The 50,123-nt window shown below is 63.5% G+C and carries 44 protein-coding genes, 1 other RNA gene and 2 pseudogenes (1 of these 47 only partly in view); 27 read left to right on the forward strand and 20 right to left on the reverse strand.

Annotated features, from left to right (window positions below; all coding sequences use genetic code 11):
- From dnaJ to grpE, 3 genes are all read right to left on the reverse strand, one after another.
- Positions 1–94: the 5' portion of a molecular chaperone DnaJ gene (gene dnaJ / locus B2X67_RS09610; RefSeq protein ID WP_090223637.1), read on the reverse strand. It extends 1,031 nt beyond the left edge of the window; the window shows 94 of its 1,125 coding nt (coding positions 1–94); the start codon lies at positions 92–94; the stop codon falls past the left edge of the window.
- 147 nt (positions 95–241) lie between these two features.
- On the reverse strand, positions 242–2,155 hold the full coding sequence (dnaK, locus tag B2X67_RS09615; RefSeq protein ID WP_282339643.1) for a molecular chaperone DnaK: 1,914 nt from the start codon (positions 2,153–2,155) through the stop codon (positions 242–244).
- A gap of 96 nt (positions 2,156–2,251) precedes the next feature.
- On the reverse strand, positions 2,252–2,887 hold the full coding sequence (gene grpE, locus B2X67_RS09620; RefSeq protein WP_286785336.1) for a nucleotide exchange factor GrpE: 636 nt from the start codon (positions 2,885–2,887) through the stop codon (positions 2,252–2,254).
- 124 nt (positions 2,888–3,011) lie between these two features.
- Here grpE and recN point away from each other — a divergent pair, with 124 nt between their 5' ends.
- A complete protein-coding gene (recN, locus tag B2X67_RS09625; protein WP_286785337.1) occupies positions 3,012–4,685 on the forward strand; it encodes a DNA repair protein RecN in 1,674 nt (557 codons plus the stop codon).
- Between the two features lie 67 nt (positions 4,686–4,752).
- Here recN and fur read toward each other — a convergent pair whose 3' ends face one another.
- Positions 4,753–5,160 carry a ferric iron uptake transcriptional regulator gene (gene fur / locus B2X67_RS09630; protein ID WP_090223643.1) on the reverse strand — a complete coding sequence of 136 codons (408 nt, stop codon included), beginning with the start codon at positions 5,158–5,160 and terminating at the stop codon, positions 4,753–4,755.
- A 97-nt stretch (positions 5,161–5,257) separates the two neighbouring features.
- Between fur and B2X67_RS09635 the strand changes: the two genes are divergently transcribed.
- The gene (locus B2X67_RS09635) at positions 5,258–5,779 is read left to right on the forward strand and encodes an outer membrane protein assembly factor BamE (protein WP_090223645.1); all 522 of its coding nucleotides are present in this window, start codon (positions 5,258–5,260) and stop codon (positions 5,777–5,779) included.
- A 39-nt stretch (positions 5,780–5,818) separates the two neighbouring features.
- Here the strand turns inward: B2X67_RS09635 and B2X67_RS09640 are convergent, their stop codons facing one another.
- Genes B2X67_RS09640 through B2X67_RS09650 form a run of 3 tightly spaced genes read right to left on the reverse strand, consistent with a single transcriptional unit; the run spans position 5,819 to position 7,975 of the window.
- The gene (locus B2X67_RS09640) at positions 5,819–6,127 is read right to left on the reverse strand and encodes an RnfH family protein (RefSeq protein WP_282339652.1); all 309 of its coding nucleotides are present in this window, start codon (positions 6,125–6,127) and stop codon (positions 5,819–5,821) included.
- 4 nt (positions 6,128–6,131) lie between these two features.
- Complete coding sequence (locus B2X67_RS09645; protein ID WP_282339654.1) at positions 6,132–6,566, reverse strand: type II toxin-antitoxin system RatA family toxin; 435 nt, start codon at positions 6,564–6,566, stop codon at positions 6,132–6,134.
- 11 nt (positions 6,567–6,577) lie between these two features.
- A complete protein-coding gene (locus tag B2X67_RS09650; protein WP_282339655.1) occupies positions 6,578–7,975 on the reverse strand; it encodes a sodium-dependent transporter in 1,398 nt (465 codons plus the stop codon).
- A 117-nt stretch (positions 7,976–8,092) separates the two neighbouring features.
- Between B2X67_RS09650 and smpB the strand changes: the two genes are divergently transcribed.
- The gene (gene smpB / locus B2X67_RS09655) at positions 8,093–8,575 is read left to right on the forward strand and encodes an SsrA-binding protein SmpB (RefSeq protein WP_286785338.1); all 483 of its coding nucleotides are present in this window, start codon (positions 8,093–8,095) and stop codon (positions 8,573–8,575) included.
- 65 nt (positions 8,576–8,640) lie between these two features.
- Here the strand turns inward: smpB and B2X67_RS09660 are convergent, their stop codons facing one another.
- The gene (locus B2X67_RS09660) at positions 8,641–9,405 is read right to left on the reverse strand and encodes a GntR family transcriptional regulator (protein ID WP_286785339.1); all 765 of its coding nucleotides are present in this window, start codon (positions 9,403–9,405) and stop codon (positions 8,641–8,643) included.
- 282 nt (positions 9,406–9,687) lie between these two features.
- On the opposite strand from B2X67_RS09660, the gene B2X67_RS09665 reads away from it, so the two are divergent.
- The 6 genes and pseudogenes from B2X67_RS09665 (at position 9,688) to B2X67_RS09690 (ending at position 18,155) form a co-directional block, all read left to right on the forward strand.
- On the forward strand, positions 9,688–11,382 hold the full coding sequence (locus tag B2X67_RS09665) for an L-lactate permease (protein WP_282339660.1): 1,695 nt from the start codon (positions 9,688–9,690) through the stop codon (positions 11,380–11,382).
- Positions 11,383–11,617: 235 nt separating this feature from the next.
- On the forward strand, positions 11,618–12,787 hold the full coding sequence (gene lldD / locus B2X67_RS09670; RefSeq protein WP_286785340.1) for an FMN-dependent L-lactate dehydrogenase LldD: 1,170 nt from the start codon (positions 11,618–11,620) through the stop codon (positions 12,785–12,787).
- A 62-nt stretch (positions 12,788–12,849) separates the two neighbouring features.
- Positions 12,850–15,684 carry an FAD-binding and (Fe-S)-binding domain-containing protein gene (locus B2X67_RS09675; protein ID WP_286785341.1) on the forward strand — a complete coding sequence of 945 codons (2,835 nt, stop codon included), beginning with the start codon at positions 12,850–12,852 and terminating at the stop codon, positions 15,682–15,684.
- Between the two features lie 252 nt (positions 15,685–15,936).
- Positions 15,937–16,215 (forward strand): hypothetical protein, encoded by a 279-nt coding sequence (locus tag B2X67_RS09680; RefSeq protein WP_273234697.1) that lies wholly within the window; start codon positions 15,937–15,939, stop codon positions 16,213–16,215.
- A gap of 124 nt (positions 16,216–16,339) precedes the next feature.
- Positions 16,340–16,698, forward strand: a transfer-messenger RNA (tmRNA) gene (gene ssrA, locus B2X67_RS09685).
- Positions 16,699–16,979: 281 nt separating this feature from the next.
- Positions 16,980–18,155, forward strand: a pseudogene (locus tag B2X67_RS09690) (tyrosine-type recombinase/integrase).
- 203 nt (positions 18,156–18,358) lie between these two features.
- On the opposite strand, the gene B2X67_RS09695 reads toward B2X67_RS09690, so the two are convergent.
- From B2X67_RS09695 to B2X67_RS09705, 3 genes are all read right to left on the reverse strand, one after another.
- Positions 18,359–19,132, reverse strand: a complete 774-nt coding sequence (locus B2X67_RS09695; protein ID WP_286785342.1) for an ABC transporter ATP-binding protein — start codon at positions 19,130–19,132, stop codon at positions 18,359–18,361.
- A 134-nt stretch (positions 19,133–19,266) separates the two neighbouring features.
- Positions 19,267–19,749, reverse strand: a complete 483-nt coding sequence (locus tag B2X67_RS09700) for a flavin reductase family protein (protein WP_286785343.1) — start codon at positions 19,747–19,749, stop codon at positions 19,267–19,269.
- Between the two features lie 59 nt (positions 19,750–19,808).
- Positions 19,809–21,026: an acyl-CoA dehydrogenase family protein gene (locus tag B2X67_RS09705; protein ID WP_286785344.1), complete on the reverse strand. Its 1,218-nt coding sequence runs from the start codon at positions 21,024–21,026 to the stop codon at positions 19,809–19,811.
- Between the two features lie 158 nt (positions 21,027–21,184).
- Here B2X67_RS09705 and B2X67_RS09710 point away from each other — a divergent pair, with 158 nt between their 5' ends.
- Positions 21,185–21,892, forward strand: a complete 708-nt coding sequence (locus B2X67_RS09710; RefSeq protein ID WP_286785345.1) for a TetR/AcrR family transcriptional regulator — start codon at positions 21,185–21,187, stop codon at positions 21,890–21,892.
- Positions 21,893–21,907: 15 nt separating this feature from the next.
- Here B2X67_RS09710 and B2X67_RS09715 read toward each other — a convergent pair whose 3' ends face one another.
- The gene (locus B2X67_RS09715) at positions 21,908–22,621 is read right to left on the reverse strand and encodes a GntR family transcriptional regulator (protein ID WP_286785346.1); all 714 of its coding nucleotides are present in this window, start codon (positions 22,619–22,621) and stop codon (positions 21,908–21,910) included.
- A 196-nt stretch (positions 22,622–22,817) separates the two neighbouring features.
- Here B2X67_RS09715 and B2X67_RS09720 point away from each other — a divergent pair, with 196 nt between their 5' ends.
- The 12 genes and pseudogenes from B2X67_RS09720 to B2X67_RS09775 all read left to right on the forward strand — a co-directional run bounded on the left by B2X67_RS09720 (position 22,818) and on the right by B2X67_RS09775 (position 35,749).
- On the forward strand, positions 22,818–23,651 hold the full coding sequence (locus B2X67_RS09720) for a fumarylacetoacetate hydrolase family protein (RefSeq protein WP_286785347.1): 834 nt from the start codon (positions 22,818–22,820) through the stop codon (positions 23,649–23,651).
- Positions 23,652–23,728: 77 nt separating this feature from the next.
- Positions 23,729–24,637: a VOC family protein gene (locus B2X67_RS09725; protein ID WP_286785348.1), complete on the forward strand. Its 909-nt coding sequence runs from the start codon at positions 23,729–23,731 to the stop codon at positions 24,635–24,637.
- 91 nt (positions 24,638–24,728) lie between these two features.
- The gene (locus tag B2X67_RS09730) at positions 24,729–26,354 is read left to right on the forward strand and encodes a bifunctional 3-(3-hydroxy-phenyl)propionate/3-hydroxycinnamic acid hydroxylase (protein ID WP_286785349.1); all 1,626 of its coding nucleotides are present in this window, start codon (positions 24,729–24,731) and stop codon (positions 26,352–26,354) included.
- 106 nt (positions 26,355–26,460) lie between these two features.
- Positions 26,461–27,816, forward strand: coding sequence for an outer membrane beta-barrel protein (locus tag B2X67_RS09735; RefSeq protein ID WP_286785350.1), 1,356 nt, complete (start codon positions 26,461–26,463; stop codon positions 27,814–27,816).
- A gap of 13 nt (positions 27,817–27,829) precedes the next feature.
- Positions 27,830–29,077 carry an MFS transporter gene (locus B2X67_RS09740; protein WP_286785351.1) on the forward strand — a complete coding sequence of 416 codons (1,248 nt, stop codon included), beginning with the start codon at positions 27,830–27,832 and terminating at the stop codon, positions 29,075–29,077.
- 238 nt (positions 29,078–29,315) lie between these two features.
- Positions 29,316–29,825 (forward strand): MCP four helix bundle domain-containing protein, encoded by a 510-nt coding sequence (locus tag B2X67_RS09745; protein ID WP_286785352.1) that lies wholly within the window; start codon positions 29,316–29,318, stop codon positions 29,823–29,825.
- Positions 29,826–30,060: 235 nt separating this feature from the next.
- Entirely contained in the window at positions 30,061–30,294 is a 234-nt protein-coding gene (locus B2X67_RS09750; RefSeq protein WP_286785353.1) for a hypothetical protein, read from the forward strand.
- A gap of 14 nt (positions 30,295–30,308) precedes the next feature.
- Positions 30,309–30,842 (forward strand): annotated as a pseudogene (locus B2X67_RS09755) (methyl-accepting chemotaxis protein); the annotation flags it as partial.
- Between the two features lie 509 nt (positions 30,843–31,351).
- A complete protein-coding gene (locus tag B2X67_RS09760; RefSeq protein ID WP_286785355.1) occupies positions 31,352–32,203 on the forward strand; it encodes an AraC family transcriptional regulator in 852 nt (283 codons plus the stop codon).
- Between the two features lie 313 nt (positions 32,204–32,516).
- The gene (locus tag B2X67_RS09765; protein WP_286785356.1) at positions 32,517–34,832 is read left to right on the forward strand and encodes a TonB-dependent siderophore receptor; all 2,316 of its coding nucleotides are present in this window, start codon (positions 32,517–32,519) and stop codon (positions 34,830–34,832) included.
- A 115-nt stretch (positions 34,833–34,947) separates the two neighbouring features.
- Positions 34,948–35,361, forward strand: coding sequence for a hypothetical protein (locus B2X67_RS09770; protein WP_286785357.1), 414 nt, complete (start codon positions 34,948–34,950; stop codon positions 35,359–35,361).
- Positions 35,348–35,749, forward strand: a complete 402-nt coding sequence (locus B2X67_RS09775; protein ID WP_286785358.1) for a hypothetical protein — start codon at positions 35,348–35,350, stop codon at positions 35,747–35,749. Before B2X67_RS09770 ends, B2X67_RS09775 begins: the two co-directional genes overlap by 14 nt.
- A 206-nt stretch (positions 35,750–35,955) precedes the next feature.
- On the opposite strand, the gene B2X67_RS09780 is transcribed toward B2X67_RS09775, so the two are convergent.
- The 3 genes from B2X67_RS09780 to B2X67_RS09790 all read right to left on the reverse strand — a co-directional run bounded on the left by B2X67_RS09780 (position 35,956) and on the right by B2X67_RS09790 (position 39,266).
- On the reverse strand, positions 35,956–36,474 hold the full coding sequence (locus B2X67_RS09780) for a nuclear transport factor 2 family protein (protein WP_282339254.1): 519 nt from the start codon (positions 36,472–36,474) through the stop codon (positions 35,956–35,958).
- A gap of 438 nt (positions 36,475–36,912) precedes the next feature.
- Positions 36,913–38,217, reverse strand: coding sequence for an NTP/NDP exchange transporter (locus B2X67_RS09785; RefSeq protein WP_286785359.1), 1,305 nt, complete (start codon positions 38,215–38,217; stop codon positions 36,913–36,915).
- 20 nt (positions 38,218–38,237) lie between these two features.
- The gene (locus B2X67_RS09790; protein ID WP_286785360.1) at positions 38,238–39,266 is read right to left on the reverse strand and encodes an SDR family oxidoreductase; all 1,029 of its coding nucleotides are present in this window, start codon (positions 39,264–39,266) and stop codon (positions 38,238–38,240) included.
- 183 nt (positions 39,267–39,449) lie between these two features.
- Here B2X67_RS09790 and B2X67_RS09795 point away from each other — a divergent pair, with 183 nt between their 5' ends.
- The 5 genes from B2X67_RS09795 to B2X67_RS09815 all read left to right on the forward strand — a co-directional run bounded on the left by B2X67_RS09795 (position 39,450) and on the right by B2X67_RS09815 (position 45,846).
- On the forward strand, positions 39,450–40,343 hold the full coding sequence (locus B2X67_RS09795) for a LysR family transcriptional regulator (RefSeq protein ID WP_286785361.1): 894 nt from the start codon (positions 39,450–39,452) through the stop codon (positions 40,341–40,343).
- Between the two features lie 374 nt (positions 40,344–40,717).
- Positions 40,718–41,200 carry a (2Fe-2S)-binding protein gene (locus B2X67_RS09800; RefSeq protein WP_090223668.1) on the forward strand — a complete coding sequence of 161 codons (483 nt, stop codon included), beginning with the start codon at positions 40,718–40,720 and terminating at the stop codon, positions 41,198–41,200.
- On the forward strand, positions 41,200–43,452 hold the full coding sequence (locus B2X67_RS09805; protein ID WP_286785362.1) for a xanthine dehydrogenase family protein molybdopterin-binding subunit: 2,253 nt from the start codon (positions 41,200–41,202) through the stop codon (positions 43,450–43,452). The genes B2X67_RS09800 and B2X67_RS09805 overlap by 1 nt, the downstream gene beginning before the upstream one ends.
- 15 nt (positions 43,453–43,467) lie before the next feature.
- Positions 43,468–44,811, forward strand: coding sequence for a c-type cytochrome (locus B2X67_RS09810; protein ID WP_286785363.1), 1,344 nt, complete (start codon positions 43,468–43,470; stop codon positions 44,809–44,811).
- A 15-nt stretch (positions 44,812–44,826) separates the two neighbouring features.
- Positions 44,827–45,846 carry an XdhC family protein gene (locus B2X67_RS09815; protein ID WP_286785364.1) on the forward strand — a complete coding sequence of 340 codons (1,020 nt, stop codon included), beginning with the start codon at positions 44,827–44,829 and terminating at the stop codon, positions 45,844–45,846.
- A gap of 82 nt (positions 45,847–45,928) precedes the next feature.
- Here B2X67_RS09815 and B2X67_RS09820 read toward each other — a convergent pair whose 3' ends face one another.
- The 5 genes from B2X67_RS09820 to B2X67_RS09840 form a co-directional block, all read right to left on the reverse strand.
- Entirely contained in the window at positions 45,929–46,147 is a 219-nt protein-coding gene (locus B2X67_RS09820; RefSeq protein WP_286785365.1) for an FmdB family zinc ribbon protein, read from the reverse strand.
- A 13-nt stretch (positions 46,148–46,160) separates the two neighbouring features.
- Positions 46,161–47,588 (reverse strand): dihydropyrimidinase, encoded by a 1,428-nt coding sequence (gene hydA / locus B2X67_RS09825; RefSeq protein WP_286785366.1) that lies wholly within the window; start codon positions 47,586–47,588, stop codon positions 46,161–46,163.
- The gene (locus B2X67_RS09830) at positions 47,579–48,553 is read right to left on the reverse strand and encodes a dihydrodipicolinate synthase family protein (protein WP_286785367.1); all 975 of its coding nucleotides are present in this window, start codon (positions 48,551–48,553) and stop codon (positions 47,579–47,581) included. Before B2X67_RS09830 ends, hydA begins: the two co-directional genes overlap by 10 nt.
- Positions 48,554–48,563: 10 nt before the next feature.
- On the reverse strand, positions 48,564–49,712 hold the full coding sequence (locus tag B2X67_RS09835; protein ID WP_286785368.1) for an NAD(P)/FAD-dependent oxidoreductase: 1,149 nt from the start codon (positions 49,710–49,712) through the stop codon (positions 48,564–48,566).
- Positions 49,712–50,123 (reverse strand): (2Fe-2S)-binding protein (locus B2X67_RS09840; protein ID WP_286785369.1); only part of this gene is annotated, 412 nt, incomplete at its 5' end. The genes B2X67_RS09840 and B2X67_RS09835, both read right to left, overlap by 1 nt.

A 50,123-nucleotide genomic window follows, 5' to 3' on the forward strand; every position in this document is an offset into this window, starting at 1 on the left:
GCTTCATTGCCAGACGCCGGTAGGCCTTCTTCAACTCGGCTTCGCCGACACCACGCTCGACACCCAGAATCTCGTAATAATCTCGTTTAGCCATAACCCTCAAATTCCTCCAGCAGCCTGTTCATTGGCGCAACAGACTTGTCGCTCCACCAGATACGCCAACGCGGGAGCAAGCTCCCGCGCGGCGTGTCTGGACGCGCGAGGCTAGAACCCCGCGCCGTGGAGCCGAAGCAAGCGATGCTTACTTGTTGTCCTTGACCTCTTCGAACTCGGCGTCGACCACGTCGTCGCCGCTCTTCGCCTCGGCCCCGTCCTGGGCAGGCTCACCGGCCTGCGGCTGCTCGGCATACATTTTCTGCGCCAGCGGAGCGGAAGCCTGGGACAGTGCGGTCATCTTCGCTTCGATTTCCGCCTTGTCGTCGCCTTTCACCGCCACTTCGAGGTCGCCGATGGCTTTCTCGATGCTGGCTTTCTCGTCGGCGCTGACCTTGTCGCCCGCCTCGACGATCATCTTGCGAGTGGCATGCGCCAGTTGGTCGCCCTGGTTGCGTGCACCGGCCAGCTCTTCGAACTTGCGGTCTTCCTCGGCATTTGCCTCGGCGTCGCGGACCATCTTCTCGATCTCGTCATCGGACAGGCCGGAGTTGGCCTTGATCACGATCGACTGGGTCTTGCCGGTGGCCTTGTCCTTGGCGCCGACATGCAGGATGCCGTTGGCGTCGATGTCGAAGGTCACTTCGATCTGCGGCACGCCACGCGGAGCCGGCGGAATCTCGGCCAGGTCGAACTTACCGAGCGACTTGTTCTGCGCGGCCTGCTTGCGCTCGCCCTGCAGCACGTGAATGGTCACGGCGCTCTGGTTGTCGTCGGCAGTCGAGAACACCTGCGACTTCTTGGTCGGGATGGTGGTGTTCTTCTCGATCAGCGCCGTCATCACGCCACCCATGGTTTCGATACCCAGGGTCAGCGGCGAAACGTCGAGCAGCAGCACGTCCTTGACGTCGCCGGCCAGCACGGCGCCCTGAATGGCGGCACCCATGGCCACGGCTTCGTCCGGGTTGACGTCCTTGCGCGCTTCCTTGCCGAAGAAATCGGCCACACGCTTCTGCACCAGCGGCATGCGGGTCTGGCCACCGACCAGGATCACGTCGTCGATGCTGCCCACGTCGATGCCGGCGTCCTTCAACGCGATGCGGCACGGCTCGATGGTGCGCTCGACCAGGTCCTCGACCAGCGACTCCAGCTTGGCACGGGAGATCTTCACATTCAGGTGCTTCGGACCGGTCGAGTCGGCGGTGATATACGGCAGGTTGACGTCGGTCTGCGAGCTCGACGACAACTCGATCTTGGCCTTCTCGGCTGCCTCTTTCAGGCGCTGCATGGCCAGCGGATCACCCTTCAGGTTCATCCCGGTTTCTTTCTTGAACTCGTCGACGAGGTAGTCGATCAGGCGGATGTCGAAATCCTCGCCACCGAGGAAGGTGTCGCCATTGGTGGCCAGCACTTCGAACTGGTGCTCGCCGTCGACTTCGGCGATCTCGATCACCGACACGTCGAAGGTACCGCCGCCCAGGTCATAGACGATCACGGTGTGGTCGCCCTTGGCCTTGTCCATGCCATAGGCCAGCGCCGCCGCGGTCGGCTCGTTGATGATGCGCTTGACGTCGAGGCCGGCGATGCGGCCGGCGTCCTTGGTGGCCTGGCGCTGGCTGTCGTTGAAGTAGGCCGGAACGGTTATCACCGCTTCGGTGACCGGCTCGCCGAGGTAGTCTTCGGCGGTCTTCTTCATCTTTTTCAGCACTTCCGCGGAAATCTGCGGCGGCGCCATCTTCTGGCCCTTCACTTCGACCCAGGCGTCGCCGTTGTCGGCCTTGGCGACCTTGTACGGGACCATCTGGATGTCCTTCTGCACGACGTCTTCTTCGAAGCGACGGCCGATCAGGCGCTTCACCGCGTACAGGGTGTTTTGCGGGTTGGTCACCGCCTGGCGCTTGGCCGACTGACCGACCAGCGTCTCGCCGTCGTTGGTGTAGGCGATGATCGACGGCGTGGTGCGCGCGCCCTCGGCGTTCTCGATGACCTTGACGTTGCCGTTTTCCAGAATTGCGACGCAGGAGTTGGTGGTCCCCAGGTCGATACCGATGATTTTGCCCATGTCTTCTCTCTCCGAAACTTGGTTTTAGCGCGCCCCGCAGCGGGTCGCGGTAGCTCTATTCGCTTGACTAAACAGATGGGGGCCAACCGGCCGATTTCAAGCCTTCTCGTTGATCGAAGGCGGCGCTTCGCTTGGCGCCTTGCTGACCACCACCATCGCCGGGCGCAGCAGGCGCCCGTTGAGCAGGTAACCCTTCTGGAACACCTTGAGCACGCTGCCCGGCTCGGCATGGGCGCTTTCTTCCATGGCCATCGCCTGGTGGTGTTCGGGGTTGAACGGCGCGCCGTGCGGATCGACCGCCTCCAGTTGATAACGCTTGAGGGTGTCGTGGAACAGCTTGAGGGTCAGCTCCATGCCTTCACGCACGGCCTTGATCGACTCGTCGTCGGGGCTGGACAGTTCCAGGCCGCGTTCGAGGCTATCGACGACCGGCAGCAGGTCGCTGGCGAATTTCTCCAGCGCGAACTTGTGCGCCTTCTCCACGTCCTGCTCGGCGCGGCGGCGCACGTTCTGCAGATCGGCAGCGACGCGCAGGGACTGGTCCTGCGCCGCCGCCAGCTGTTCTTCGAGCGCCTGCACGCGGGCGCCCAGGTCCTCCGAAGACTCTACCGGCGCATCCGCGCCCGTGTCCGGGGATTGGGGGTCCAGGTTATGTTCGTCAGCCATGCATTCCTCCTCTTGATCGGTCGCCGGTCGTGCCGGGCGCTTCTGTCCGCCTATATGGGGCCGCATTCGCCCGCTTCAAGGGCGCCGACCCGGCATCCTGGCCAACAACCCGCCCAACCGACGGAACGGATTGTCAGGCGCCACACAACCACTGTATAAATACCCAGCCATCACGTCGGGAGTATTCATCATGCTGGTGCACCTGTCCGTTCATAACTACGCCATCGTCGAACACCTCGATCTCGAGCTGGACCGCGGCATGAGCGTGATTACCGGCGAAACCGGCGCCGGCAAGTCGATCATGCTTGACGCTCTCGGCCTGACCCTCGGCGACCGTGCCGACAGTGGCGCCGTCAGGCCGGGCGCCGACAAGGCGGACATCCTCGCCAGCTTCGACCTCGGCGACATCCCCGAGGCGCGCGCCTGGCTCGCCGAGCGCGACCTGGACAACGATGGCCCGTGCATCCTGCGCCGGGTGATCACCGCCGAAGGCCGTTCGCGCGCTTACATTAACGGTGCGCCCTGCCCGCAGGCCGACCTGAAAAGCCTCGGCGAGCTGCTGATCGACATCCACAGCCAGCACGAGCATCAGTCGCTGCTGAAGGCCGACACCCACCGCCGCCTGCTCGACGAATTCGTCGGTGCCAGTGAGCTGGCACGTCAGGTCCAGCTCGCCGCCCAGCGCTGGCGCCAGACCCGCCAGGAGCTCGAGCGCATCTCCAGCAGTGGCGACGAACAGCGCGCCCGCCACCAGTTGCTCAGCTATCAGATGGAAGAGCTGGAAAACCTTGCCCTCGGCGAACACGAGCTGGAAGAACTGGAACAGGAACACAAAAACCTGACCAACGCCGAAAGCCTCCTCGGCGCCTGCCGCCACGTCATCGAGCTCTGCGCCGAGAGCGACTCCGGCAACGTGCTCTCCGCCCTTACCGCCAGCCTGCAGCGCCTGGGCAACCGCTCCAGCCAGCCCGGCGCGCTCAACGAGGCCGCCGAACTGCTGTCCAGTGCGCAGATTCAGGTCGAGGAAGCCGTCGGCGAACTGAATCGCTTCCTCGATCATTTCGACGCCGACCCGGCACGCCTGCAGACGCTCGAGGAACGCCTCGACGCGATCTACACCCTGGCCCGCAAGCATCGGGTGCAGCCGGCGGAACTCGCGGCGCTGCAGCAACGCCTGCTCGACGAACTGGAAACCCTCAATGCCGATGACGAAGCCCTGGAGCGGCTGGCTCAGGAGCTGGCCTCCTACGCCCGTCACTACCAGGAGAAAGCCACCGAACTCAGCGGCCTGCGCAACGAAGGCGCGCCACGCCTGGCCAGCGCGGTCGAAGTCGAGATGCAGCGCCTGGGCATGCCCGGCGGACGCTTCGCCATCGAATTGCGCGAAATCGCCGCGACGGATCCGCACCCGACCGGGCTGGAGCAGGTCGAGTTCCTGGTCAGCGCGAACCCCGGCCAGCCGCTCAAGGGCCTGGCCAAGGTGGCATCCGGCGGCGAACTGTCACGAATCAGCCTGGCGGTGCAGGTGATCACCGCACAGAACTCGAGGGTCCCGACGCTGGTGTTCGACGAAGTGGACGTGGGCATCGGCGGACCGACCGCGGAAGTGGTCGGCCAGTTGCTGCGCCGCCTCGGCGAGCGCGGCCAGGTACTGACGGTGACCCACCTGCCGCAGGTGGCCGCACAGGGTCATCAGCACCTCTTCGTGCACAAGGCGCGCGGCAGCGACGAAACCCGTACCGCCGTGGCCAAGCTGGATGCCCCAGGCCGCGTGGAAGAGATCGCACGGATGCTCGGCGGCGTCGACCTTACGGAGGAATCCCTGGCCCACGCGCGCAAGATGGTCGAAACGGCGAACGGCTGAGCATCAGGAACGATGACGCAGACACGAAAAAGGCGACCCTCGGGTCGCCTTTTTCACAACGGATCGATCACTTCTTGTTGGTGCGCACGTAGAGCACCAGGTTGTGATCGACCAGCTCGAAACCGTGTTCGAGCACGATCTCCTTCTGCCGCCGCTCGATCTCGGCATCCATGAATTCGATGACCTCCCCGGTATCCACGCAGACCATGTGGTCATGGTGGCCGCTGTCCGCCAGTTCGAACACGGCGTGGCCGCCGTCGAAGTTGTGCCGAGTGACCAGACCGGCCGCCTCGAACTGGGTGAGCACGCGATATACGGTGGCCAGGCCGACGTCCTCGCCCGCCTCCATCAGTGCCTTGTAGACGTCTTCAGCGCTCATGTGACGCTGATCGGTCGAGTCCAGCATCTGCAGAATCTTGACCCGCGGAAGGGTTACCTTCAGGCCAACTTTGCGAAGTTCGTTATTTTCAACCATGGTCAGCTTTCTCGTGGCTGCTGCTTCGCAGCACCTTCCAATGCAAGTATGATCGGGGTTTTCGTGGCCCAGCCAAGATAGTGGAAGTAACCCACCGATGCAAAACACCAAGCTCCTGATTACCAGCTTTAGCCTAGTGGGGCTGTTGGCTCTCGCCGGCTGCTCGTTCCCCGGCGTTTACAAGATCGACATCCAGCAGGGCAATGTCGTAACTCAGGACATGATAGACCAGTTGAAGCCTGGAATGACCCGTCGCCAGGTGCGGTTTATCATGGGCAACCCGCTGCTCACCGACACCTTCCACACCAATCGCTGGGATTATCTGTACAGCATCCAGCCCGGCGGCCGTCAGCGCCTGCAGGAGCGCGTCAGCCTGACCTTCGACCAGAACGACCTGCTGGTCGGCCTGAACGGCGACTTCATGCCGGGCGTCAGCCGCGACGAAGCGATCCTCGGCACCGATGGCAGTACCCAGCCGCAGGCCCCGAGCCAGCAACCGCAGAAGAGCGAAGAGAAGCCGGCGCCCGGTTCGCTTCTCGAGCAGATCCAGCGCGATGTCGACGACGTCAAGTCTGTGCCCGTACCGACGCCCACGCCGCTGGAAACCTCGCCGCAGTAAATCAGGCGTGCAGAAAAAAGCCCGGCTCGCCGGGCTTTTTCATGCCTGGGATTCGCCCCGTTCGCGTAAACGGGCCTTTTCCGCACGCTGCTTGCGCACTTCCTTGGGGTCGGCGACCAGAGCCCGGTAGATTTCGACCCGGTCGCCCTCTTCCAGCACGCGTCGCTGCGGATCGGCCAGCACCTTGCCGAAGATCCCCAGCGGGCTGCCATGCAGGTCCAGCCGGGGAAATTCCGCGTCCATGCCACTGGCGACGACCACCGATCGAGCGTCGCTTCCCGGCGGCACCTCGCGCGTCAGCAACACCTGCCGGCCCGCCTCCGCGTAGACCACTTCGACGCGAATCATAGGGTCAGCCGTAGAGCTGCTTGGCGCGCTGGCAGAACGCATCGACAAGCGTATTCGCCGCCTGGTTGAACAGCGGGCCGAGCGTCGCCTTGACCAGCGGACCGGCGTAATCGAAGGTCAGGTCGAGGCTGATCTTGCAGGCCTTGTCGGTCAGCGCCTTGAACTGCCAGACCCCGTGCAGTTGGCTGAACGGTCCCTCTTCCAGGTCCATCACGATGCTCTGCCCAGGCGTCAGCGTGTTGCGCGTGATGAACTGCTGGCTGAGCCCGGCCTTGGCCACGCTGAGGCTGGCGCGCATGGAGGCGGCGTCGGCATCCAGCACGGTGCTGGCGGAGCACCAGGGCAGGAACTCCGGGTAGCGCGCCACGTCGTTGACCAGGTCGTAAAGCGCCTGGGCCGGGTACGGCAGCAAGGCCGAACGTTGAATATGGGTACTCATTTTCTACCTGTTCAGTTCCACAACTGGGCGGTGAAGACGACCAGAATGCCGAATGGTGCCACATATCGCATGAGGAGGAACGCCAGCGCGAACAGCCGCGGGCTGCGCATCGCCAACTCGTCGCGCACCGCATCGCGCCCCATGATCCAGCCGGCGAAGACCACGAAACACAGCCCACCGAGCGGCAACATGATCCGCGAGGTGAAGAAGTCGATCACGCCGAAGAAGTCCAGCCCGCTCGCCGCGCCCCATTGATAAAGCGAGAAGCCCCCGTTTTCGCGGACGAAGAATTTCGCCTGCTTCCCTATATTGAAGGAGAACACCGTGCCGAGGCCGACGAACCAGCAGACGAACGCCAGCACGCTGGTGATCCACAGCCGCGAACGACGGCTGCGCTCCACCAGGTAGGCGACCATCGGTTCGAGCATGGAGATCGCCGAGGTCCAGGCGGCGATCAGCACCAGAATGAAGAACACCACGCCCATCACCTGGCCGAAGCCGACGTTGCCGAATGCCAGCGGCAGGGTGACGAACATCAGCCCCGGCCCTTCGCCCGGGTTCAGCCCGGCGGAAAACACGATGGGGAACAGGGCCACGCCGGCCAGCAGCGAGACGAAGGTATCCATCAACGCCACGGCGATGACGGTGGCGCCGATGGAGGTGTGCTTCGGCATGTAGGCGCCGTAGATCATGATCGAGCCGACCCCGACGCTCAGCGAGAAGAACGCATGCCCCATGGCGGGCAGCGTTCCCTCGAGCAGCCGCGAGGTATCGAAATTGAACATGAAATGCAGGCCCTGCATGAAATGCCCGGTGGTCATGCTGTAGCCGAGCAGGATCAGCAGCAGGACGAACAGCAGCGGCATCATGATTCGCAGGCTTTTCTCGAGCCCGGCGACCACGCCCTTGGCGATCACCCAGGCCGACAACGCCATGAACACCGTGTGCCAGAGGATCATCCGCCAGGGATCGTCCACCAGCGCGCCGAACAGCGCCGCGCCACGCTCGGCGGTGGCGCCCTGGAAGTCGCCGCGGCCGACGCCGAGGATGTAATCCAGCGACCAGCCGCCGACCACGCTGTAGAACGACAGGATCAGCAGCGCGGTGATCATTCCGGCGAAGGCCGCCCAGGACCAGACGGGCGTATGCCCGGCGGCGACCGCCAGCTCGCGCAGCGCATTCGCCGGACTCTGCCGCGCGCGCCGGCCGATCAGGGTTTCGGCGAGCATCACCGGCAGACCGATCAGCGCGATGCAGGCAAGGAACACCAACACGAAGGCGCCGCCGCCGTAGACGCCGGTCATGTAGGGGAATTTCCAGATGCTGCCCAGACCAACCGCGGAACCGGTAGCCGCGAGGATGAACACCCAGCGACTGGTCCAGCCGCCGTGCACTGAAACCTTGTCCATCGATTGCTGCCCACCCGGTCAAAAAAGAGCGCGCATTGTCCGGGTTTCATCCAACCCCCTCAAGCGCGCGTCTGCGGCATAGCCGCGCCGTTGTCGACTCCCTATAATGCCGCCCCTATGGCCAAGCAAAAGAAAACATCTCCGGGTTCCATCGCGCAGAACAAGAAGGCGCTGCACGACTTTTTCATCGAGCAACGCTTCGAGGCGGGCCTCGCCCTCGCGGGCTGGGAAGTAAAAAGCCTGCGCGCCGGCAAGGCGCAGCTAGTCGACAGCTACGTGCTGCTCAAGGACGGCGAGGCGTGGCTGATGGGTTGCCACATTACGCCTCTCACCACCGCCAGCACCCACGTCATCGCCGACCCCACCCGCACGCGCAAGCTGCTCCTGCACAAGCGCGAACTGGGCAAGCTGTTCGGCGCCGTGCAGCAGAAGGGCTACGCCTGCGTGGCGCTGTCGCTGCACTGGAAGAAGCACCTGATCAAGTGCGACATCGCCCTGGCGAAGGGCAAGAAGGAGTTCGACAAGCGCCACACCGAGAAGGAACGCGACGCCGATCGCGAGGTGCAGCGCGCGATGCGCACCAAGAGCAAGGACGAGTAATCGCCGCCCGCCTTCGGACGGCTCCGCGTGTTTCCAGCCCGCGCCGCCCGAACCTCATCTAACCGCTACAAGCCCTGACGACGCTGAGCCCGCGCCACGCGCTGGGCTTCCTGCTGGGCTTCGGCGAGCACTTCCTGAACGTAGTGGATGTGCCGGTTGGAGATATCCCGGGCCTCTTCGGCCCGTCGTTCGATGATCGCGTCAAACAGCTCGCTGTGCTGCTTCATCAGCATGTCACGGGTCTCGCTGCGGCGTTCGTACATTCCACCGATGTTGGTCACCACGTTGCGCTTGAGCAGGTCGAACAGCGCGCGGATGGTGTGCAACAGCATGCCGTTGTGGCTGGCCTCGGCGATCGCCAGGTGGAACGAGGCGTCGGCCGCGCCCTCCTCGACGCTGACCTGCGGGTTGCGCAGGTAGCACTGCTGCAGCGTGTCGAATGCCGCGCGCAGGCGCTGGTGGTCCAGCTCCGTGGCGCGAATGGCCGCGTAGTACGCGCAGGAGCCTTCCAGCGTGTGGCGAAACTCCAGCAGATCGCGCTGCGCCTCCGGACTGTTTTCCAGCAGATGCATCAGCGGATCACTGAAGGTCGAGCCAATCGATTCGGAAACGTAGGTGCCGCCGCCCTGCCGACTGAATAGCAGCCCCTTCACCGAGAGTTTCTGCAACGCCTCGCGAAGCGACGGTCGCGAAACGCCGAACTGCTCAGCCAGTGCCCGCTCGGCAGGCAGACGGGCACCCGCCTTGAGCGTTCCCTCAAGAATCATGGTTTCCAACTGCGCAACGATGTCATCCGACAGACGCCGCAGGCGCACCTGCCCAAGCTCCATTTATTCACCCTCGAAATGAGCAGACCGATCAGTCACCGCTAAGGCTAGGGTCCGGCAGCGCCGCAGCCACTAGACCAAAGTATGACCCCCGAAGATTGACGCTAAAGGGGTCAGCTTTTAACCTGACTCCACGCCATTGTAAATTGGTATTACCAATTTATCCGGGCGGCGTGAAAATTCCAACAAAAATCTGAGGTACTCATGCCCCGCATCCACGCCAACGCCGTAGCTCCCTCTCGCATCTTTTCTTCGCGCCCAGCGCATCACTGACCGGAGAACATCATGCAACCTGGAATGCTCGCCCTGTTCGCCTTTCTACCCATCCTTCTCGCTGCGATTCTGCTGATCGGCTTCCGCTGGCCTGCACGCACCGCGATGCCGCTGGTGTATCTGGTTACCGCAGCCATTGGTTTCTTCGTATGGAACATGAGCGCCGGCCGGATTCTCGCCTCGACCCTGCAAGGCCTGGTGATCACCCTCGGCCTGCTGTGGATCATCTTCGGTGCCATCCTGCTGCTGAATACCCTCAAGCACTCCGGCGGCATCACCGCCATTCGCCGGGGGTTCGCCACCATCAGCCCTGACCGGCGCATCCAGGCGATCATCATCGCCTGGCTGTTCGGCTGCTTCATCGAGGGCGCATCGGGCTTCGGCACCCCTGCGGCAATCGCGGCGCCGCTGCTCGTGGCCATCGGCTTCCCGGCCATGGCCGCGGTCCTTCTGGGCATGCTGGTGCAAAGCACGCCGGTCTCCTTCGGTGCGGTCGGCACGCCGATCATCGTCGGCGTCAACAGCGGCCTGGACACCGCTACCATCGGCGCCCAGCTGACCGCCCAAGGCTCCAGCTGGGCGGCTTACCTGCAGCAAATCACCAGCAGCGTCGCCATTACCCATGCCATCGTCGGCACAGTGATGCCGCTGGTCATGGTGATCATGCTGACGCGCTTCTTCGGGAAGGAAAAAAGCTGGAGGGCCGGCTTCGAGGTACTGCCGTTCGCGTTGTTCGCCGGGCTTGCCTTCACTCTGCCCTATGTTGCCACCGGTATTTTCCTCGGCCCTGAATTCCCGTCGCTGCTGGGCGGACTGATCGGCCTGGCAATCGTCACCACCGCTGCGCGGATGAAGTTCCTGGTGCCCAAGCAGACCTGGGACTTCGCCGATGCGAAAGACTGGCCGGCCGAATGGCTGGGCACCGTGGAGATGAAGCTCGACGACCTCACCGTGCGCCCGATGAGCGCCTTCCGCGCCTGGGTTCCTTACGTGCTGGTCGGCGCGCTGCTGGTCATCAGCCGCGTCTTCCCGGCGGTAGGTGCGACCTTGAAATCGGTCTCCATTGCTTTCAAGGACATCCTCGGTCAAACCGGCGTAAGCGCCAGCATCGAACCGCTGTTCCTGCCCGGTGGGATCCTGGTCGCCGTGGTGCTGATCACGTATGTCCTGCACCGCATGCGTGCCGCCGAGCTGGGCGCAGCGATCAAGGAATCGTCCAGCGTGTTGCTCAGCGCCGGTTTCGTGCTGCTGTTCACCGTGCCGATGGTGCGCATCCTGATCAACTCCGGCGTGAATGCCAGCGACTTGCCAAGCATGCCGATTGCCATGGCGCGTTTCGTGGCCGACAGCGTGGGAAGCATCTACCCGCTTCTGGCACCGAGCATCGGCGCCCTGGGCGCCTTCATCGCCGGGTCGAACACGGTTAGCAACATGATGTTCAGCCAATTCCAATTCGGGGTCGCGCACACCCTGGGCATTTCCGGAGCGATGATCGTGGCGATCCAGGCCGTAGGCGCCGCCGCCGGCAACATGGTCGCTATCCACAATGTGGTCGCGGCATCCGCCACCGTCGGCCTGCTGGGCCGCGAAGGCGCCACGCTGCGCAAGACCATCTGGCCGACCCTGTACTACGTGCTGTTCACCGGCATCATCGGTCTAGTAGCGATCTACCTGCTGGGCATCACCGATCCGCTGGTTGGCGTCTGACGTCCAGGCACCCCGTTCGCCCCGGCTCCGCCGGGGCGAAACCGCTTAACCGATACCCCGCCTGAGACGACCAATGATGCGGGACCACCAGCATCATCGGTCGTCGCAGCGAAGTGCCGATGCCCACGGGCCCGGCAATGCTGTTGGGCCTTCCGGCACCCTCGTGCAATCACGGACAGCCCGTGGGTGATTAGGCCCGCCTCTCATCTGCTCATCTTACAAACGGTGTGAACCCATGATCATCTCCGCCTCTACCGATTACCGCGCCGCCGCCAAACGCCGGCTGCCGCCCTTCCTGTTCCATTACGTCGACGGCGGCGCCTACGCCGAGTACACCCTGCGCCGCAACGTCGACGACCTGGCCAGCATCGCCCTGCGCCAGCGCGTACTGCGCAACATGTCCGAGCTGAGCCTGGAGACCCAGCTGTTCGGCGAGACCCTGTCGATGCCGGTGGCCCTGGCGCCCGTCGGGCTGACCGGCATGCTCGCCCGCCGCGGCGAAGTGCAGGCCGCACGCGCCGCCGACGCCAAGGGCATTCCCTTCACCCTGTCCACCGTGTCGGTCTGCCCGATCGAGGAGGTCGCGCCGGCGATCAAGCGGCCAATGTGGTTCCAGCTCTACGTGCTGAAAGACCGCGGCTTCATGAAGAACGCCCTCGAGCGCGCCAAGGCCGCCGGCGTGACCACCCTGGTGTTCACCGTCGACATGCCCACCCCTGGCGCGCGCTACCGCGACGCGCACTCCGGCATGAGCGGTCCGAACGCCGCCCTGCGCCGCGTGGTACAGGCCATGACCCACCCGATGTGGGCCTGGGACGTGGGCCTGAACGGCAAGCCGCACGACCTCGGCAACATCTCCACCTACCGCGGCCATCCCACCGGGCTGGAGGACTACATCGGCTGGCTGGCGACCAACTTCGATCCTTCGATCTCCTGGCAGGATCTGCAGTGGATTCGCGATTTCTGGGACGGCCCGATGGTCATCAAGGGCATCCTCGACCCCGAGGATGCCCGCGATGCGGTCAAGTTCGGCGCCGACGGCATCATCGTCTCCAACCATGGCGGCCGTCAGCTCGACGGCGTGCTCTCCAGCGCGCGGGCGATGCCGGCGATCGCCGATGCGGTCAAGGGCGACCTCAAGATCCTCGCCGACTCGGGCATCCGCAATGGCCTCGACGTGGTGCGCATGATTGCCCTGGGCGCCGATACCGTACTGCTCGGGCGCGCCTTCGCCTACGCACTGGCGGTGGACGGCGAAGCCGGCGTGACCAACCTGCTCAACCTGATCGAGAAGGAAATGCGCGTGGCGATGGTGCTCACCGGCGCCAAATCCATCAGCGAAATCAGCGCGGATTCGCTGGTCCGCGAACTGGGCAAATACCAGACCACCCGCCACGTCGACTAAACCGATGAGGCCGCGCGGCGCCCTCGCCGACGCGGCCCGCCACAACCGAACCTGGAGCCTGAATGAACACGTCCGTCGCCCTGCCGGCCGACTTCGTCGCCGCCGTCGAGCAGTTGATCCCGCGTGAGCGGCGTTTCGACGATCCGCTATCGACCCTTGCCTACGGCACGGACGCGAGCTTCTATCGCCTGATTCCGAAGCTGGTAGTGCGCGTCGAGTCGGAGCACGAAGTGGTCGCGCTGCTGCGTCAGGCGCAAGCATCCAGGGTCCCCGTGACCTTTCGCGCGGCCGGCACCAGCCTCTCCGGGCAATCGGTCAGCGACTCGGTACTGATCGTCCTCGGCGATCACTGGAACGCCCGCGAAATACGCGGCGAAGGCACGCAGATCCGCCTGCAGCCGGGCGTGATCGGCGCCCAGGCCAACGCCTGGCTGGCACCGTTCGGGCGCAAGATCGGACCGGACCCGGCCTCGATCAACGCGGCCAAGATCGGCGGCATCGTCGCCAACAACTCCAGCGGCATGTGCTGCGGCACGGCGCAGAACACTTACCACACGCTGGCCGGCCTGCGCCTGGTGCTGGCCGACGGCACGGTGCTGGACAGCGAAGACCCGGCCAGCGTCGCCGCCTTCGAGAAATCCCATGCAGTGCTGCTCGAACAGCTGGCCGAACTCGGCCGGCAGACCCGCGCCAACACCGAGCTGGCGGCGAAAATCCGTCACAAGTACCGGCTGAAGAACACCACCGGGCTGTCGCTCAACGCGCTGGTGGACTACGACCAGCCGCTGGACATCCTCAACCACCTGCTGGTCGGCTCCGAAGGCACCCTGGGATTCATCAGCGCAGTGACCTACGACACCGTGCCGGAGTATCCGCACAAGGCCACCGCCTTCATCGTCTTCCCCGATGTGGAAACCTGCTGCCGCGCGGTGCCGGTGCTCAAGCAGCAACCGGTTTCCGCGGTGGAACTGCTGGACCGTCGCAGCATGCGTTCGGTGCAGGACAAGCCGGGCATGCCGGCCTTCGTGCAGACGCTTTCCGAGGGGGCCTGCGCCCTGCTGATCGAGTCGCGCGCGGCCAGCCACAGCCTGCTTCACGAACAGCTCGGGCAGATCATGGCCTCGCTGGCCTCCTTCCTCACCGAGGCGCGGGTCGACTTCACGGAGGACCCGGTGGAATACGGCCGGCTGTGGGCGATCCGCAAGGACACCTTCCCGGCGGTCGGCGCGGTGCGCGAGACCGGCACCACGGTGATCATCGAGGACGTGACCTTCCCGGTCGAACAGCTCGCCGAGGGCGTCAATCGCCTGATCGAACTGCTGGAAAAACACCACTACGACGAGGCGATCCTGTTCGGCCACGCGCTGGAGGGCAACCTGCACTTCGTCTTCACCCAGAGCTTCGAGACGCCGGAACAGATTCAGCGCTACTCGGCGTTCATGGAGGACGTCGCGCAACTGGTGGCGGTGGAGTTCGGCGGCTCGCTGAAGGCCGAGCACGGCACCGGACGCAACATGGCGCCCTTCGTCGAACTGGAATGGGGCAACGAGGCCTACCAACTGATGTGGTCGCTCAAGCGACTACTCGACCCCAACGGCATCCTCAATCCCGGCGTGGTGCTCTCCGAAGACCCGGACATCCACCTGAAGAACCTCAAGCCGCTACCGGCGGCCGACACCCTCGTCGACAAGTGCATCGAGTGCGGCTTCTGCGAGCCGGTCTGTCCGTCCAACGGACTGACCCTGACCCCGCGCCAGCGCATCGTCATGTGGCGCGACATCCAGGCCAGGCACCGCGCGGGCTTCGACACCACCGAACTGGAAGCCGACTACGCCTACCGCGGGGTGGACACCTGCGCCGCCACCGGCCTCTGCGCCCAGCGCTGCCCGGTGGGCATCAACACCGGCGAACTGGTGCGCAAGCTGCGCAGTGTGCACGCGCACCACGCCAAGGCCGCCACCTGGACGGCCGAACACTTCCGCACCGCCATGCTTGGCGCCCGCTTCATGCTGCACGTGGCCAATGGCGCGCGGCTGCTGCTCGGCGCGCCGCTGCTGGGCCGGACCTCCGCCGCGCTGAGCAAGGCCAGCAAAGGCCGTGTCCCGCTGTGGACGCCAGCCATGCCGCAGCCGATCCAGAAGCTCAACCTGCCGGAATCGAATGCCGACCAGCGCCCGCGCGTGGTCTATCTGGCGGCTTGCATTTCGCGTGCGATGGGCCCGGCGTCCGGTGACAGGGAACAGCTGCCGCTGCTCGACAAGACCCGCGCGCTGCTGGAAAAGGCCGGTTACCAGGTGGTCTTCCCGAAGAACCTCGATAACCTCTGCTGCGGCCAGCCGTTCGCCTCCAAGGGCTACTTCGAGCAGGCCAACCGCAAGCGCCAGGAAACCCTCGACGCATTGCTCGAAGCCAGCCGCGGCGGGCTCGACCCGATCTACTGCGACACCAGCCCCTGCACCCTGCGGCTGGTCCAGGAGCTCGCCGACGAACGCCTCGACGTGCACGACCCGGTGCGCTTCATCCGCACCCACCTGCTCGACCGTCTGGACATCGTCCCGCAGGAAGCGCCGATCGCGGTCCACGTCACCTGCAGCACCCAGCACCTGGGCGAAGGCCCGGCGCTGATCGAAATCGCCAAGCGCTGCGCGAAGACCGTGGTGATTCCCGAAGGCATCCATTGCTGCGGCTTCGCCGGCGACAAGGGCTTCACCACCCCGGAGCTGAACGGCCACTCGCTGCGTTCGCTCAAGGAAGCGGTGCAGCACTGCGACGAAGGCATCTCCACCAGTCGCACCTGCGAAATCGGCCTGACCCAGCACGGCGGTATCGACTACCACGGCCTGGTGTATCTCGTCGACCGCGTCTCCCGCCCCCGAGCTAGGCCCCTAACTGTTTGATTGCGCAAGTCTTTAGCCCCGTCACGTACGGGGCATTTTTTTGCTGAAACAAACCTCAGCCAAGCGGCGCGAGAAAAAAATGAACCCCTGGCAATTCGCCGGAGTCCATTTTTGCAAGTCCGGTAATAAAAAGGACTTGTTCGAAACGGCCAGCCGCGGAAGCGAAAAACCTCTATCCAGAGCGCTTCCAAGGGTGAGTCGAACGGGTAAGCCAAAGGCGCCTGTGCCGAATCTATGACCGAGGAGAAACACATGAAACGTACCGCGCTTGTTTTTGCTGCCGCACTCATGGCATCGCCGGTTTTCGCTGCAAGTGACCTTTGTGACGTGAACCTGCAGAAGATCGACGACGGCATGACCACCGCCCCGACCCTGGGCGAACCGATGAAATCCGAAGTGGCCGAACTGAAGGCCGAAGCCATGAAGGCGCGCGACGCCGGCGACGAGAAAGCCTGCATCGCTTCCAGCGGCAAGGCACTGCAAATGATGAAGGCGCCCGGTGACGGCGGCGGTAGCGGCAGCGGCCAGTAATCGGGCCGTTCTGCTCACGCGGTCAGGAAGCCGGCTACGTGCCGGCTTTCTGGCGTAGCGGTCGACGCCGAACGCCCGTTGCCGTAGACTACGCCACTGCAACACCGTTACACCGCTCAGATTTGGGGCCGATTAGGATTCGACGCCGGTAACAAAACTTGAGGGGCATGCCGAGTTGGTAACAGAACTCGTAAATCCACTGTTGCAAATTCATAGTTGCCAACGACGACAACTACGCTCTAGCCGCCTAAGTGCCGCTAGCTGTCCATAGGGGATGCCTGTAAACCCGAAGATTCTGGACAGTCAGATAGAACAGGATCGCCGCCAAGTTCGCTGTAGACGTAACGGCTAAAACTCATACAGCTCGCTCCAAGCGCCCTGCCACTCGGGCCGCGCGGAGTTAACTCAGTAGAGATGGCTAAGCATGTAGAACCGATAGTGGAGAGCTGGCGGACGGGGGTTCAAATCCCCCCGGCTCCACCAATACAACATCTAAAGACGTCCACGGACGTCTTTTTTGTGCGTAAAACCTAGTTAATACAGCGCTTCCAGCGTCATCACGATCCGATAGCGTCCAGCAGGATCCAATGAGATTAGGTATTCCAAGTGGTATTCCAAGCCATCCACTGGTAATTTTTGGAATACCGAAACCGTTCTTGGAATACCCCATGTGCGCCCAAGCCATCCGCCTGTCGGACCTCAAGGTCAAAGCCGCCAAGCCTTCAGAGAAGGACTAAGTCCTGAGCGATGGTGACGGACTTCAAATGCGAGTTAGAAGCAATGCCCAAAGCTCTGGAACTTCAACTACCGGCACCCGGTGACGAAGAACCGGATCAACATGGGGCTCGGAACCTTCCCCGAAGTTTCATTGGCGCAAGCACGCAAGCGCACCATTGAGGCACGTGAACTCCTCGCCCACGGCGCCGACCCCAAAAGAGAAACGGGATGCCGTACAGCAGGCCAAAAACACGGCGACCGAGCACACATTCCAGAAAGTGGCAACGGCCTGGTATGAGCTGAAAAAGGATGCGGTGACACAGGCCTATGCCGAGGACATCTGGCGCTCCCTCACGCTGCACATCTTCCCCGACCTTGGCACCACACCGATCTCCGCAATCAATGCCCCTCAGGTCATCAACCTTCTTCGACCGCTCGAAACCAAGGGCAGCCTTGAAACGGTGAAAAGGCTGACGCAGCGGCTCAAAGAAATCATGAACTACGGAGTGAACTCGGGGCTGATTCACGCGAACCCGCTCAGCGGGATCCGCTCCGTCTTCAAAAAACCGAAAAAGAAAAACATGGCGGCACTGCCCCCCGATGAGCTGAAAGAGCTCATGGTGGCAGTTGCCAACGCCAGCATAAAAAGGACGACCCGCTGCCTGATCGAATGGCAGCTGCACACCATGACGCGCCCAGCAGAAGCCGCAACCGCCGCTGGGAGGACATAGATATCGAGAAGATGATTTGGACGATCCCGCCTGAGCGCGTGAAGAAGCGGCGCACCCACATTATCCCGCTCACTGAACAGGCTCTTGCGCTTCTGGAAGCAATCAAGCCCTACAGTGGCTACCGGGAGTATGTGTTCCCCGCGGACCGGAACCCTCGCACCCACTGCAACAGCCAGACAGCCAGACAGCCAGACAGCCAACATGGCGCTGAAGCGAATGGGCTTCGAAGGGCGCCTGGTAAGCCATGGCATGCGCTCCATGGCCAGCACCATCCTCAACGAGCATGGCTGGGATCCTGGACTGATGGAGGTGGCGCTTGCCCACGTCGATAAGGACCTGGTTCGCAGCGCTTACAACCGGGCAGACTAAATCGAGCGCAGGCGCCCGATGATGGCTTGGTGGAGCGAGCACATTAAGGAAGCTGCCACCGGCAATCTTTCGATGTCAGCTATCAAGGAAAATCGGGACGGAAAGTTCGTTTCGATACGCTGACTTGTGCCAATTACCGTAAAGCAGACGGTAGTAACTGGCAGAAACCGGCCAATTGCGGTCGTTCACGACAGGCAACAAGATGAAATCGAGCAAACCCGCAGGTAATCACTCGGTAGAAATCATCCATGACTGGATAGTCGCCGAGTGCCATGGGGTAACTCCCACTCCGGAAAAATAGGCAGCCCGCGATTGGCGCCCTCCGATCAGGCGTACCGCAGGTGATACCAGCCACGGTCGTGTTCAACGCGCAGGTCGGCCTGGTAAAGCTCGGAGAGGTTCTGGTTGGTCATGACCTCGTGCTTGGGGCCGTCCAGCAGGATCCGGCCACGTTGCAGGAGAATCACGCGGTCGATCTCCGGGATGACGTCAGTGACGTTGTGAGTGGTGACGATCACGCCCCGCGAGTCGCGGCAAAACGCACGCATCAAATCAAGAATGGTTTTGCTGACACCCACGTCGAGGTGGTTGGTAGGTTCATCGAATATCAGCAGTTCTGGCTGATGAATAAACGCCCGGGCCAGGAGCAGGCGACGCTGTTGCCCGGCGGACAGGCGCTGGAACATCGCGTCTTGGCAGTCCGCCATTCCAACCACCTGCAAAATGGCTTGAGCACTGGCGATTTGTTCAGCGCTGGGAGTGAGGTGGTCGTGACGGCCAACGGCGCCGAAGAAGCCGGAAACCACCACGTCCAGTACCTTGGTGTAGGGGGTGTAGTCGTCTTGCAAGCCTTGGGACATAAAGCCGATTTTGTTGCGCACTTCCCAGATGGGCAGGGTCTCTTTGCCGAACAGCTTGAAGTGGCTACCAGGCTTGTCCACCGGGTAGATTTCGCGGCCAATCAGTTTGAGTACGGTGCTTTTTCCAGCGCCGTTGGGTCCGAGTATCGCCACCCGCTCCCCGGCCTTGATGGTGAGCGAAAATCCTTCCAGCACCTGGGTGTCTTGCTGGAACGCGCTGACGTTGTGGAACTCAAGCATGGGTCGCTACCGCGTTAGTCAAAGCCGTGAAGGGTATGGCTCGCCACAAGCGCTTGATACGTTTTGCGGCGGCCAGAAGCGAACGTGGTTGATCGACTCGTCCGCTCGCTTCCAAGCACGCCGCCAACGGTGGTTCAAGCCGCGTGCAATTTCCCGTACTGGCCCGAGAAAAACAGCAGCGGCTTGGCCTGCTCGGCTTCCACCAGCTCGATCACTTCACCGATGTACAACTGGTGATCACCGGCCGCGTGAATCTGTACCACCCGCGCCACGATGTGCGCCAGGCTGCCGGCAATAATCGGCACGCCTTGGACGGTCTCCATGGCGACGGTCAGGCCCTCGACAGCACGCCCGGCAAAGTGGCCACTGATGTGCTCTTGCTGTTCAGTTAGAAAATTCACGCCGTAGCAGTCGCCTTGCTTGATGTGTTGGCAAAAGCGCGATTGGTTTTTGATCGAGACCAGAATCAGCTGGGGCTCCAGTGAAACGGAGAGGAATGCATTGGCGGTCATCCCGGCTGGCTCGTTTTCGCGCTCATAGGTCACCACGGTCACGCCCGTGGCAAAGCGGCCCATCACGCGGCGGAATTTGGCCGCGTCGTTGTGTGCAGTAGTCATTTCGTTCTCCATGGGAATGCCTGGCGGCCAGTGCCCCTGGCCGCGGCCTCGGTGTGCAGTCACACCAGTGGTGTGTTGGCCTCTTTGCCACACAGAATTCGACCAAACAGTTCCAGGTTGGTGGACGTGCAGACCACCCCATGCAGATTGGCGATACGTGCGTCGCGCCACAGGCGGTTGAAGGGGTTGCCGGCGCCGGCCAGGGAACCACCGCTGGCGGTGGCCAATATGTCCACACCCTCCCAGATCAGTTGGCTGGCGTAACCCGTGTCGCGACGAATGCGCGCGCGCATCAGCACGTCCATCTCCACCCCGCTCGCCGCGTGCGCATCGATTTCGTCGACGCAGCGCTCCACCACCAGGCGAGCGGCATCCAGCTTGGCCGAGGCCTCGCCGAGCTGCAGATGGGTGACCGCCGCTTCATCCTGCTGGTTGTACCAGGTGTACTGAATGCCGCGCCCCGGCAGTTTGGCGAGGAAGGTTTCCAGTGCGGCCTTGGCAACGCCCAACGCCGGGAAAATCAGAATGATCGCCAGCAGCGGGATAAACGCCCCGCGGTACAGCGCTTCACCGTGCAGGTGGGTGGAGGCGTAGTCGCCGACGATAGCCTTGGATACCGAGGCAATGCGCTCATCGGGAACGAACAGGTTTCTCACCGATACCGAGGTACTGCCACTGCCGCGCAGGGCAATGGTGTCCCAGTCGTGCAGCAGGGTGACGTCCTCGATTGGAATAAGCGCCAGGCCCTGGTCGACGGTATCACCGGCTTCGTTGACGATCGGGATGCCGAGCAGGTCCCACTGGGCGTGGTAAACGCCGCTGTTAAAACCCCACAGGCCTTCTTCGATAAGGATGCCGCCAGGCTGGCGCTTGACCTTGGCCACGCGCGGGGACAGTACACCGCTGGTACGCACCTTGGCGCCGCTGGCGAAGATGGGGTCGCTGACCGACTGCGGGTACAAGGTGGCGAGCATCCAGTTGCAGATATTGATCAGCGCGCAGGCCCAGCCGGCAGAGCCATCGCCGCGACCGATCTCGCTGACCACTTCCATATAGGTTCTGATGCTTGTTTGCTGGCCGCCGTGCTGGCGTGGAATCATCAGGTCGAAAGCGCCGATAGCGTCGAGATCGGCCACGGTGGCGTCGGGCAGACGCGCCAGCTCGTCGACTTCACGGGTGCGCGAGCGCAAGGTCTGCACAAGCCCTGTAGCGCGGGTGATCAGGGCGCTGTGATCAAACGGGGAATTGACGGCCACAGCGGGGAGGATGGAGTTCATGGCTTTTCCTGTTATTGAGATTATTGGATGAGCTTCTGACACAATAGTGACGAAAACGTCACGATGACGATTTCGATACTAATGGAAATATATTTTTTTAGTAAAGATATAAATTAATCTATCCGGGTAGGTACGCGGATACGAAAAGGCATAACTCAATGGACAGTACGGTTGAACAGAGCCACGGGCTCGAGGCTGGGGAAGATCACCGAAGCGTGACGGCCCGGCGCAAACGCGATGCCATGCGCACGCGAATACTGACCGCGACCATGGACTTGCTGGCCGACCCGACCAAGGTTTCGGTGACCATCGAAGACGTGGCGCAGGCCGCGCAGATTTCCCGAGGGGCGTTTTACAAACACTTTGCGTCGCTGGAAGAAGCCCTGGCGGCGATTGGCCAGGACGCCACCGATGGCATGACCCTGCATATCCTGCCGGTGTATGACGTGCTCACCCACCCGCTGGAACGCATCAGCACGGCGATGCGCCTGTTCTTGCGGCGCTCGCACACCGATCGGCGCTGGGCGGCGTTTTTCCTGCGCGCGGACCTGGTGCAGGACCAGTCGATTTTATTGAAGTACGTGTTCGCCGACCTGGACGCCGGCCGCCGCGCAGGGGTGCTGGATCTGCCCTCGATGCAGGCCGCCGTGGATGCGTTGATCGGCGCAACGCTTGAAGGGGTGCGCAGCATCAATCAGCGCGCCGTCGACGATCCCGAGGGCTATATCGACGCGGTGATCTTGATGGTGTTGCGTGGTTTCGGCGTGGAGAACGCCAAGGCCCATGAGGCCGTGGCCTTCTCCAAGGCCTACCTGCAAACGCCGGCGCCCTCAGCGGCTGATGACGGAAGCAGCGCCACCGGGTAAGTCAGCCCAACGCGCTCAGCGCCACGCCTTGCCCAGCAGTTCGTGGTTGAGCACATTCAGCGTGGTGGTCTGGTAATGCTCGGCGAGCAAGGCGCAGGCGGTGTCGATGTCCTTGGCCAGCGCGGCGTCGAGCAATTGCCGGTGTTCGTGCGGCACGTCGCGATCGGCGCTGTCGACGTAGTGCATGGACAGCACTCGATAACGCGCGGTCTGGTCTCGCAACATATTGGAAAAGCGCAGCAACCAGGACGAGCCGCAGTTGGATAGCAGCGCCGCGTGGAACGCCTCGTGGGCGTTTTCCCAGTCCGGACGCAGCAGCCGGTCCGGGCCTTCCACCAACGGTAAACGATCAAGCCGGTGGTGCGCGGCAATCACTCGGCTTTCCCACTCGACATCGCCATTGGCGATGGACAGCGCCAGGGCTTTGCATTCGATGTGCAGGCGGGCTTGGGTGATGTCCTGGATTTCTTCGGCGGAAATACGCCCGACGCTAAAACCCTTCTGATCCGCCGAGGTGACGAAACCGGTTGCTGCCAAACGCGACAGCGCCTCGCGCAAGGGAATCACGCCGGCATCGTAGGACTCCGCCAACTCTTTAAGGCGCAACCGGCTGCCGGGGGCCAGTTTGCCATTGATGATGTCTTGTCGCACACGGGCTTCCAGTTGGGAGGCCATGGTGCGTTTGTCGGCGGCCTCAAGGGGCTCGGTCCAGCTGTGCTGAGTGTTCATCGGTATCTCATGGCAATCGCGGCTGTGGAGAATCATACACATCCAGTTCTTTATCGAAAATCTACATAATATATATTTTTCATTTGACGTTATATTTTAAGAGGATTAGTTTTGCTCCACTCTCTGCCTCTGGCGGAGCAATAAGAAAACAAGTGGCGGCCCCAGCGCCCGCCGCGTACCACAAGAGGTCAATGCCATGCGTTATGTGTATTTCAACCATCAAGGTCGCGCCGTTCTGGGCGTTCGTACTGCCGAAGGCGTCAAGATCGTTGGCGAAGAAACCCTGGAATCGTTGCTCGCCCGTGGCGTCGACCTGACCACTTACGGCAACGCCGCCAGCGGCCCTGTGGCTGAAATTGGCGAGCAGGATTACCTGCCGCTGCTGCGCAAGCCCGGCAAGATCATCTGTGTAGGCCTGAACTACGCCGACCACACCAAAGAGTCACCGTACGCGCAGCCGGACTACCCCACCCTGTTCCCGCGCTTCAACAGCAGCCTGACCGCGCACAACAAACCGCTGATTCGCCCACGCATTTCCGACACCCTTGACTACGAAGGCGAGATGGCCGTGGTCCTGAAAAGCGGTGGTCGGCATATCAGCAAGGAACAGGCGCTGGACCACGTGGCCGGTTACGCGCTGTTCAACGAAGGCTCAGTGCGCGAGTACCAGTTCATTTCGCCACAATGGACCGTGGGCAAGAATTTCGATGACACCGGCGCGTTTGGCCCCGACCTGGTCACCGCCGATGAACTGCCGCCGGGTGGCAAAGGCCTGCTGCTGCAAACCAAGGTAAACGGCAAGGTGGTGCAGGCTGCCAATACCACTGACATGCTGTTTGACGTGGCCACCATCATCGCCACGCTGAGCCAGGCAGTGACCCTGGAAGCAGGCGACGTGATCGTCAGCGGCACCCCGGCAGGCGTGGGCTTTGGCATGAACCCGAAGGTGTACCTGAAAGCGGGTGACGTGGTCGAGGTGTCGATTGAAGGCATCGGCAGCCTGGTCAACCCGATCGTCGACGAGGCGTAATCAACGCCCGCAAAACAAAAAAAGCGAAGCCCCCCGCTCCGGGGCTTCGACTAGAACAAAAATAACTGGAGGTGATCATGAGTGCCGTGCATTCGATCGATCATTACGCGTTGAACGTGCCCTCGCTGCCCGAGGCGCGACAGTTCTTTGCAAGCTTTGGCCTGGACGTGCGTGACCTGGGCGAAGAACTGCAGCTGGTTGCCGGCGATGGCCATATCTGGACCCGCGTGCTGCCGGCCGCGAGCAAGTCGCTGGCCTATATCAGTTTCCACTGCTTCGCCGCCGACTTCGCCACCCTGCGTCAGCAGGTCGAAAACAGTGGTATGACGCTGGTGGATAGCAACGGTGAAGGCTTCTGGTTTCACGACCCGGACGGCAACCTGGTGCAGGTGAGCGTCGGCGACAAGCACATGCCGAACAGCCGCGCCGTAGCCTCCCCAAAAGCGCCCCACATCCGCGGTACCGGCACCCGTGCCGATGTGCAAACCGTACGCCCGCGCCGCCTGTCCCACGTGCTGTTGTTCACCCCGGACGTCACCGGTGCCGTGGCGTTCTATGAACAGGCATTGGGCCTGAAGCTCTCCGACCACTCGCAAGACATCATCGCCTTTACCCACGCCCCGCACGGCTGCGACCACCATCTGGTGGCGTTCTGCAAAAGCAGTGCGAAAGGGTTTCACCATGCGGCGTGGGAAGTCGATGACATCGACTCCGTTGGCAATGGCGCCGCGCAAATGGCCGCCGCCGGCTACGTCGAAGGCTGGGGCACTGGCCGCCACTGCCTGGGCTCGAACTACTTCCATTACGTGCGTGACCCGTGGGGTTCGTTCTGCGAGTACTCGGCGCACATGGACTACATCGACGCCGGCAGCCAATGGCCCGCCGGCGACTTTCCACCGGAAAGCTCGCTGTACCTGTGGGGCCCTGCCGTGCCCGACTACTTCATTTTCAACACCGAAGCGATCGAACCGCCCCCCCGACCTTAGCGCCAAGGCGCCGCTATCCAATTACCGCTCCGGCGCCTGTGCTGCACAGGTGCAACGGGATCGGCTGGTCTACTGAAAGACGAGGTTTCGCATGAACAACAATAAAATGCTGGATGTCGCGATTGTCGGTTATGGCCCGGTGGGTCAGACCCTGGCCATTCTGCTCGGGCGCATGGGCTATAGCGTGGCCGTGTATGAGCGCTGGCAAACCCTCTACCCGCTGCCCCGCGCGGTGTTCCATGACCATGAGATTCGCCGCGTGTTTCGCCTGATGGGCCTGGGCAGCGAACTGGACGCTATCTCCCAACCGTCGGCCTGCTACCAGTGGTTCAACGCCGACTGGAAAGTGCTGGTGGAAATCGACTGGTCGGCCGAGTCGATCAGCGATGGCCCGTTCGGTTACCTGTTCAACCAGCCGTCGCTGGAAGCGATTCTGGATGCCAAAGCCAAGTCCATCGGCAACGTCGATGTGCATCAGGGTTTTGAAGTGCTGGGCATCGCGCAGAATGACGACTTCGCCGAATTGCGCCTGCGCCGCACCGCCATCGATGGCCTGCCCGCTGGCGAAGAACAGGTGGTGCTCGCTCGCTATGTGATTGGTGCCGACGGTGCCAACAGCATTATTCGCCGCGAGCTGGGCATCGAATGGCATGACCTGGGCTTTGAAGAAGACTGGCTGGTGGTCGACCTGCAACCCAAGCCTGGGGTTGAGCTGGATGTGCCCGACATTGGCCAATGGTGCAACCCCGCACGCCCCACCACCATGGTGCCCGGCGGCCCGGGTTACCGGCGCTGGGAGTTTATGCGCCTGCCGCACGAAACCCTCGAAGACCTGCAAAGCACCGACAAGGTGTGGGAGCTGCTGGCCCCTTGGGTCAACCCGCAAACCGCCACCCTGGTGCGCCACGCGGTGTACCAGTTCCGCTCACGCATTGCCGAAACCTGGCACCGCGGGCGCCTGTTGATTGCCGGCGATGCCGCGCACTTGATGCCGCCATTCATGGGCCAGGGCATGTGCTCGGGCATTCGTGATGCGTGGAACCTGTCCTGGCGCCTGGACCTGATTCTGAAAGGCACCTGCGCGCCCAGCCTGCTCGAAGGCTACACCCCGGAACGCAAACCGCAGATTCGCGCGGTGATCGACGCCTCGGTGGAAATGGGCAAAGTGGTCTGCGTGGCCGACCCGGTCGCCGCCGCCGAGCGCGATGCCGCGTTCCTGTCCGGCAATGTGCCGCCGCTGCCGCCCTTCCCAGGACTGGTCGACGGCCTTATCTACAAAACCCGCAGTGGTCTGCCAGCGGGCACGGCAGGCATCCTGAGCGTGCACGGCAATATTGAAGTGGACCAACGCACCCTGCGCTTTGACGAAGCCTTCGGCCGCGGCTTCCAGTTGATCAGCGTTGGCGACGACCCGCTGCAGGTGCTGAGCACCGAACAGCGCGCCTTCCTCGACCGCGTTGGCGTGCGCAGCATTCGTTTGTCGCGCGACGGCGGCGCCGGTACTTGCCGCGATGTGTCGGGCAAGTACCACGACTTTTTTGCCGCCGAAGGGCTGCAGGCCGTGCTGGTCCGCCCGGATTTCTATATCTACGGCGGGATCAGCCAGCGCGACGAGCTGCCCGAGCTGGTCAATGCCTTGCGCAATGGCCTGGGCCTTGGCCAAAGCGGCGTCAGCGGCAGTTCGGCGGCGGTCCACGCCATGGCCGGGGGCCTTTAACACGCCCACAACAGCGTTCTATCTGTAAGTAAGTGGTACCGGTAACGGGGCGCCGCGCGGCGCTCCTTGCCTGATTCGATAACAACAACAAAAGAAGAGAAGACCCATGCACAACATCAAGGTAAAAACGCTTGGTGCGGTTTTGGCCGCCCTGGCAATTGTCGACGCTCATGCTGGCGAGGCGGTGGTACCGGGCGAAGGCACACTGTTCAAAAGCGTTTTTGGTGAAACCCTGGAGCGCGACTACGGCATCACCGTGTCGGGCTTGATCGACATTGGCTACTCGCGAAACAACCGCTCCACCAGCGATGAACGCGAAGACGGCACCAGTAACTTGCCGATCACCGGCCTGTCCGATGAAGGACTGGAATTCGGCAGCTTTCATGTGTTTATCGACAAGCCGCTGAAAGCCCCGTTCGTTCCCCGCATCACCCCCCTCCCCGGCCCGAAAGCGGAGGCAGCCGACATCGGTTTTACCTTCGAAACCAACTACGGTCGCAACGCCCAGTTCGCCCGCACCTTTGGCTGGGATATGGGTTGGGACATCAACGAACAGGACGCCGCAAAAGCCGCGCGGGATAAAAAACGCTTCCTGGCCATTCCCAATATCGCCGCCACCGCCTATGTGCCTTGGGCGACCGGCGTTACCGTGATGGCCGGCGTATTCGGCCCAGCCATGGGCTATGAAATTCCGCCGAATATTCGTGCTGCCCGCAACCCCTTCGCCAGCAAAACCTACGCCTTTGTCTCCAGCCCCGGCACCGTGGCCGGCGCGCTGTTCGGCAGTCGGGTGATGAACAATGACAACGGGATACTGGGCATCGAGTTGGGTCCGGTACGCGGCTGGGACAACATCCGCGACAACAACGAAAGCACCTCGGTGCTGGGTGCGTTGCGCTGGCGCAGCCCGGACATGAGCACCTGGATCGACTACGAATTCATCGCGGGCAACGAGCAAAACGACAGCACCAGCGATGTGCAGGCGCCGATGAACCGCCTGATCTCGTCAAGTAACCAGTTCAAGCAACACCACGATCTGAACGGCTGGCACCAGTTCGACGAGCACTGGTCGATAGGCGCCGAGCTGGTGTACGGCCACCAGGACGGCGATGGCAAAGCCAGCACCATCGACATCGTCACCGGCCCGGGTTTTGACGGTGCCAAGTGGTGGGGCGCCAACGCGACGGTGACCTACAAGATCCAGCCGGACCTGAGCTTTTCCGTGCGCGGCGAGCACTTCAGCGACCCCGACGGTTTCGTGCAATTCCCCACCACCCAGGGTGCACGGGGTGACTTCAACGCCATCACGGCGGGCTTTCGCTACGACATCAACAGCCACATCAGTATTCGCCCAGAACTGCGTTACGACTGGTTCGATGCCCGTGAACACGACCGCCCCTATGGCAACGGCCGTGACAGCGATCGCCTCGGCGCCATGATCGAAACCCTCTTCTACTTCTAACCGGAGCCTGGCCATGTCCACTGACAACAACAAATGGAATGCCCGCTACGAATACGCCGCCGTCGCCATGCTTGCGCTGGGCTTCGGCCTGGTCGGGCTGGACCGTTTTATCATCCTGCCGCTGTTTCCGGTAATGATGAAAGACCTCAACCTGAACTATCAGGACCTGGGCAATATCTCCGCCGCGCTGGCGATTGCCTGGGGTGTTTCCTCGATCTTTATGGGGCGCCTGTCTGACCGTATCGGCCGGCGCAAGGTGCTGATTCCCTCGGTGCTGCTGTTCTCCCTGCTGGCCGGTCTTTCGGGGCTCGCCACCGGCGTCGGTGCCTTGCTGGTGATTCGCGCGGTGATGGGGATTTCCGAAGGCGCGTTTACGCCCAACGCCATTGCCGCCACGGCCGAGTCGTCGCACCCGTCACGGCGCGGCCTGAACATCGGCATTCAGCAGGCGTTCTTTCCCATCATCGGCCTGGGTCTGGCGCCGATCATTGCCACGCAATTGCTGCTCGTGGTGCCGTCGTGGCGCTGGGTGTTTGTGATCGTCTCGTTGCCCGGTTTTATTCTCGCCTGGGTGATGTACCGCACGCTGAAAGAGACCGTGCCCGCCGTTGCCGTTAGCAGCGAGCCGGCGCCCAAAGGCTCCTGGCTGGCGGCCCTGCGCTACCGGAATGTGCCGCTCAATATCATTGGCATGCTCTGCATGCTCACCAGCCTGTTCGTGCTGACCGTGATGATGCCCAACTACCTCATGGACTACCTGCACCTTGAAGTGCAGCAGATGGGCTTTGTCATGTCGGCCATTGGCCTGGGTGGGTTTCTCGGTCAACTGGTGATGCCGGCGCTTTCGGACCGCGTTGGACGCAAGCCGGTGGTGCTGTTGTCGTTCGTGGCCACAGGGCTGTCCATCTGGCTATTGAGCCGCACCGGTGCTGATCCTGTGCAGCTGTTTGCGCTGCTGTTTGCCACCACCTTTTTCAACTTCAGCATGATATGTATGACGGTCGGGCCGCTCACGGCGGAGTCGGTGCCGGGTGCCCTCAACTCCACCGCCACCGGGCTGGTAATTGGCATTGGTGAGGTTTTTGGCGGCGGTGTGGCGCCGGCGCTGGCCGGTTTTATCGCTCAGCACCATGGCATCGAAAACACCCTGTACCTGGCCCTCGGTGGCGTGGCGCTCGGCTTGGTGGTGGCGCTGTTTTTGCGCGAAACCGCGCCGCAGCGTCTGCAACGCAGAGCCGAGGCGGCCGCCAAGGTCGCCTAAGCCGAATTCACTCTCGCAAGAGAGGACAGGAAGTCGGAATGGAGGTGCCGGTCTCGGAAAGCAACGGCGCCCCGGCCATGCACCAGCACGTGCATGCCACTGCCCAGTGCCACGAACACTGGGCGGTGTTTAACCGCGCGCTGCAAGAGGCCCGCACAGTCTGGCCACAAGCCAGGTTGCGCGGGTTTTGCTTCGCCTCGAGGCAGCAGCTTCGAGGTACGGCATAGAGGTAGTTGCCATGACTGTACTGCGTAACCTCAAACTGGCACCGCGCTCGGCGCTGAGCTTTGGCCTGATCGGTTTGATTGTCTTGTTGCTGGGTCTGTGCGCTCTGGAGCGCGTGCACCGCCTGAGCGTACAAGCCGACATTATTGATCAGCATTGGGTACCCAGCCTGTTGCGCCTGGAAGCCTTGAATAAAACCATGAACCGCGCCGGGGTCATGACCTTTCGCATGGTGGTGCTACGTAACCCCACGGCATTGCGCGATAACCAGGCCGGGCTACAACAGACCCTCGCCGAAGCGCGGCGCCTGCAGGATGCGCTAGCGCAAAACCTGCAACAGCCCGAAGAACGTAGCTTGTTCGAGCGCTACCAACAAAATGCGCAGGCCTTTGGCCTGGCCCGTCAGGCTGTGATCGAGCTGGCCGCCGCCGGCAAACTCGACGAGGCTGTCGCCGCCCTCAATGGCCCCATCGATAACCAGGCCCCGCAACTGGCTATCAGCGCCGAAGCCCTGGGCACCTAATACCTGACCAACTACCAGCAGGCCGCCGAGTAAGCACAATACGCGCGCGCCTCGGCGGTGTTCGGCATTGTCATCGCACTGGTGGGCGCAGCCCTGGCCACCTTGCTACTGGCCGTGCTCTACACCCGTAGCCTGTTGCAACCGCTGGCCGAGGCGCTGAGCATCGCCCGCGCGGTAGCCGCCGGTGAGCTGACACGGCAGATTGCCGTGCATACTGCTGCAAGCGCTCAGCGCCATGCAAGACAACCTGCGCCAGACCCTGCACCAGATGTCCGTCTCAGCTGGCGAACTGAGTGGTGCCGCCGACCATCTGCAACAGATAACCGAAGACGCTTCCCGTACCCTGCACACGCAAAACGCCGAGCTGGAACAAGCCGCCACGGCAGTCGATGAAGTGGCGCGTAACGCGGTGCCGCCGAAGCCTCGCAAACCCGTGATAGCGCCACCCGCGCCGGGCAACTGCAGGTAAACAATACCCTGCACTCAATTACCCAACTCGCCGATGAAGTGACCCAGGCCGGCGCCCGGGTCCACGACCTGGCAACCAGCGTCAAAGGTATCGGACGCATGCTCGATGTAATTCGCGCCATTGCCGAGCAGACCAACTTGTTAGCCCTTAACGCCGCCATCGAGGCCGCGCGCGCCGGGGAAGCCGGCCGTGGGTTTGCCGTAGTGGCCGACGAGGTGCGCGCGCTGGCGCACCGCACTCAGCAATCGACCGGCGAAATCGAACAGATGATGGCCTCAGTCAGCAGCGTCACCGGCCATGCCTTGGGCGCCATGCAAGGCAGTCGCGAACGCGCCAATGCCACACTGCAAATGGCCCGCAGCGCCGGCGACGCGCTGCAGCAGATCACCGTCAGCATCGAACAGATCAGTGCACGCAACCTAGTGATTGCCAGCGCATCGGAACAGCAAGCGCAAGTGGCCCGTGAAGTGGACCGCAACCTGATGAGCATTCGCGACAGCGCATCGGACTCCGCCGGCAGCGCCGTTACCACCCGCATTGCCAGTTAAAAGCTGACCCAACTAGCCAAAGGGCTACATGAACAGGTGGCGCGGTTTCAGAAATGACCACAAGGCTATTGTTGTGAAGGTTATGGAGGCAGAGCCGGCGCTTTTGAGGGTCATAACAGGCCGATCTCTACCGACAGCTATTGGCCGGAAGCCGCCTCTCGAGAAGGTCCGCAATCGGCCAGAAGCAGTCACTGTCCAAGTACCTTCAATAGATCGTTCCTGTCTCTGGGCCTAATCCAGGCCTCGTGAAAGTACTACTTGAGTAATTCGATGTTGCTCAGGTTGAATTTGCCTCTGAAGCCCGCTATTTGACCCAAACATTGGTGGAACAAAATCCAGCGTGCGAGGACCTTGGAACGGGTTGTCCGTCGCCAAGAAAATTGGCCTCTCCCCTCCTGGTAGTCAGGCCTCGGGCGTAAGGAATGGCTAGACGTTATTGAGCAGGTTGGTCATAGTATTTTCCGATTAGGCCAAAGCCTCATCTTCCATCCGAGGCTCTACGAGACAACATGTCTAGCATCGCAATCTCCGATCTAACAGTGCCTTGGGACGTCGATAGCGTCTCGCGCCCCGTTGTGGCGTTAAGTGCCACATCGGTGACAAAGGACTGGGAAAATGCGAGGCATCAGCACCGCAAGGCGCAACTGATCTACTCCCTACGCGGCATTCTCAACTGCGAAGTTGAACACGGTGTCTGGATCGTGCCGCCGCAGTGCGCCATTTGGATACCGGGAGACTTGCCGCACGCGGCGCAGGGGGCGGGTGAAACGGAATGTTATTGCCTGTTCGTCGAGCCGGACGCCGCACCGGATCTTCCGAAAACCTGTTGCACGATTTCGGTATCGCCATTGCTGCGCGAGTTGCTAATGAGGGCGGCCGGTTTTCCTGAGTTTTACGCGCAGGGGGGGCGGGAAGACCGGTTGATTGCCACGCTGCTCGATGAGTTGGTGGTGGCGCCGGTGGAAGACTTGCATCTGCCCATGCCGCGCGATCCCCGATTGCGCCGCTTCGTGGAAATGATGCTGGCCGACCCTGCGGACAAAACCTCCAAGGCCGATTGGGCTACTCGAATTGGCATGAGCGAGCGAAGCATGAGCCGTCTTTTGCTGCATGAAATTGGAATGAGCTTTGGGGGCTGGCGTCGGCAGCTGCATGTGATCCTTGCACTTCAACGTTTGACGAAGGGCGAAAGCGTGCAAGCGGTAGCATTAGAGCTGGGGTACGAAAACGCCAGCGGGTTCGTGACCATGTTCCGCAAGGCAGTGGGCAAACCTCCGGCGCGATACCTCTCTGATCGCACCAGCGGCGTGGAGCCTGCTTCCGTGCCCGGGATCATGTTCCCCAATGAAATATCCTCCTGAGGGGATCAGGCGGTCTTGGCTCGAGATCACTGACTACCCTCCATCTCCTGCGGTCCTTCCTTGCAGAGTTGCCAGCATTTCGGATACGTCCTGCTGATGGTGAGAGCTGCTTCCTCTAGCCGAGAGCAAAAGCCTTCTCGGATGCCAGCGGCTGCAGGTGTTTACGCACTGCCAGGCCTTCAATGAAAGCTGGTCACGCGCCCAGATGGCATCGTGCCTGGCCTAACTGAATAACAATCTGGCCTGATTTCGCCATGACACCTCTTTGCCACCATTGTTAAATGCGGCATCTAAATACTAATGAGTATTGTTGATGTCTGCTATCAAAACTGCTGGGAAGTCCCGTTGGCCAATTGATCTGTGCACAGAGCACGCCGCCTATCTTCATCTGGGCGAGCAGTACAAGGGCGCCATGAGAAGCGTGCCTCGTACCGTGCTTGGCTCGGCAGTTGCTGCGGCAGTTCTCATTAGCGCGCAGGGCGCAGTCGCGGCCGAGTCAGCGCAGGTCCAAAAAACCAAGGCAGGAGGGAGCACTCAAGAGGAGATAGCCTTGCCGGCCGTTACCGTAACGGGGCGCATGGATACGGCGACCACCGAAGGTACTGGCTCTTACACCACGGGCGAGACGGCGGCGGCAACGCGCCTGCCGCTGTCGTTGAAGGAGACGCCGCAAGCGGTGACGGTGATCACGCGCCAGCGCATGGACGACCAGCAATTGAATTCGGTGCAGAGCGTGCTGGACAACACCGCGGGCATTTCGTCGTACCAGTCCGACAGCGAACGAACGAGTTTCTATTCGCGTGGTTTCTTGATCAACAACGTTCAGTACGACGGCATCCCCACCGTCGTCGGCGACATCGTCAATGGGAGCGGCATCGGATCTCTCGATACCGCGTTCTACGATCGTGTCGAGGTCGTGCGCGGCGCTTCCGGCTTGCTGACCGGTACCGGTAATCCCTCGGCCGCCATCAACCTAGTGCGCAAACGGCCGACCCGAGACTTCTCGGCCGCCGCCTCGCTTGGGGCTGGGAGTTGGGACACCTACCGAGGCATGGGCGATGTCTCGATGCCGTTGACCGAGGACGGTCGCATCCGTGCGCGCCTGGTAGGGACGTATCAGGATGGGCACTCGTACCTCGATGGCTATAAGCCGGAGAGGAAGTCGTTTTACGGCATCATCGAGGCAGATCTGACACCAGACACGACGGTGAGCCTGGGCTATGACTACCAGGACATCACCCCGCAAGGCTCGACCTGGGGTGGCTTGCCGCTCTGGTTCAGCGACGGCACGCAGGCTGAGTATTCGCGCTCCAAGAACTACGCGCAGGACTGGAGCTATTGGGATAACACCCTAAAGACGGCGTTTGCCGAGATCGAGCATCGCTTTGACAACGGGTGGAAACTCAGGACCGTGGCTAACCAGTACCGCACCGATTTCGATGCCGAGCTGCTCGGCCTGGTGGGTCAGCCCGATCGCGCTACAGGACTGGGCTTTTTCCCCTCCGGGGCTTATCCGGTAGCGCTGGCGTCCGAAGGTCACAGCCGTCAAAACACCTTCGACGTGATGGCGAGCGGCCCCTTCGAGCTGCTCGGTCGCCAGCATGACCTGGTGGTAGGCGCGACGAGTTCGCGTCGTAAGGCTAGCCAGGATGACATCGCGCCGTTCTACGCGGGCTTGGTGCCGGTCAATGTCTATGATCTGAGTCCCGCCTTTCCCCGTCCTGATTTCGATGCCATGGCGCGGATACCGACCCGCACCCGGATCAAGCAGAGCGGTGTGTACAGCGCAGCCCGGTTCTCGCTAGCCGAGCCTCTGAAACTCATTGTCGGCGGCCGCTTCAGCAACTACGAGATCGACGACGTCACCGGCAACTCGTCGTTGCATTACAAGAAGAGCAGTGAATTCACCCCGTACGCCGGCTTGATCTACGACATCGACAAGACCTATTCGGCTTACGTGAGCTACACGGGGATATTCAATCCGCAAACCGACTATCGCGACAGCAGGGGCAACGTGCTCACGCCGGCGAAAGGCAAAACCACGGAAATTGGCCTCAAAGGCGCCTACATGGACGGAGGTCTGAATGCGTCGGTGGCCTTGTTTGAGACCAAGCTGGACAACGCGGCACAGATGGTTGGTGGGACCTATACGCCGGGCGGTGCCCAAGCCTATCAAGGCGCGGATGGGACGAAGTCGCGCGGGATCGAGCTGGACTTGCAGGGCGAGATGACGCGTGGCTGGAACATCTACGCAGGTATCGCCCATTTCACGGCGCAGGATGGCGATGGCGTCCGCTTGAATTCGCAGCTACCGCGTACTACAGCCCAGCTTTTCACCACCTACCAGTTGCCCGGAGAGTGGAGCAAGTTGACGTTCGGCGGCGGCGTGAAATGGCAAAGTCGCTTCTATAAGGCGCCCAACACTGGTGCCAGTTCGTTGGGCGGGGAACAGAGTTCGTATGCCCTGGTATCGCTGATGGGGCGTTACGCCATCACGGATCAGACCAACGTAGCCGTCAACGTCAACAACGTCTTCGACAAGAAATACGCGCTACAAAAGGGCGATTTCGACACCGTGGGCTATGGCGCACCACGCAACATGATGGTGACGCTGAGCTACCAGTATTGATTGGTTCTCAGGCGAAGGCCTCAGCCGTTGGAAATGCTTAGACATATAGCCATTGATTATCGAGAAAACTCCTATGCCCCTGCAGCCCATGCTACAGCCTGGCCAAGACCCGGCCATGCACAACCCAACCAAGGTCGCCTTGTTCTGGCTGACGACAGCCGCTGGTGCCGTGCTGTTTGTCAGCTTCCAGTTGTTCTTCTACGTAAACGACTTTGTGAGAGCGCAGACAGCGACGCCATCGATCACGTTCGAGACCGGCGTACTCTGGATGTTTCCAGCCTTCTATGGCTGCTGGATCGTCACGGTGCTTTTCGCGCTGAGCGGAACCCGTAAGGCACGGTGTGCTGCGCTGGTCCTGGGCAGCCTGCTTGTCGTTCTGAATACCCTCGGGGGAATCGCTGACGGGGTGCGCGACGGTTGGCACGTTGCCTTCTCGGCAGTGTTCTTCATTACGTTGCCCGGCGTGTTCGCCATTGCGGCCACCTGGCGTCACATCAAGAGCAAAGGAGCCGGCCATGTCGATGAATAGTTCTGACTTCCCTTTGGTTTGGATGAGCCTTGCGCAAGAACCCGGACACGATCAGCAGAAGGACTTCGACGAACTCGAGGCCAACTTGCAGCGAGGGGAGCCCTTCGTGCTCTTGACTGATACAGCACCAGCCGAAGACCATGAGCACTCGCCGGAAGAGAAGAAACGCACTGCACTCTGGATGAAAAAGCACAAGCTTGAATTGCGTAGGTTAGTTCTGGCTATGATCATGATCGAACCCAACTCGGCAAAACGTCTTGGTTTCAGGGCATTCGCAGTCGTTTTTGCCAAGTTCTGGGGCTACCCTTTGCTTCTAGCTGCTTCACGCGAGCAAGCAATGGAGATGGCAAAGGAACTGCTCGCAAAGGATGGAAAGCCATCTCACTGATGGCCCATGCCGGCATCTGTTCTCCAATTAAACTCTGTTGCCGCGCATTGTCGCGGCGAGCTAATGCTCTAACCTGAATCGCCCCTGATTTCCTAAGAAGTCAGGGGCTTTTCTTTGCGTGTCGAAAACGTGTCTAAGACCCGGATTCTTACGCTCCACACTTGCGGCAACGGGCCTATTTCTGGTCATGGCAAGTCAGCCGTCAGTCACTGCGTGGGGGCTGGAATGCGCTGCAGCACGTCGTCGTAGGCCGGAAGGTCAAGGTAGGCCGTCACTTCGAAGGCCTTGCCTTCACGCATGTGGAAGATCCAGGCATAGCTGTTGCGATAGGGCTGGCCGTCACGGGCGACGCCGGCACCGTCCCACTGGATGATCACGTGGTCGCCATCGGCCCAGATCTGCTTGCTGACTGGGCGCACCGGCGTGGACAGGCGTGAAACGAAAGGCTGAACCGCTTCGGACACGAACGAGTCCAGGCCATGATAAACACCGGCACTGGGGCCGGAGCCCTTGATGGTCCACACCACGTCGGGCATCAGGATGTCGCGAAAGAAGGTAGTGCCGCCGGCCGCCCAGCGGTCGAACGCCTCGGTGACCGCCTGTTTGTTGCGGACCTCGACGTCGCTGCTGGCATTGGCGAGCGCCGGCCCCGGCAGCAAAGCGCCAAGGAGCAGTGCGCCGGCCAAGGTCGCCGCGCGGGTGACACCTAACGTTGGAATACGCATGGCTGAGTTCTCTTAGGGTTGCTGGTCATCAGCGGCGTGCTCGAAAGCGGACGTGCACACCCGGTCTTTGCGTGAAAGAGCCTGCCCTTGCGGAACGCCGTGGTCGTAGCAGGATCGTCCCGGATTCTTGCCCGATCCTCCTGTCGAAAAGCGCTGCAACACTTCGGCCGGGGGAAGCAATTAGGTCTCGCGGGCTACCCGGTAGCCATCACCGCCCTGTCGGGTGATGACTGCCGGGGGCGGCATTCAGGCTCGATCTCATCTGCTGAGTCCCTCGCCATGCATGATGAGATCGCCATAGCACCGAAAGGCCGGAAGCTCTTCCAATTCAGCATCCCTGGAAAGAAGGATCGGCCACATCGAATGAATACCGTGTGGTCCCGCACCTCACATCGCGTTGGTGTCCGGGGTTCAGAGACAAGGCCCAAGTTCAGGGGGTCACCGAACCGACGTCGAGCGCTTGCTTAACGCGTCGGCCTGCTTGCCCAGGTACCAGCCAAGTGCTCCCCACAAAAGGGCGCAGGTGGCACCGACCAGCGCCACCGGCACCACGCCCTGACCGAGCATGTCCAGGCCACTTTTCACCCAGCCGCTAAGGGCGTCGCCTGCCCGGTAGACGACCGTATCGATAAACCCCTTGGCTTTGTATTTACTCTCGGCATCCAGAGGCGCGAAGAGCATCTCCCGGCCGGGGCGGACGAAGGCGTACTCACCGATGCGCCTGACGATCATCAACGCTGCCAACATGGCGAACGTAGGGGCCAGGGCGAGACCGACAAAGCCCACGCAGACCAGCGCCGGCACGATCGCCAGCAACATGCGCACTCCCAGCGTCCGAGCGATGCGCCCGATGATGAACAGCTGCGCCAGCAAGGCTCCGGTCTGGACGATCACATCGATGATGCCGAACACCCTGATCTGCGAAGCGCGGTCCGGAAAGCGCTCGGCCACCAGCCGTGCCTGCTCGAAATACAGAAAGGTCGTCACCGTGGCGAGCAGGATGACGAAGACGGCGATGGCAAACAGATAAGGCGACTGCATGACCCGCGTCAGGCCGCTGAACGGGTTGCCCGTCACTGGCTTGCGCGGACTCTCCGTGACGGACGCTCCGGGTCTGCCGGCGCCACCGACTTCCCGCCAGCGCATCAGCGGCACCTTCAGTGCCAGCGCGACGCCCAGCAGCACCGCCGCCAGCAGCACCAGCCCGGATTGTCCAATGACCCCAACAAGCAGCGCGCTCATCGCCGGCCCAACCAGGCCACCGACGCTCGCGCCCGCCGCAATGAAGGCGAACAGCCGCTTGGCCTGACGCCCATCGAACACATCGGCCATCAGGCTCCAGGCCACCGAGACCACGAACAGGTTGTAGACCGAAATCCACACGTAGAACACCCTCGCCAGCCAGACGCTGTCAGCGCTGAGCTGAAACAGTCCGGCGAAGGCCAGCAGGTTCAGGCAAAAGAACCCATAGACCCAATCGACGAAGTGAACACGCGGCACCCGGGAGCTCAGCCAGGCGAACAACGGCACCGCCACCAGCATGACCACGAAGGTGACGGTGAATAGCCATTGCAGGTTCTCGATACCGGCCATGATGCCCATCGACTCGCGAATCGGGCGCAGCATGAAATAGCCGGAGAACAGGCAGAAAAACAACGCGAACCCCGCCAGCGCAGGTTTCAGCTCGTGACGCTCGGCGTCGATGGCGGCGCCGAGGCGCTGTACCAGAGTGGCTGACAGCATGATGACTCTCCTCGCCTGGCTTAGCGGTAGCTGACACCCGTCAGCTGTTCACTGGCCGTCCATAGCCGGGTGGCCGCCGCCGCGTCGTTCGCAGCGCCCGGTACGCTGGCCAGCCCCAGAGGACCGCGCTTTTCTCCCTCGCCCGTGGGGCCGTAGTAGGCACCTGGCTGCGCTTCGACGGCGGTGGCTGCGTACAGCGTCGGCAGCGCCCCCTGGGCAGCGGAGTGGTAGCGCTCGCGATCCTTGGCCCAGTTGCGGCCGAACTCGCTGTCCAGGCCCGGACCGCGTTCGATCAGCTCCGTAACGGCCACGCCAGGATGCGCGGCGATGCTCCGAATTCCCCAGCCCCGCGCCTCGCTGCGGCGCTGCAGTTCGAAGGCGAACATCAGACCGGCCAGCTTGGACTGGGCATAGGCCGCGTAAGGGTTGTAGGACCGCTCGGATTGCAGGTCATCGAAATCGATGCTGCCGCGCGCGGCAGCGATGCTGGACAAGGTCACCACCCGTGCGCCATCGCTCTTGCGCAGAAGCGGCAGCAAGTGGGCCGTCAGGGCGAAGTGGCCCAGATAGTTGGTGGCCAGTTGCGACTCGTAGCCATCGGCCGAGGTGGCGCGCTGCGGAGGCGCCATAATCGCGGCGTTATTGATCAACCCATCGAGGCGCGGCAAGGTCGCGCCGAGACGTTCGCCGAGCGCCTGGACCGATGCCAGATCGGCCAGGTCCAGCGCTTCGAAATGTACCTGCGCGCCGGCAACCTCCTGCTTGATACGGGCGATGGCCTCATCGCCCCGTTGCGGGTTGCGCGCAGCGATCACCACCTGGGCGCCAGCGGCCGCGAGGGCCTTGGCGTCCTCATAGCCCATGCCGCTGGTGCCTCCCGTGACCAGGAAGATACGCCCGCTCTGCGAAGGCATGTCTGCCAGGCTCCAATCCGGTTCTGGCTGGCTCTGGCCACTCGCGATGCCGGAGTCCAGCACGCAGCCCAGCGCCAGGCCAATAGTGGCGAGGCCTCTGCGCCAGGCAGCGCTGGAGATATTGATGGGATCCATCCGCAGGGTTGCACTAGTCATCGTTCGATCCTCACGTAGGGAATGTTCTGGACGGACTGCTACGAGGCGGTGCCGTCGACGTGAGGCATTGTTAACCCCTGGATTGCGGCCGATAAGCCGTACTGAAATGGACGCTATGTACGCTCAACCGTACAATCCGCTCTTCCTTTTAGGAGAGCCGCCATGCGCCAGCCCAACCTGACCGATGTCGCACTCTTCGCCGCGGTGGTGGAAGCGGGTGGGTTCCGGGTGGCAGCCCAGAAACGGGGCATGTCGGCCTCGTCCATCAGCGATGGTGTCCGCCGGTTGGAAAGCGATCTGGGCATCAGGCTGCTCAACCGCACGACCCGCAGCGTGGTCCCGACGGAAGTCGGTGCACGCCTGCTGGAGCGGCTACGCCCGGCTCTCGGGCAAATGAGCGCGGCCTTCGGCGACCTTCACGAAGATGCGCAGCGCCCTGTGGGGACCCTGCGCCTCAATGTACCGGTGCCCGTCGCGCGTTTCGTACTGCCCAGGCTGGTCCCTGCGTTTCTCGCACGCTACCCGGGGGTGAGCATCGAAGTGACGATGGATAACACCTTCATCGATGTCATCGCCGCCGGCTACGACGCGGGCGTCCGCTACGAGGAAAGCCTGGCCAAGGACATGATTGCGGTGCCCATCGGCCCACGTCGACAACGCTTCGTCGCCGCTGCAGCGCCGGCCTATCTGGAGCAGAACGGCACCCCGCTGCACCCCCGCGACCTGCTCAATCACCGCCTGATCGGTCACCGCTTCGAGAGCGGCAAGCTGGGCGTATGGGAGTTCGAAAAAGACGGAGCCAGAATACGCGTACCGCCTCAGGGACCGCTGCTCAGCTCATCCCAGGATCTGGAAGTGGGCGCTGCGCTAGGCGGCGTCGGGATTATCTACACCTTCGAGGAGTACCTGGGGCCGCTGATCGAGCAGGGCACGCTGTTACCGGTACTGGAGGACTGGTGGCAGGCATTCGACGGCCCCTACCTGTACTACAACGACCGCAGGCACGTGCCTTCGCCCCTTCGCGCATTCGTAGATTTTCTGAAAACCGAAGCCTGATCGGGCTGAGTCGCCCGCGCCGGGCAGTCGCGGCGTGAACGTTACCGGCCGACGCCGTCGTCGCCCCCGCTCCCAGATCCTCCACAGACCGCGCGTCAGTCTCGACGAAGGGCGCCGATCTCGTGTCCTGCTTCCAAGCTTTGGCGAGCCAGCGCGGACTCCAGCGCCCCACTCAGCGGCAGTATTAGGCAAGACAGCCAGCGAATCGTGCTAACGAGCCGCCTTCCCTTGCGTAGATGATGGTCGTAACGCTATGGGCCGGGCGACCGGGTGTCGAGGTGCGCCGCCCGTAGCCGCTGCTACTTTTCCAAGATGCCCTACCGGCACTCGAATGTCGGAGTCCCAATAACATCATCGTGATGAGCAGGTGAGCCATGGAATTGCGAATTAACCAGAAAACCTACCAGGTCGACGCCGAAGCCGACACGCCGCTGCTGTGGGTCATCCGCGATGACCTGGGGCTGACCGGCACCAAGTACGGCTGCGGCCTGGCGCAATGTGGCGCCTGCTCGGTGCTGGTGGATGGCAATGTGGTGCGCTCCTGCGTTACGCCGGTGGCCGGGGTGGTGGGGCGCGAGGTCACCACCATCGAGGCGATCGAGGCCGACGAAGTGGGCAAGCGCGTGGTCGCCGTCTGGGTCGAGCATCAGGTCGCCCAGTGCGGTTACTGCCAGTCCGGCCAGGTGGTCGCCGCCACCGCCCTGCTGAAGAACAATCCGAAGCCCGATGACGGGCAGATCGCCGCCGCGATGGTGAACCTGTGCCGCTGCGGCACCTACAACGCCATCCAGGCCGCCGTTCACGACCTGGCCGCGAACCTGGCCACGCCCGCTGCGCCTGCCGGGGGGAACGCCTGATGAGTGCCCGTATCGATAGAAAAGCTTCGCCGCTGGGTGAACCCATCAACCTTTCGCGCCGGCGTTTCCTGCTGGCCTCGGGCACGGTGACGGGCGCCCTGGTGCTCGGTTTCGCGCTGCCTTCGGGGTCTGCGCGGATGCAGGCGATGGCCGCCGAAAGCAAGGCGGCCGGCACCCAGGTGGGCGCCTTCCTGGAAATACGCCCGGACAGCACCGTCCGGTTTCTGTGCCCCTTCATCGAAGGCGGACAAGGCACCTACACCGCCATGGCGCAGATCGTCGGCGAGGAGCTGGACGCCGATCCCTCGACCTTCTTGGTCGAAAGCGCGCCGCCCGGCGAGGCCTACGTGGTGATGGAGAATGGCATGCGCATCACCGGCGGCAGTATGTCGGTGCGCATGAGCTACCCGACCATGCGCCGCCTCGGCGCACTGGCGCGGGCCATGCTGTTGCAGGCCGCCAGCGCGCGGCTGAACGTCCCCGTGGCGGCGTTGACCACCGAGCCCGGCCGCGTGCTGCACCCGGCTTCGGGGCGCTCGCTGACCTACGGCGAGCTGGCTGCGGATGCCCTCGACCTGCCCGTGCCGGACGTCGACAGCGTCACCCTGCGCGATCCCGCCCAGTTCCGCTGGATCGGCAAGCCGGTGCGCCGCCTGGACGCCTACGACAAATCCACCGGCAAGGCCCTGTACTCCATCGACATGCAGGTGGACGGCATGCTGCACGCCGCGGTGCAGCACGCGCCACGCCTGGGAATGACGGTGGGCGAGCTGCGCAACGAGGCGCAGGTCAAGGCGATGAAGGGCGTGCATTCGGTCCATCGCCTGCCCGGCGCCGTGGCGGTGGTCGCCGAGCGCTGGTGGCACGCCAAGCGCGCGGTCGAAGCCATCCAGGTGGACTGGCAGGAGGCCGCCGCCGATGCGACCGGGCGGGTGATGCCGGCGGACTTCTCCACGGTGGCCTACCGTGAGCGCCTGGCCAACGAACCCGGTCCGGGACGTGAAGCCGAGAAGGAAGGCGACTTCGCCGCCACCCTGACCAAGGCGACCACCAAGGTCGAGGCCACCTACCACAACCAGTACCTCAATCACGCGCAACTCGAGCCACCGTCGGCCCTGGCCCGTTTCAATCCGGACGGCACGCTGGATATCTGGCTGCCCAACCAGGCGCAGGACATGTTCCTGGCCGATATCGCCAAATGCGCCGCCATCGACCCCTCCAGGATCAATCTGCATAGCCCGTTGCTGGGCGGTTTCTTCGGTCGGCACTTTCTCTACGAGACCGCCAACCCGTACCCGCAGGCCATCGAGCTGGCCAAGGTGGTCGGCCGGCCGATCAAGCTGATCTGGAGCCGCGAGGAAGAGTTCCTGCGCGACGCGTTGCGACCGATGGCGGTTGTGAAATTCCGCGCCGCGCTGGACGACAAGGGCCTGCCCGTCGCACTGGAGGCGGTCAGCGCCACGGAGGGGCCGACCGAGTCGCTCGCCGGCAAACCGGGCGACCAGCCCGACCCGACGGCGCTCGAAGGCCTGGCTGGCAAGTCCTATGCGATCCCGCACCGGCGCATCGCGCAGAACTATGTCAAAGGCCCGGTGGTGCTCGGCTACTGGCGCTCGGTGGGCAATTCGCTCAACGACTTCTTCTACGAGGCGTTTCTCGATGAGCTGGCCGACAAAGGCGGGCAGGACCCGTTCGAGCTGCGCCTGCACCTGCTGCGAGACAACCCGCGCCTGACCCACTTGCTGCAGAGCGTCGCCGAGCTGTCCGGCGGCTGGAAGCGCGGCCCCTTCAACGCCGAGGATGGCTCGCGGCGCGCGCGGGGTGTGGCCATGGCCTCGCCGTTCGGCACGGAAACGGCCGTGGTCGCCGAAGTGTCCATCGAAAACGGGCAGGTGAAGGTACATGACATCTGGCAGGCCATCGATCCGGGCAACATCGTGAACCCGGCCATCGTCGAGGCGCAGGTGAATGGGGCGGTGTCGCTGGGCTTGTCCCAGGCCCTGGTGGAGGAAGCGGTGTACGTCGACGGCAAGCCACGCGGACGCAATTTCGATCTGTACCCGATCCTGCCGCCCGCGCGCATGGCACGCGTGCACGTCAAGGTGATCGAAAGCGGCGCCAAGATGGGCGGGGTCGGCGAACCGCCGTTGCCGGCCGTGGCGCCCGCGGTGGCCAATGCGGTGGCGCGGCTGACCGGCCAGCGCATTCGCAGCATGCCCTTCTCGAGCTACACCTTCAGCCAACCCGCCTGACGGAAAGACCTGCCCATGAGCACACGGCCCTACACCAAAATCGCCGGCGCAGTCGTCCTGGCCGGCCTGGTTCTGCTGACGTTGCTGGTCTGGTACGGCACGCGCGTGCCGACCTCGACGCTCGCCGACGCGGGAAGCGACACCCCGGACGCCGGGCTCATCCAGCGCGGCGAGTACGTGGCGCGCGCCAGTGACTGCGTGGCATGCCACAGCCTACCGGACGCGGCACCCTTCGCCGGCGGGCTGAAAATGGCCACGCCCCTGGGGGCCATCTACGCCACCAACATCACCCCGGACGGGGCGACCGGCATCGGTGGCTACAGCCTGGCCGACTTCGACCGCGCGGTGCGCCACGGCGTGGCCCCGGAGGGTCGCAGGCTGTATCCGGCCATGCCGTATCCGTCGTACTCCAAGCTGAGCGACGACGATGTGCGTGCGCTCTACGCCTTCTTCATGCATGGCGTCGCCCCGGTGGCGCAGGCGAACAAGCCCAGCGAAATTCCCTGGCCGCTGAACATGCGCTGGCCCATCGCGTTGTGGAACCAGGTGTTCACCGAGCCCGGCAGCTTTGCCGAACAGCCTGGGCAGAACGCGCAATGGAACCGCGGCGCCTACCTGGTCCAGGGCGCCGGCCACTGCGGCAGCTGCCATACGCCGCGCGGCCTGGCGTTCAACGAGAAGGCCCTGAGCGAATCAGGCGAGCAGTACCTGGCCGGCGCGCTGCTGGATGGCTGGTACGCCCCCAGCCTGCGCAACGACCCCAATACCGGGCTGGGTCGCTGGAGCGAGGCGGATATCGCGCAGTTCCTGAAGACCGGGCGCAACACGCATGCCGTGGTGTTCGGCTCGATGACCGAGGCGTTCAACAACTCCACGCAGTACCTGGGTGACGACGACCTCGCCGCCATCGCCCATTACCTCAAATCCCTGCCGGGCGACCCGGAGCGCGACGGGCCGCCCTGGCAGTACGAAGTCGCGGACGTCTCGGCCTTTTCCGGCCCCGGCGGGCACCTGTACCTGACGCAGTGCGCCGCCTGCCACGGCCGGGACGGCAAGGGACAGGCACCCTGGATACCGCCGCTGGCAGGCGCGACCTCGGCGCTGACCACGGCGCCGGACTCGGCCATCAACATCAGCCTCAACGGCTCGCTGCGGGTAGTCAGCGCCGGCGTGCCGGACGCGTATCGGATGCCGGCGTTGCGCGGCCAGCTGTCGGATCAGCAGATCGCCGACGTGCTGTCGTTCGTGCGCACCACCTGGGGCAACCGGGGCGGCAAGGTCGACCCGCAAGCCGTGGCCAAGCTGCGCGCGCACACCGATCCGGCCAGCCCCACGCCGATCGTTCTGCACATGCGCTGAACGACGGGAGGCCCGATGGAAAGTATCGATCTGTTGGTGCTGCGCACCGCCCGCGACTGGCTGCGCGCGGGCGAGCGCGTGGTGCTGGTCACCGTCGCCCGCACCTGGGGTTCCTCGCCGCGGCCGGTGGGCTCGATGATGGCGCTGCGCAACGACGGGCGCGTGGTGGGCAGCGTGTCCGGCGGCTGTATCGAAGACGACCTGATCCAGCGCTACACCACGGCCAACGGCGTGGCGGGGTTGCCGCAGCAGTTACCCGAACGGGTTCGCTACGGCGTCAGCGCCGATGAGGCGCATCGTTTCGGCCTGCCATGCGGCGGCACGCTGGAACTGGTGATGGAGTTCATGCCGGCCATGGAACCCCTCGAGGACCTGCTCGCCCGCCTGGAGGCGGGCCAGCTGGTGCGTCGCCAGCTGGACCTGGGCACCGGGCAGATCAGCCTGGAAAACACCGCGACGCCCGAGCAGTTCAGCTTCGATGGCCAAAGCATGAGCAGCACCCTGGGGCCGGGCTATCGCATGCTGCTGATCGGTGCCGGCGCGCTGGCCGAGTACCTGGCCGTGATGGCGCAGTTCAACGGCTTTCAGGTGACCCTCTGCGATCCACGCCCGCAGCACCTCGAGGGCTGGAGCGTGCCTGGCGTGGAGCGTATCCGCGCCATGCCGGACGACGTGGTCCGGACGTTCGCCGCCGACGTGCGCAGTTGCATCATCGCCCTCACCCACGACCCCAGGCTGGACGACCTGGCGCTGCTTGAGGCCCTGCAGGGGCCGGCGTTCTACATCGGCGCCATCGGCTCGCGGCGCAACAGCCAGGAGCGGCGGCGGCGCCTGATCGAGCACTTCGACGAGACCGAGCAGTCGCTGCAACGCTTGCGCGGGCCGATCGGCCTCTACATCGGCAGCAAGACGCCCCCGGAGATCGCCGTCAGCGTGATGGCCGAGGTACTGGCCGCGAAGAATGCCGTGGCACTGCCGGACGAGCTTTCCATCACCCAGGCAAAGACCCGCGACGACGTGCAACGCTGCGCCTGATCGGCAGTGGCGCGTACGCCGCGCCCGTTCTAAATCTGGTCGGCGCTCCAGGCGGCGAAGTGGTCGCCCCCCTGACAATCCGCTAATGCCCCCCGCACCCGCATCCCGACGGATGCCGGGCGGGCGGCGCGGGTCGCTCGACGCGCTCGGAACGGTGGGTGAGCAGGGTCGGCAGGAAATTCACCTGGCGCGTGGCCGGCCCCTGACAGTGCACACAGCGCGCCTCGGCGTCGCGGTCGGCCACCGCGCGACGTTCCTCGAAGAGGCCGCAGTGTTCGCAGCGGTACTCGTAGATCGGCATCGCGGCCTCCCCCTTACCAGTATTTGCCCAGTTCGCCGCGCGGCACGTAGCGGCCCTGGCCGGTCTTGCCGACCCACTGGCCGTCGTCGACCAGCAGCTCGCCGCGCAGCAGCACCTTCTTCACCTTGCCGTGTACGTGGTGGCCCTCGAACAGGGTGAAGTCGCAGTCGCTGTGCTGGGTGGCGGCGCTGAGGGTGTGCGCCTCGTTGGGGTCGAAGATGACGATGTCGGCGTCGCTGCCGACGGCGATGGTGCCCTTGCGCGGGAACAGCCCGAAGAGCTTGGCCGGCGCGGTTGACATCAGCTCGACGAAGCGATTGAGCGAGATCCGTCCATTGCGCACGCCGCCGTCGTAGACCACGGTCATGCGCGTCTCGACGCCCGGCACGCCGTTGGGAATCCTGGAGAAATCGTCGCGGCCCAGCGGCTTCTGGTTGACCTTGCCCAGGTGCCCTTCCTTCAGGCAGTAAGGACAGTGGTCGGTGGAGACCAGTTGCAGGTCGTCGGTCTTCAGCGCGGTCCACAGCGCGTTCTGCGAATCCTTCGAGCGCAGCGGCGGGCTCATGACGAAGCGCGCGTGTTCGTAGGTATCCTCGGCGTCGCTCGCGGCGTAGGCCGAGTCGTCGAAGAACAGGTAGTGCGGGCAGGTCTCGGCGAACACCGGGATGCCCAGGTCGCGGGCCTCGACGACGTGCTTGAGCGCCTCCTTGGCCGACAGGTGAACGAAGTACACCGGCGCCTCGGCCAGTTCGGCAAGCTTGATGCCGCGATGGGTCGCCTCGCCTTCGAGGATCGCCGGACGGGTCAGCGCGTGGTGGCGCGGCGACGTGTGTCCCTGGGCCAGCGCCTCGCGGATCAACAGGTCGACCACGGTGCCGTTCTCCGCGTGCAGGGCAATCATCCCGCCGTGCTGGCCGACCATGCGCATGGCCTGGAAGATCGCCGCGTCGTCGGACATCACGGTGCCCGGATAGGCCATGAACATCTTGAAGCTGGAAACGCCCTCGTGACGGATGGCGTGGCGCATGTCGGCCAGTACCTGCTCGTCGACCTGGGTGACGATGACGTGGAAGCCGTAGTCGATGCTGGCGGTGGAGGCGGCCTTGGACTGCGCGCGCTCGATCGCCTGCAGCGGGCTGGTGCCGGGAATCTGCAGGGCGAAATCGATGATCGTGGTGGTGCCGCCGTGGGCCGCCGAACGCGTGCCCGAGGCGAAGTTGTCGGCGGTCACCGAGGGGCCGAAGGTGTTCTCCATGTGCGTGTGGCAATCCACGCCGCCGGGAAACACCAGCATGCCGGCCGCGTCGATCACCCGCGTGTCGCTGCTGGCCGGCAACTGGCGGCCGATGGCGACGATCTGCTCGCCGTCCACCAGGATGTCGGCGACGTAGTCGTCGACGGCGGTGACGATGCGGCCACCACGGATAAGGGTCAGAGACATGCTTCACTCCGGTCTGCTTGGGCGTTGTTGGCGAAGGCGCGGGCATGCTCGAGGGCGGCCTGCAGGCGCTGGTACTGGAGGCTGTCGATCAGCGGCACCGGCGGGCGCATGGCCGCGCTGGGGAAGCGCCCGAGCATGTGCAGGCAGGCCTTGAGACGCGCGTTGGCGTGGGTGCCGGGCGCGGTGCCGTAGATCGCCTTGGCCAGCGGATAGACGTGTTCGTGCAGGCGCTGCGCCTCGCCGAGGTCCTTCGCCGCCACCGCGCGGTAGAGCGCGACGACCAGTTCGGGAACCACGGCCGCGAGGCTGACCAGGCTGCCTTCGGTGCCGAGGGCGAAACAGGTGAACAGGTGCTCGTCACCCGAGGCCATCACCGCCACGTGCGGCGCGACCTCCTTCACCAGCCGGCGGTTGGCGTCGTAGGCGGCGGTTTCCCAGCTGCCCTCCTTCACCGCCACCACCTCCGGCAGCGCCACTAGCGCCGCGAGGATCTGCGCGGTGTAGGCCATGCCGCCGGTGCCCACGCCGGCCTGGTAGAGCATCAGCGGCAACTGTGCGTTGGCATTGGCGATGCGGTGGTGATTGACCACCGTGGCGAGGTCGGTGGACAGCGTCCAGGAGTACGGCGGGAACAGCAGGATCGAATCGGCGCCAGCCTGTTTGGCATCGTCGGCCTGGGCCTGGGCGTCGTAGCTGTCCTCGGAATTGACCCCGGCGACGATGATCGAGTCGGCCGGGCAGACCGCGCGGGCGATCTCCACCACGCGCCGCTTGTCCTTGCGCGAGAGGGCGAAGTTCTCTCCGGCGTGACCGTTGATCAGCAGCCCGCGAATGCCGTCGACCCGGGCGATCTCGCCCATGTGCCGCGCCAGGCTGTCTTCGTCGAGCAGGCGCCCGTCGTTGTCCATCGGGCACAGCGTGGCCGCGTAGATGCCGTGGAAGGGATGTGGCTGGAGTGGGCTCATGCGCATCGTCTCAGTGGGTCTGTGCGGGGGCGACCGGCGTTGCGAGCAGCCGGGCCGGATCGAAAAGGGGCATTTCCGGCGTCTCGCCGAGGATGCGCTGGGCCAGCAACTTGCCCATGTACGGGCCGCTGGTGTAGCCGGAATGCACGCAGCCGATGACGTAGGCCTCGTCGAGGCCGGGCAGCGCGCCGAGCATCGGCATGGCGTCGGCGGTTTCCGATTCCAGGCCCAGCCAGATGCGCGCCACGCGGGCGTCGGCGAGTGCCGGGATGACGTGCTGGGCCAGGCGCAGGTTGCCGATCAGGTTCGCCGGAATGGTCTCCACGCCGCCTCGCTCGCGGTCGCCAAGGCCCTGCCAGCCGCCGCCGATGAGCACGCTGCCGTTGGCGAACTGCTTCATCGAGAGCAGCCCGCTGGCGATGCTAAGCACCGTGCGCATCACCGGCGACATGCGCTCGGTGACGATCAGCTGGTTGATCAGGGTCTTCACCGGGATGTGTACGTCGAGCAGCGCCAGCAGCGGCTCCAGCCAGACGCCGCCGGCGAGTACCAGGCGCGTGGCGTCGAAGCTCACGGCGCCGTCCAGGCCGTGCACGCGGTAGCCGCCGGCGAGGCGCTCGACGCGCGTCACCGGGGTCTGCTCGACGATGCGCACGCCGGCCGCGCTGAGCGCGGCGTGGTAGGCGCGGCCTGTCAGGTAGGCACTGGCGAAACCGTCGGTGGTGCAGTGCGCGGCTTCGAGCACGGCCGGGTTGAGCCCGGGCTCGATGGCGCAGGCGGCGGCCGGGTCGAGCAGGTCGATCTGCGCGCCGTATTCGCGGCGGGCCGCGGCGCGGGCGGCAAGAATCTCCCGTTCGTTGTCGGTGAAGGCCAGCGACAGCCCGGGCGCGGCGGTGGCCAGCACGCCCTGGCCGAGCCAGGTTTCGGCCTGCATCCACATGCTCCACGCCTGGATCGCGTAGGGCACCAGCGCGGCGCGGGTCATGTGCAGGGTCAGGGTTCCGGCATTCACCCCGGACGCGCTGCGGCACAGCGCATTGCGCTCCAACAGCACCACGCGCATGCCGGCGCGGGCGAGGAACAGCGCAGTGGTGCAGCCCATCACGCCGCCGCCGACCACGCAGACGTCGAAGCCCTGGGAAATGTTGGAGGAAGTCATCACAGCGGCGCCGCCTTGGGGATCGGAATGTCGGCGTAGACGAACGCGCCGGTCAGCGCGCCGACGCTCATCGGCCGCAACGGCGTGCGCGCGGAGAAGATGCCGACGGCCTCGCGCGGCACGTCCAGCCGGGTCGCCAGCAGCTCGGCGGCGACGTCGCCGCAGGTGCGGCCCTGGCACGGGCCCATGCCGCAGCGCGTCCAGGCCTTGAGCTGGTTGACGTCACGCGCGCCGGCGTCGCAGGCGGCGTCGATTTCGCCACGAGTGACGTCTTCGCAGCGGCAGACGATGGTGTCGGCCGCGATGCCTTGCACATGGCCTTCGCGCAGCGCCATCAGGCGCGCCATCGCATGACCGAATTGTGCGGCGCGGGCGTGGCGCTGCCGTGCCTGGCCCAGCGCCGGGTCGAGC

The sequence above is a fragment of the Pseudomonas sp. UBA3153 genome, from assembly GCF_002364635.1.
In the GTDB taxonomy this organism is placed as follows: Bacteria; Pseudomonadota; Gammaproteobacteria; order Pseudomonadales; family Pseudomonadaceae; genus Pseudomonas_O; species Pseudomonas_O kuykendallii.

Bases quoted from the DNA above. Each gene is read 5' to 3' on its own strand.
- B2X67_RS09700 (WP_286785343.1), bottom strand. From the start codon at position 19,749: ATGACTACTGCACACAACGACGCGGCCAAATTCCGCCGCGTGATGGGC.
- B2X67_RS09665 (WP_282339660.1), top strand. From the start codon at position 9,688: ATGCAACCTGGAATGCTCGCCCTGTTCGCCTTTCTACCCATCCTTCTC.
- B2X67_RS09650 (WP_282339655.1), bottom strand. From the start codon at position 7,975: ATGGACAAGGTTTCAGTGCACGGCGGCTGGACCAGTCGCTGGGTGTTC.
- B2X67_RS09680 (WP_273234697.1), top strand. From the start codon at position 15,937: ATGAAACGTACCGCGCTTGTTTTTGCTGCCGCACTCATGGCATCGCCG.
- B2X67_RS09810 (WP_286785363.1), top strand. From the start codon at position 43,468: ATGAGCACACGGCCCTACACCAAAATCGCCGGCGCAGTCGTCCTGGCC.
- B2X67_RS09780 (WP_282339254.1), bottom strand. From the start codon at position 36,474: ATGCGTATTCCAACGTTAGGTGTCACCCGCGCGGCGACCTTGGCCGGC.
- B2X67_RS09770 (WP_286785357.1), top strand. From the start codon at position 34,948: ATGCACAACCCAACCAAGGTCGCCTTGTTCTGGCTGACGACAGCCGCT.
- recN (WP_286785337.1), top strand. From the start codon at position 3,012: ATGCTGGTGCACCTGTCCGTTCATAACTACGCCATCGTCGAACACCTC.
- B2X67_RS09715 (WP_286785346.1), bottom strand. From the start codon at position 22,621: ATGAACACTCAGCACAGCTGGACCGAGCCCCTTGAGGCCGCCGACAAA.
- fur (WP_090223643.1), bottom strand. From the start codon at position 5,160: ATGGTTGAAAATAACGAACTTCGCAAAGTTGGCCTGAAGGTAACCCTT.
- B2X67_RS09795 (WP_286785361.1), top strand. From the start codon at position 39,450: ATGCGCCAGCCCAACCTGACCGATGTCGCACTCTTCGCCGCGGTGGTG.
- hydA (WP_286785366.1), bottom strand. From the start codon at position 47,588: ATGTCTCTGACCCTTATCCGTGGTGGCCGCATCGTCACCGCCGTCGAC.
- B2X67_RS09720 (WP_286785347.1), top strand. From the start codon at position 22,818: ATGCGTTATGTGTATTTCAACCATCAAGGTCGCGCCGTTCTGGGCGTT.
- B2X67_RS09660 (WP_286785339.1), bottom strand. From the start codon at position 9,405: ATGGAGCTTGGGCAGGTGCGCCTGCGGCGTCTGTCGGATGACATCGTT.
- B2X67_RS09635 (WP_090223645.1), top strand. From the start codon at position 5,258: ATGCAAAACACCAAGCTCCTGATTACCAGCTTTAGCCTAGTGGGGCTG.
- B2X67_RS09785 (WP_286785359.1), bottom strand. From the start codon at position 38,217: ATGCTGTCAGCCACTCTGGTACAGCGCCTCGGCGCCGCCATCGACGCC.
- B2X67_RS09835 (WP_286785368.1), bottom strand. From the start codon at position 49,712: ATGACTTCCTCCAACATTTCCCAGGGCTTCGACGTCTGCGTGGTCGGC.
- grpE (WP_286785336.1), bottom strand. From the start codon at position 2,887: ATGCGGCCCCATATAGGCGGACAGAAGCGCCCGGCACGACCGGCGACC.
- lldD (WP_286785340.1), top strand. From the start codon at position 11,618: ATGATCATCTCCGCCTCTACCGATTACCGCGCCGCCGCCAAACGCCGG.
- B2X67_RS09790 (WP_286785360.1), bottom strand. From the start codon at position 39,266: ATGGATCCCATCAATATCTCCAGCGCTGCCTGGCGCAGAGGCCTCGCC.
- B2X67_RS09820 (WP_286785365.1), bottom strand. From the start codon at position 46,147: ATGCCGATCTACGAGTACCGCTGCGAACACTGCGGCCTCTTCGAGGAA.
- B2X67_RS09675 (WP_286785341.1), top strand. From the start codon at position 12,850: ATGAACACGTCCGTCGCCCTGCCGGCCGACTTCGTCGCCGCCGTCGAG.
- B2X67_RS09800 (WP_090223668.1), top strand. From the start codon at position 40,718: ATGGAATTGCGAATTAACCAGAAAACCTACCAGGTCGACGCCGAAGCC.
- B2X67_RS09745 (WP_286785352.1), top strand. From the start codon at position 29,316: ATGACTGTACTGCGTAACCTCAAACTGGCACCGCGCTCGGCGCTGAGC.
- smpB (WP_286785338.1), top strand. From the start codon at position 8,093: ATGGCCAAGCAAAAGAAAACATCTCCGGGTTCCATCGCGCAGAACAAG.
- B2X67_RS09640 (WP_282339652.1), bottom strand. From the start codon at position 6,127: ATGATTCGCGTCGAAGTGGTCTACGCGGAGGCGGGCCGGCAGGTGTTG.
- B2X67_RS09760 (WP_286785355.1), top strand. From the start codon at position 31,352: ATGTCTAGCATCGCAATCTCCGATCTAACAGTGCCTTGGGACGTCGAT.
- B2X67_RS09775 (WP_286785358.1), top strand. From the start codon at position 35,348: ATGTCGATGAATAGTTCTGACTTCCCTTTGGTTTGGATGAGCCTTGCG.
- B2X67_RS09645 (WP_282339654.1), bottom strand. From the start codon at position 6,566: ATGAGTACCCATATTCAACGTTCGGCCTTGCTGCCGTACCCGGCCCAG.
- B2X67_RS09740 (WP_286785351.1), top strand. From the start codon at position 27,830: ATGTCCACTGACAACAACAAATGGAATGCCCGCTACGAATACGCCGCC.
- B2X67_RS09815 (WP_286785364.1), top strand. From the start codon at position 44,827: ATGGAAAGTATCGATCTGTTGGTGCTGCGCACCGCCCGCGACTGGCTG.
- B2X67_RS09730 (WP_286785349.1), top strand. From the start codon at position 24,729: ATGAACAACAATAAAATGCTGGATGTCGCGATTGTCGGTTATGGCCCG.
- B2X67_RS09705 (WP_286785344.1), bottom strand. From the start codon at position 21,026: ATGAACTCCATCCTCCCCGCTGTGGCCGTCAATTCCCCGTTTGATCAC.
- B2X67_RS09805 (WP_286785362.1), top strand. From the start codon at position 41,200: ATGAGTGCCCGTATCGATAGAAAAGCTTCGCCGCTGGGTGAACCCATC.
- B2X67_RS09765 (WP_286785356.1), top strand. From the start codon at position 32,517: ATGTCTGCTATCAAAACTGCTGGGAAGTCCCGTTGGCCAATTGATCTG.
- B2X67_RS09830 (WP_286785367.1), bottom strand. From the start codon at position 48,553: ATGAGCCCACTCCAGCCACATCCCTTCCACGGCATCTACGCGGCCACG.
- B2X67_RS09695 (WP_286785342.1), bottom strand. From the start codon at position 19,132: ATGCTTGAGTTCCACAACGTCAGCGCGTTCCAGCAAGACACCCAGGTG.
- B2X67_RS09750 (WP_286785353.1), top strand. From the start codon at position 30,061: ATGCAAGACAACCTGCGCCAGACCCTGCACCAGATGTCCGTCTCAGCT.
- B2X67_RS09710 (WP_286785345.1), top strand. From the start codon at position 21,185: ATGGACAGTACGGTTGAACAGAGCCACGGGCTCGAGGCTGGGGAAGAT.
- dnaK (WP_282339643.1), bottom strand. From the start codon at position 2,155: ATGGGCAAAATCATCGGTATCGACCTGGGGACCACCAACTCCTGCGTC.
- B2X67_RS09735 (WP_286785350.1), top strand. From the start codon at position 26,461: ATGCACAACATCAAGGTAAAAACGCTTGGTGCGGTTTTGGCCGCCCTG.
- B2X67_RS09725 (WP_286785348.1), top strand. From the start codon at position 23,729: ATGAGTGCCGTGCATTCGATCGATCATTACGCGTTGAACGTGCCCTCG.